Here is a 57,671-nt window from a genome sequence, read left to right on the forward strand (position 1 = left end):
TAGTCCTGGCTCATTCATTCCTGTCGCCGAGCGCGCTGGGTTAATCGAACACCTTGGACGTGTCGTGATGCGTGATGTTTTCAATACGGTAAAACGTTGGAAGCAACAAGGCATACTGCCAGGCCGTGTCGCCATCAACCTCTCTCCCGAGCAATTTGGCAACCCACAGCTGATCGACTTTATGGAAAAGCTGCTTCGCACTACCGAGCTTGATCCAAGCTGCATTACCTTCGAGCTAACCGAAAGTGCCGTGATGAGTGATAGCGAACATACACTGCAAATGTTGAATGCGATTAAAAAGCTTGGCTTCGCTCTCTCTATCGATGACTTTGGTACCGGCTACTCTTCTCTTTCCTACTTAGCGCGTTTCCCTATTGACGAGCTAAAAATCGACCGCGCTTTTATTAATGATATCGACACACTACCGAAACAAGTCACTGTGATTGAAAACATCATTAATCTGGGTAAGTCGCTCGACTTAACTGTCGTTGCCGAGGGGGTGGAAACCCACCAGCAAGCTACTTTGCTCTCTAACCTTCAATGTAATGCGATTCAAGGATTCCATTTTTATCGCCCGCAGCCAAAACATGAAATTGAAGAGCTGTTTGTACAGAATCGTCGTCACAAGAACTAACCCCGACCCGATACCCTTACTCGCAAGGGGTAAATATCGACTTTATTGAGCTAAACCTAACTTAGGTCAATTTCGCTATTCATAATTCTTCATAAAATGCGGACACCTTTTTATTCTCAATGATTGTGAGCATATGGAACTCTTGTGTCCCGCGGGTAACCTGCCTGCGTTAAAAACTGCGATTGATTGCGGTGCCGATGCCGTCTACATTGGTTTCAAAGATGATACCAACGCCCGTCACTTTGCTGGTCTGAACTTCAACGGCAAGAAGCTTGAAAAAGCGGTGCAATACGTTCATGACCGCAACAAAAAGATCCACGTTGCATTAAACACGTTTGCCCACCCAAATGGTTTCGAGCGTTGGACAAATGCGGTCGACAATGCCGCAGCCTTGGGTGTGGACGCACTTATCGTGGCTGACATTGCGGTACTTGAGTACGCTGCTCGCAAATACCCAGAACTTGAACTGCACCTTTCTGTACAAGCATCAGCGACCAACGTTGCAGCGGTAGATTTCTACAAGCAAAACTTCAACGTAAAACGTGTTGTACTGCCTCGCGTATTGTCTATCCATCAGGTAAAACAGCTTTCACGCAACATCACTAGCGATGTCGAGTTAGAAGTCTTTGCTTTTGGTAGCCTTTGTATCATGTCTGAAGGTCGCTGCTACCTATCGTCATACATGACAGGCGAGTCTCCAAACACTGTGGGAGCATGCTCTCCAGCTAAGTACGTTCGCTGGCAAGAAACAGAAAATGGTCTGGAGTCCCGCCTTAACGACATTTTGATCGATCGCTACAGCGCTGGTGAAAATGCGGGCTACCCTACCTTGTGTAAAGGTCGTTTCGAAGCTGAAATCGAAGGCGAGAAAAAACGCTACCACGCACTGGAAGAACCAACCAGTTTGAACACCCTCTCTATGCTGCCAGAACTATTTGCTGCAAATGTGGCTTCTGTAAAAATTGAAGGTCGCCAACGTAGCCCTGCTTACGTAGAACAAGTCACTCGAACATGGCGAGCCGCGATTGACCGTTACCAAGCAAACCCAGAAGCTTACCAAGTCGAAGCGGCTTGGGATGCCGCATTGGCAAACGTGTCTGAAGGTACGCAGACCACACTTGGTGCTTATCACCGCAAATGGCAGTAGAGGTTAAGATGGATAATTCAATGAAATACGCGCTTGGCCCGCTGTTGTACTTCTGGCCAAAACAAGACATCGAAGCGTTTTATGAACAAGCGAAATCAAGATCCGCGGACATCATCTATCTTGGGGAAACCGTATGTTCAAAACGTCGAGAAATGAAGCCTTCGCATTGGCTTGAAATCGCAAAAGAGCTGTCTGCATCTGGCAAGCAAGTGGTGCTATCAACGATGGCACTACTAGAAGCTCCGAGTGAAGTAAACATAATGAAGAAGTACATCGACAACGGTGACTTCGCGATTGAAGCAAATGACGTATCTGCTGTTCAATTGGCATCAGAGCATAAAGTGCCTTTCGTCGTTGGCCCTGCAATCAATACTTATAACGCACACACGCTCAACTTATTTTTGAAGCAAGGTATGATGCGTTGGTGCATGCCTGTCGAGCTCTCTCGCGAATGGTTAAACGATACTTTAGTTCAGTGTGACGAGCTGGGTATTCGTAACAAGTTTGAAGTTGAGGTATTTAGCCACGGTTATTTACCTTTAGCGTATTCCGCTCGCTGTTTCACAGCCCGAGCTGAAAACCGAGCGAAAGACGATTGCGAAACCTGCTGTATCAAATACCCTACGGGAATCCAGGTCAGTAGCCAAGAAGGGCAAGAAGTCTTTAACCTTAACGGCATTCAAACACAATCAGGGTATTGTTATAACCTGATCAATGACTTACCAAGTATGCAAGGCCTGGTTGATGTGGTCCGATTAAGCCCTCTCGGTGTGAGTACACTTTCTGAGTTAGAGCATTTTCGCTCAAACGAGCACGGCGACAACCCTGAAAAACTTGAAAGCCGCCAATGCAATGGCTATTGGCATCAGCTAGCTGGCTTAGAAGTAAAAAACATTTAGCTCCCCAAAAAAGAAAAGCGAGGCCCAACCTCGCTTTTCTCTATCAGCCATTGTTAACAGGCTTGCACTGTTGGCTCAGCCGAAGTTTCATTAAGCAGCTTTTTCACATCTCGCCACAACATACTGATCACGACCAAACTCAATGCAATGTTAGACAATGGGAAAGCTAACCAAATGCCTGTCACGCCGAAAAGTTTCGGCATAATGAATAAGAATGGCAACTGGACCAGCATGTTGCCTAGTGTTACAAACATGGCTTTGCTGCCTTTGTTTACTGATTGATAGTACGCGGCCGCCACAACTAAAAAACCATCTAAGAACAACGCAAACATGTGTAAACGAATCCCGATCACCGTGCTATCAATCAACTGTTGGTCTGCATTATTAAACACCGAAACCAGTTCGTACGGGAAAAGGTTCATCAAAACAACGAACGCCACCCCACCAAGCACAGATGTCCCCATCGCGACCTTTAATAACTTTCTAATGTTATCCTGATTACGTGCACCGTGGTTGAAGCTCACTAAAGGCTGCATACCATTCGCAATTCCTTCGGCTATCAGATAGTAAACCGTCACGATGTACCCCAAAATCGCGTACGCTCCGATCAACATTGCACTTCCGTATTGAGCAAATAACGCGTTGTGCAGTGCCACCATCACAGAGCCGTAGGCGTACATAAAGAAACTTGATGTACCTATCATGATAATCTTTGGTGCAGCATCAACCTGAACTTTGAAGTCGCGGATACGAAGGCGTAATGTTGCTTTTGAAGTAAAGAAGTAACCAATACCGAGCACAGTGACCACTAATTGTGCAAGTGCAGTGGCAATAGCGGCTCCGGTTAACTCCCACTCCAACCAAGCAATAAATACGTAGTCTAATACGATGTTAATAACGGCACCGATGACCATCAAAATCGTTGCTAAGTTCGGGCTGTCGTCATTGCGTAACAGAAACGGAACCGCGATAGAACCCAACGTGAATACGCACGCGACAATCAGAATATGCAAATATTGCAGCGCAAGTTCAAACACTCGCCCTTCCGCTCCTTGCCAGCGAATAAATTCATCCGAAAACAAGAACAATATTGTAGCAACGATTGGCATCAATGCCGCTAACAACGTCAATCCGGTCGTTAGGATTCGCTTAGCACCTTCATGATCATTCTCTCCTTGCTTGATCGAGGTCAGTGCACCAGTCCCCACCCCAATCATCATTCCTATACCGAGGATCGAACCGATAATAGGCCACGCAACATTGATCCCAGCTAATCCGTCAGCGCCAACATAACGGCCAATAAAAATGCCATCAACTATTTGATACAAACCGTTTACGAGCATTGCTGCGACGGTTGGAATCGTATATTTCCAAAACTGTCTATAAATTGAGTTTTGCATGACTGTCACCAGTAGTTAGCAAAGCTAACCATTTAATTAGCAAGGCTAACTAAATGGTTAAATTAAATAAAAGAAAAATGAAACACCAAAGGCTAATGCGTACAGCGGAGGCCTTTGGTTTAGTTTAAAATGACTTATTGCTCAATGCTTTATTCAGTAAAGCTTGTAACTGCTCAGCTTCTTGCTGATTTAATTGTTGCATCATTTGTTCAGAGATATCTTTGTACACTACCTGCTCCAAAGACATTTTTTCTGCGACTTCTTCTGTAAGCAACACACGCTTAGCACGAGCATCCTCATTACATGCGATGCGTTTCACCAAACCCTTTTTTTCCAGACGCACAACCATTGTCGACGCGGAAGGCTTAGTCACTTGCAGCTCTTCTGCAAGATCGGTTATTCGCACACCCTCAGGGTAAACCTGAATCACACGTAAATAATCGAACTCATTAAAGCTTAGATGTGATAATGGATCTTCTTTGGCATAGACACGCCAAGCTTTGGCGCAAAAACGCTCTAAATCAATCAAGCTTTCTTCTAATGCCATAAAAGCCACCACCACTTAGTTAGCAAGACTAACTATTTTAAATGAGTCACTCATCAAGTTCAATCATAAAAAAAGCCGCTCTCATCGAGCGGCTCTAAATCATTCAATTTCCAGCTTCTTGGCAGCCTTTAACTTGGCCAATCTATCTTGCTGTAATTGATCGTAGATTTGCGCCAATTCCAAGAAAGAATAGCGATGCTCAACATAATCGTAAACGTTGAACGAAATCGCGAGCTTATAAAGTGAGATGGCACTTGCGATATCACCTTCAAGCTGATTACGCTTTCCAAGGTAGAAATACGTTTCCGTCAATCGTTCAGCTAGGCGATAATTCTCTCTTGTTCCATCCATAATTGCTTTAAGCGCGTCTTCGTCCGAGACGTCTCGCAGCATGATAGCAACAAGAACCCACCCCCACTCTTCACTACGATCTCGTAAATAACGCTGTTGAAGATTGGCTTTTGCTTGCTCTGGATTTTGCTCAGCTTCGATGATGTACAGCCATAATGAACGAAAAGGATCCGTTGGCATTTCTTGATAATGCTTGGTCATATCTTCTAAAGCGAGATCGATTCGGCCACCATAATACAGTGCAATCGCACGGTTGCGCTCAGCATAGGTATTATCAGGAGCCAACTCTATGGTCGAGTCAAACGCTTCATATGCCGCATCAAACTCTCCTACTTGGGTAAAGTATACTCCCAAAAGATTGAAGATGTCCGGCTGAGCAGGATTCAACTGCAAAGACTGGTTAAAGTCCAAACGGGCAAGATCACGTAAACCAACGCTGTCGTAGTAGCTACCGCGCTCATAATGCATTTTAGCGCGCACTTCATCACTAAGGTCGGGACGTTGTAGCAACTGCGAGAGACGCGCGATTTGTACTTCTTGTTGAACACTAGGCTGAAGTGGCACCGCCATCGGTGGATATAACCACTTTTGTGCTGATTGTTGAGAAGTATTTGCACAACCGGTCAGCGCGATAGCAACACATAAAATTGCGGTTTGAAACCATTTCACTAATTGATACTCCTGTTTGGACCGCTCAAGATTTATTTCTCTTAATGCAATATAGGCGATAACCTCGTTTGAGGTTAATACATCGAAACAAACCAAAAAAGGGGAGCGAAAATGCTCCCCTTTTATAACATGCTTTCAGGCCCTTAATCTAATAAAAGGCTGAAAGTCTCATTTTGTCTTACTCGTCTTTAGCAGCTGGTGCTTCAGCAGCAGCTTCTTCAGCTGGCTTTTCTACCGCTTCTTTCATGCTTAGACGTACACGGCCTTGGCGGTCGATTTCAAGAACTTTAACTTGAACTTCTTGGCCTTCAGCTAGGTAGTCAGACACTTTCTCAACACGTTTTTCGGCGATTTGAGAAATGTGTACAAGACCATCTTTGCCTGGAAGAACCGTTACGAATGCACCGAAGTCCGCTAGACGTGCAACTTTACCTGTGTAGATACGGCCCACTTCAACTTCAGCAGTGATCTCTTCGATACGGCGGATAGCTTCTTTCGCAGCAGTGCCTTCAGTTGCCGCAATCTTGATAGTACCGTCGTCTTCGATTTCGATAGTTGTACCAGTCTCTTCAGTTAGAGCACGGATAACTGCACCACCTTTACCGATAACGTCTTTGATCTTCTCAGCGCTGATCTTCATCGTGTGAATACGCGGAGCAAATTCAGAGATGTCTTCACGAGCACCAGAGATTGCTTCATCCATTACAGATAGGATGTGCTTACGTGCGCCTTGAGCTTGGTTAAGCGCAATTTGCATGATTTCTTTAGTGATGCCTTCGATCTTGATGTCCATTTGAAGTGCAGTGATACCAGTGTTAGTACCTGCTACTTTAAAGTCCATGTCACCTAGGTGGTCTTCATCGCCAAGGATGTCAGAAAGTACAACGAAATCGTCACCTTCTTTAACAAGACCCATTGCAATACCAGCAACAGATGCTTTGATTGGTACACCTGCGTCCATAAGCGCAAGAGAAGTACCACATACTGAAGCCATTGAAGATGAACCGTTAGATTCAGTGATTTCCGATACAACACGTACTGTGTATGGGAACTCATCAACAGAAGGCATTACTGCAGCAATACCACGCTTCGCCAGTTTACCGTGGCCGATTTCACGACGCTTAGGAGAACCTACAAAACCAGTTTCACCTACACAGTATGGAGGGAAGTTGTAGTGCAGTAGGAAGTGATCTTTACGCTCACCAGTTAGCTCATCGATGATTTGAGCATCACGCTGAGTACCTAGCGTTGCCGTAACGATCGCCTGAGTTTCACCACGAGTGAATAGCGCGCTACCGTGAGTACGAGGAAGAACACCAGTACGTACATCTAGTGCACGAACCATGTCTTTTTCACGGCCATCGATACGAGGGTTACCTGCAATAATACGGCTACGTACTACTGTCTTCTCTAGATCATGGAAGATAGTGTGGATTTCTTTTGTGTCTGCTTCAGGATCTTCAGCAAGAAGAACTTCATTTACTTCCGCAGCGATCTCATGGATGCGGTCGTAACGAGCCATTTTCTCAGTAATTTGGTAAGCTTCAACAAGTTTAGCTTCTGCTAGATCAGCAATCTTATTTTTAAGCGCTGTGTTCTCTTCAGGAGCAACCCAATCCCAAGCAGGAGTTGCAACTTCTGCTTTGAATTCGTTGATAGCTTGAATAGCAACTTGTTGTTGGTCATGACCATAAACAACCGCCGCTAGCATTTCTTCTTCAGTTAGGTTGTCCGCTTCTGACTCAACCATCAGTACTGCTGACTCTGTACCTGCAACAACAAGGTCAAGCTTAGAAGTTTCTAGTTCAGTTTGGCTAGGGTTAAGTACAAGCTGACCATCGATATGACCAACACGCGCCGCACCGATAGGGCCGTTGAATGGAATGCCAGAGATAGCAAGAGCAGCAGAAGTACCGATCATTGTAACGATATCTGGCTGAACATCTGGGTTTACAGACATTACTGTCGCGATAACCTGAACTTCGTTTTTAAACGCGTCTGGGAATAGCGGACGGATTGGACGGTCGATTAGACGAGCTGTTAGCGTTTCGCCTTCAGAAGGACGACCTTCACGTTTGAAGAAGCCGCCTGGAATTTTACCCGCAGCGTAAGTACGCTCTTGGTAGTTAACCGTTAGTGGGAAGAAGTCTTGACCTGCAACGGCTTCTTTTTTACCTACAACAGATACGAATACAGACGTATCATCCATTGTGACCATAACTGCTGCTGTAGCTTGACGTGCAATAACGCCAGTTTCTAAAGTAACTGTGTGGTTACCGTACTGGAACGTTTTAACAACTGGTTTTTCGAACATTGTTATTCCTTGTTTCTAATCTTCCTTTAGTGCTTAAAGAAATCTTAGATGTGTTAATTGACACTCAAGGCATTACGAATCGCGACTAGTAAAAAGAAACTCGGAAATTCCTTTTGAATAGTCGCGACCTTTTGGTCGACGTGGTTGACTGTAATGCTATGAGCTTTTGAGAAAACCTCTTACAAGGTTTAGCCGCCAGTATTATAACGGCATAAGTCTAATTTGGCTAAATTTAGGCAACAAAAAAGGGGCATAAAGCCCCTTTTTAGACAAACTGCTATGCAGTCGCTGATTAGCGACGTAGGCCTAGACGTTTGATTAGGTCTTGGTAGCGAGCTAGGTTTTTACCTTTTAGGTAATCTAGAAGCTTACGACGACGAGAAACCATGCGTAGAAGACCACGACGGCTGTGGTGATCGCCTTTGTGCGCTTTGAAGTGACCTTGTAGGTGGTTGATAGAAGCTGTAAGTAGAGCTACTTGAACTTCTGGTGAACCAGTGTCGCCTTCGCCTTGTGCGTATTCTGCAACGATTGCTGCTTTAGTTTCTGCATTCAGAGACATAATTCTCTCCTAATAAGAGTAGGTTTAAAGTTGTAGCAGCCAATCTCTGATTCAGCCGCTACGCGAAGCGCGGATTATAGGGAAATTTCCTATCTCGTGCAATATAAAAATACCGACACTCAGGTCGGTATTTTCAATCATTTACTTGGATGCAACGTCATCTCGGAACACGACCAATCGCTTAGGAGCGATTTTGCCATCTTCGTTCATTTCGCCAACGCCAATAAACAAGCGTTCTTCACCCATAGTAAGGCGAAGTGAGCCCTCAGTCGGAGCACCAAATACTTGAACGGGCTGTCCATGTTGGACCATATTCGCCAGTTCAGGCACCAAGTTGACTTCTGGTAAGTCTTCTACCGCTGTATCCATTGGCAAAAGCAGTGGGTCCAGTAGCTCTCGAGGCGCTCGTTCCTCGCGGTGAGCTTGCTCTAGCAACTCATTTAGTTGCTCAAGTGTTACCATATTCTCGTAAGGGTATTTAGCAACACCAGTACGACGAAGCATAGTTACGTGCGCACCACAACCTAACATTTCGCCCAGATCATCAACGATAGTACGAATATAGGTACCTTTAGAGCAGTGCACTTCCATCTCTACTTCATCGCCTTCAAAACGGTGAAGAACAATCTCATATACCGTGATCTTACGAGATTCACGCGGAACTTCGATGCCTTTACGAGCGTATTCATACAAGGGTTTACCTTGATACTTCAACGCAGAGAACATGGAAGGTACTTGATCAGATTCACCACGGAACTGATCGATGCACGCTTCTAGCTTGTCTAACGTAACATCGACTGGACGCGTCTCTACAACTTCACCATCCGAGTCAGATGTATTGGTACGTTCACCCAGCTTTGCGATCACGCGGTAGCGTTTATCAGAATCAAGAAGAAACTGAGAAAATTTTGTCGCTTCACCCAAGCAAATTGGCAGCATGCCTGTCGCTAATGGGTCCAAGGCTCCAGTGTGGCCTGCTTTCTCGGCAAAGTAGATTCGCTTTACTTTTTGCAGTGCATCATTGGAAGAGATACCTGTTGGTTTGTCCAACAGTATAACGCCATTAATTGGACGACCTTTACGACGACGAGCCATTATTCTTCGTCCTCACGACCAGAATCTTTTTGCTTTTGTTTGTCTGAACTAACGACTTCAGACACTAGGTTAGACATACGCATACCTTCAACAAGCGTATTGTCATAGTGGAAGCGGATTTCTGGCGTTAAACGTAGACGAATACGCTTACCTAACATCATGCGAATGTGCACTTCGTGCTCACGTAGCGCTGCTAGACATGATTCAGGTGTTTGCTCACCCACACATAGGAAGGTCACAAATACTTTTGCGTAAGCTAGGTCACGAGAGACTTCTACGTCTGAGATCGTCACCATGCCAAGGCGAGAGTCACGAACTTCACGTTGAAGGATCATCGCTAGTTCTTTTTGCAGCTGCTGTGCAACGCGCTGCGTGCGGCTAAATTCTTTTGACATATCTTTACTCTTATATAGAAAGAATGGGGGGTTGGTCAAAGCCAGCCCCCCATGGTGTATTCAACAACCAATTACTACTTATCTTTCAAAGACAATATTAGTAATTTTAGTCAATTAGTCTAGAGTACGTTTAATTTCAACGATTTCGAAGACTTCGATTTGGTCACCAACGCGAACATCATTGTAGTTCTTAACGCCGATACCACATTCGTAGCCATTCTTAACTTCTTGAACGTCATCTTTGAAACGACGCAGTGACTCTAGTTCACCTTCGTAAATAACAACGTTATCACGTAGTACACGGATTGGGTTGTTACGCTTGATCACACCTTCTGTAACCATACAACCAGCGATAGCGCCCAGTTTCGGTGACTTAAACACGTCACGAACTTCAGCAAGACCAATGATCTCTTGCTTGAATTCTGGAGCAAGCATACCGCCCATTGCTTGTTTCACTTCATCAATCAATTGGTAAATGATTGAGTAGTAACGTAAGTCAACAGCTGCGGCTTCTACAGCACGGCGAGCAGAAGCATCTGCACGAACGTTAAAGCCAAGGATGATTGCGTTTGAAGCTTCCGCTAGTACTACGTCAGTTTCCGTAATACCACCAACACCAGAACCAACGATGTTCACTTTAACTTCGTCAGTAGATAGCTTAACTAGTGAATCTGCGATTGCTTCGACAGAACCTTGAACGTCTGCTTTAAGTACAACGTTAAGTTCAGCAACTTCACCAGCAGTCATGTTAGAGAACATGTTCTCTAGTTTAGATTTCTGCTGACGAGCAAGTTTCACTTCACGGAACTTACCAGCACGGTAGTTAGCTACTTCACGCGCTTTACGCTCGTCACGAACTACTGTTGCTTCATCACCTGAAGATGGTACACCTGAAAGACCTAGGATCTCTACAGGGATAGATGGGCCAGCCGAAGTAATTTCTTTACCTAGCTCATCACGCATTGCACGAACACGGCCGTATTCTTGACCACAAAGAACGATGTCGCCTTTGTTTAGTGTACCTGATTGAACAAGTACTGTTGCAACTGGACCACGACCTTTATCTAGGCGAGATTCAACAACAACACCAGATGCCATGCCTTCAGCTACAGCTGTAAGTTCAAGAACTTCAGACTGAAGAAGGATTGCTTCTAGGAGACCATCGATGTTTGTACCCTGTTTAGCAGAGATGTGAACGAACATGTTCTCACCGCCCCACTCTTCAGGAATAACGTCGTATTGAGCAAGCTCGTTCTTAACGTTATCTGGGTTCGCGTCTTCTTTATCGATCTTGTTCACAGCAACAATTAGAGGAACGCCTGCCGCTTTCGCGTGCTGAATTGCTTCTACTGTTTGTGGCATTACGCCATCGTCTGCTGCAACTACAAGAACAACGATATCTGTCGCTTGAGCACCACGAGCACGCATTGCAGTAAACGCTGCGTGTCCAGGAGTATCAAGGAACGTGATCATGCCGTTGTCTGTTTCAACGTGGTACGCACCAATGTGCTGAGTAATACCACCCGCTTCGCCAGAAGCAACGTGTGTGCGACGGATGTAGTCAAGTGTTGACGTTTTACCGTGGTCAACGTGACCCATGATAGTAACAACTGGAGCACGTGGAACTGCTTCCGCGTTAGTGTCACGGTCAGATAGTACCGCTTCTTCCAGTTCGTTCTCTTTACGAAGAACTACTTTATGGCCCATTTCTTCAGCAACAAGTTGTGCTGTTTCTTGGTCGATCACTTGGTTGATAGTCGCCATAGCGCCCATCTTCATCATTACTTTGATAACTTCTGTCGCTTTAACCGACATCTTGTTAGCAAGTTCTGATAGAACGATCGTTTCGCCAATTACAACGTCTTGCTTAGCAACCGTTGCTGACTTATCAAACCCGTGCTGCATTGAAGTCGGCTTAGCAAGTTTGCCCTTACGACCTCTACCGCCACGTTGGTTGTTACGGCCACCGCGAGCTTGGTCGTCTTTACCCGAAGCTGCTTTTTTCTTCTTACGACGACCGCCTTCTACTTTGCGATCTGCTTCATCTTCGGCTTCACGTGCGTATTGTGAAGTCGTTACATGGTAATCTGTATCTTCCATATCACCCTTTTTCTCTTCTGCAGCAGACCAACGCTCTTTATTCTTTTCAGCCAATTCGCGAGCTTCTTCAAGCTTGCGCTGACTTTCCTCTTCAGCCTTACGCTTAGCTTCTTCTTCCTGACGACGTTTAAGCTCGTCGGCCTCTTTTCGCGCTGCTTCTTGCTTAATTTTCTCTTCAGCATCACGCTTTGCTTTTTCTTCAGCATTACGTTGTGCATTCGTATCTACGTCTCGCTTCGCTTTTTCTTCAGCTTCACGTTTCGCTTTTTCTTCCGCTTCACGTTTTGCAGCTTCTTCAGCTTCACGTTTCGCAGCTTCTTCAGCTTCACGTTTTGCAGCTTCTTCTGCTGCACGTTTTGCTGCTTCTTCTGCTTCACGTTGTGCTGCTTCTTCAGCTTCACGTTTCGCTTCATCTTCAATTGTGCTGCGCTTCACGTATGTACGTTTTTTGCGCACCTCAACCTGAACATTCTTACTCTTACCACCACCCGCGTTCACACTAAGTGTACTACGAGTTTTACGCTGAAGCGTAAGGCGAGTCGGCTCTGAATCACCTGATTTATCACCGTGTTCTTTCTTTAAATGAGAGAGAAGCTTCTGCTTCTCTTCATCAGTAACATTGTCAGAGCTCGCCTTTTTAATGCCAGCGTCAGCAAGTTGTTCAATCAAGCGGTCGACTGGCGTACCAATCTCATCACTCAGTGCTTTAACTGTTAATTGTGTCATGCCGCTTCCTCCTTGCCGAAAATTATGCTTCTTCGCCGAACCAACAGATGTTACGTGCGGCCATAATTAGCTCACCTGCACGTTCTTCGGTCAGGCCTTCGATACCTTCTAAATCGTCAATACCTTGGTCAGCAAGATCTTCCAGTGTCGCTACACCTTTCGCTGCCAATTTAAATGCCATCTCACGCTCAAGACCTTCAAGTGCAAGTAGGTCCTCAGCTGGTTCTAGACCTTCAAAAGACTCTTCTTGTGCTAGTGCGATCGTCGTTAGTGCATCTTTTGCACGTCCACGAAGCTCTTCGATTAGTTCTTCATTCAAACCATCGATTTCTAGTAGCTCGTTAACTGGCACGTATGCGATTTCTTCTAGCGTTGAGAAACCTTCTTCAACAAGAAGTTGAGCGAAGTCTTCTTCAATATCTAGGTACTTCATGAAGTTTTCAATAGATGCTTGTGATTCTTCAGCGTGTTTCTTCTGAAGATCAGCAACTGTCATAACATTCAGTTCCCAACCGGTTAGTTGAGATGCTAGACGCACGTTTTGACCGTTACGACCAATAGCTTGCGCTAGGTTGTCAGCTTCAACTGCGATGTCCATTGAGTGTGCATCCTCATCAACGATGATAGATGCAACATCAGCTGGCGCCATTGCGTTGATAACGAATTGAGCTGGGTTATCATCCCAAAGAACGATATCGATACGCTCCCCACCAAGTTCGCCAGAAACAGCTTGTACACGTGCACCACGCATACCAACACACGCACCTACAGGGTCGATACGTTTGTCATTTGTTTTGACAGCGATCTTAGCGCGAGAACCAGGATCACGTGCTGCGCCTTTAAGCTCGATAATATCTTCTGCGATTTCAGGCACTTCAACACGGAACAGTTCTGCCAACATTTCTGGCTTAGAACGAGTGATGAACAATTGGAAACCACGTGCTTCAGGCGCGACTTTGTAAAGAAGGCCACGTACGCGGTCGCCTGGACGGAAGTTTTCACGAGGAAGTTGGTCATCACGCAGGATTACCGCTTCAGCGTTATTACCAAGATCAAGCACGATTGTGTCACGGTTTACTTTTTTCACGACACCAGTGATTAGATCACCTTCATTGTCGATGAACTGTTCAACGATTTGTGCGCGCTCAGCTTCACGAACTTTTTGAACGATAACTTGCTTAGCAGTTTGAGTCGTAATTCGGTCAAACGTTACTGATTCGATTTCGTCTTCTACGTAGTCGCCAAGCTCGATTGAGTCATCTTCGTATTGCGCTGCTTCTAGTGAGATCTCTTTTGTAGGGTTCTCAACGTCATCAACAACTAACCAACGGCGGTAAGTTACAAATTCACCGGTTTTACGGTCAATGGCAACACGTACGTCGATTTCGATTTCGTATTTTTTCTTTGTAGAAGTTGCTAGAGCAATCTCAAGAGCCTCAAAGATACGCTCACGAGGTACCGCTTTTTCGTTCGATACCGCTTCTGCTACCGCTAAAATTTCTTTACTCATTATATTTAGCCTCTAAGCTTAAACTTTTTTAGGGAACTAAAATTTAGGGATCAGGTTAGCTTTGGAAATGTTACTTAGAGCAAACTCTTCTTGCTGACCGTCTACAGTAATTGTCACTGTTTCGCCATCAACACCGTGGATAATACCTTTCCACTTACGACGGTTTGCTACAGCCATTTTCAATACGATGCTGACCTCGTGACCAATAAATTGCTCGTAATGTGCTGCTTTAAAAAGTGGTCTTTCTAAACCTGGAGAAGACACTTCTAGGCTGTAAGCAACAGAAATTGGATCTTCAACGTCTAAAACTGCACTAACTTGGTGGCTAACTTCTGCACAGTCGTCTACGTTAATACCATTTTCATGGTCAATGTAGATACGTAACGTTGAGTGCGCGCCTGCACGAATGAATTCTAATCCAACTAACTCATAACCTGATGCCGCTACTGGCGCGTCAAGCATTTCAGTAAGTTGTCTTTCTAAACCAGTCATTTAACCACTCCAGAAACAAAAAAAGGGCTCAGAGCCCAATCAAAAAACCAAGCAGTATCTGAGCTATTTCAAAAAGCTCAGATAACAAAAAACCCCGATAGTCGGGGTTTTATGCTGCTGGACCCTGATACGTTAAGAATAGCCAACAATTGCTTTTCTTAACTCGTAGTGTGGTTAGCACTACGCAAACTTGCCAATCTACGATTTCCTTTTAAAGAAAGAGATTGGTTGCGGGGGCCGGATTTGAACCGACGACCTTCGGGTTATGAGCCCGACGAGCTACCAAGCTGCTCCACCCCGCGTCCGACTTGCTGAGCATTATACTCGCAAACAAGTGATTTACAAGTTTGTAAATACATGGTGCCGAGAGAGGGACTCGAACCCTCACACCTAAGGCACTAGCACCTCATGCTAGCGTGTCTACCAATTTCACCATCTCGGCATCAAAACCTTACAGCTTATTGAGGAATTTCATCACCCGCAGGGGCAGGAACTTCACTCGCTGCATCCTTAACTTGTTCAACAACTGGTTGACCTAACGTTGGGTCTACCCATTGTGATTCAGTCTGGTGCGTAGACATACGACCAAGTAACAAGCTAACGATAAAGAATACGGTTGCTAAAATAGCAGTTGTTCGGGTTAAGAAATTACCTGAGCCGCCAGCACCAAACACTGTGTTTGAAGCACCAGCACCGAACGAGGCTCCCATATCTGCGCCTTTACCTTGTTGAATCAACACAAGGCCAATCACACCAAGCGCTGCCAACAGGTAAATCACAAGTAGAACTGAAAACATTTTTTCCACCTATGTTCCAAATTGTTGAGCCAGCGCCGTTCAAAAGAATAAATCATTATGAACAAGGCTAGCGACCTCCTAACGGGAGGCGGAGCAATACTAGCGAAAGCCAGTAACGCTGACAAGGGAAAATTAGTAAAAAATCAATGCCAATGCGTTAAGCGCTCAAAAAAAGGGCAAAAGATGCCCTTTTCATTCAAGACATGCTTTAACGCAATGATTAACAACTTGCTTTAACAGCCTCAGCGATTTTCAATGCTGAGTGTTGAACTAGTTCACCATCTTCGCCTTCCACCATAACGCGGATCAAAGGCTCAGTGCCAGACTTACGCAGCAGTACACGCCCTTTATCACCAAGTGTCGCCTCTACTTCAGCGACAGCGTTTAATACAGCTGTAGCTTCAAGAGGGTTACTTTCTCCTGAGAAACGGACATTTTCTAAAACCTGAGGATATAATGTCATTCCTTGCGATAGTTCATATAAAGACATATCGCTGCCAATTACAGAAGCAAGTACTTGAAGTGCAGCAACAATCGCATCGCCGGTTGTGACTTTATCTAATAAGATCACATGGCCTGAGTTTTCAGCACCAATTTTCCAACCTTTTTCTAGCAGTTGCTCCATGACATAACGGTCACCAACAGCAGCACGTACAAACGGAATGCCTAGCTGCTTTAAACCATTTTCCATACCCAAGTTAGTCATTAGTGTACCAACAACACCACCCTTTAGCTCACCACGACGAAGTGCATCACGAGCGATGATATAAGCAATTTGGTCACCATCAACTTTGTTACCTAGGTGGTCGACCATAATGATGCGGTCACCATCACCATCAAATGCGAGACCAAGATGCGCTTGCTCTTCAACAACACGCTGTTGAAGAGCTCGTACGTCTGTTGCGCCCACTTTTTCATTAATGTTGATGCCGTTAGGCTCTACGCCCATAGCGATAACTTCTGCCCCAAGTTCTTTGAAAACATTTGGAGCGATGTGGTACGTTGCACCGTGCGCACAGTCTACTACGATCTTAAAGTTCGCAAGGCTCAACTCAGATGGGAAAGTACTCTTACAGAATTCGATGTAACGACCAGCTGCATCATTTAGGCGGGTTGCTTTACCAAGCTCAGCAGACTCCACACATTCAATTTCTTTATCTAACTCAGCTTCGATCGCCAATTCGATATCGTCAGGTAGCTTAGTACCCTCAGAAGAAAAGAATTTAATGCCGTTGTCGTAATATGGGTTATGTGATGCAGAAATCACAATACCAGCCTCGGCACGGAAAGTCTGAGTTAAATATGCCACGGCTGGAGTTGGCATGGGACCAGTAAATGTTGCTTTAAGTCCCGCAGCTGCAAGGCCAGCCTCTAGTGCAGATTCAAGCATATAACCTGAAATACGTGTATCTTTACCTATGATAACTTTCTTTGTGCCTTGTTTCGCTAGTACACGACCAGCAGCCCAGCCAAGCTTAAGTACGAAGTCTGGAGTGATTGGGTATTGTCCTACTTTACCGCGCACACCGTCAGTACCAAAGTAACGTCTTTCATTCGACATAAACTTTCCTTTATTATTTTTAAATATTGTTTTTAGTCATCTCAACAACTTTCATCGCTTCGATTGTCTCTTCAAAGTCATGCACGCGAATGATCTGCGCACCTTTCATCGCGGCAATCGTAGCACAAACAACACTTGCGTTCGTACACTCTGCCGCTGGCTTGTCTAACAGTTTGAAGATCATGGATTTACGAGACATGCCAGCCAAAATAGGCAGGCCGAATTCATGAAACTTTTCAAGATGAGCAAGCATATGATAATTGTGTTCGATTGTTTTGCCAAAGCCAAACCCAGGATCGAGAATCAGTTGAGATTTATCAATCCCTGCAGCTTCACACGCCGCGATACGTTCTTCTAGAAAAGCCGACACGTCCCCCATTAAATCATCATAATGAGGGTCAACTTGCATGGTCCTAGGTTGACCTTTCATATGCATCAGACAAATTGGAAGGTTTGCTTCTGCTGCGACTTCCAGAGCACCTGGCTCTTGCAGCGAACGGATGTCATTGATCAAATCAGCCCCAGCATCAATTGCTTGACGCATCACTTCCGCTTTACTGGTGTCAACGGAAATCCACACATCATACTTTTCACGAATGGCTTTGATTACTGGGACAACACGCCTAAGCTCTTCTTCCAAAGACACATCCGGTGCACCAGGTCTTGTCGATTCACCACCAACATCAACAATACTTACACCAGCCTTTATCATTTTATCAACTTGAGCAAGAGCAAGTTCAATTGAGTTGTATTTACCGCCATCCGAAAAGGAATCCGGTGTCACATTTAGAATAGCCATGACATGTGGACGCGAAAGGTCCAAAGATTTGTTATTTGCTGTAATCATCATCATAAACACAAAAACCCCGAGATAACTCGGGGTTTAATATTATCGATACTCTTTATTCAGAGTCTTTCTTTTCAGGCGCTTCGTTAGAAGTTGTTTCAGAAGAGCTAGGCTGTTCTGCATCTTTCGCAGTCTCCGTTGCTTCTTCTTTAACTTCTTGCTTTGCTTGAGGCTTGTCGCTGTCTTCTGGTTTGCTTGCTGAGTTATCACTCCAGCCCGCAGGCTCACGAATTTCAGCTTTGCGCTCCATTAAGTCATCAATCTGGCGAGCATCAATGGTTTCATACTTCATCAGCGCATCTTTCATCGCATGCATGATATCCATGTTCTCTTGAAGAATCTTCTTCGCACGATCGTAGTTGCGGTCAATGATCTGACGAACTTCGTCATCAATCAACTTCGCTGTATCGTCAGACACATGTTTAGTCTGAGTTACACTACGCCCTAAGAACACTTCGCCTTCATCTTCTGCATACAGCAGAGGGCCAAGCTTTTCAGAGAAACCCCATTGAGTAACCATCTTACGAGCAATATCTGTTGCGCGCTCGATATCATTAGAAGCACCGGTTGATACTTTGTCAGCACCGTAGATAAGTTCTTCTGCTAAACGACCACCGTACAAGCTAGAAATCATTGATTCTAGGTGTTGGCGAGACATACTCACGCGGTCCTGCTCTGGAAGGTACATTGTTACACCCAACGCACGACCACGTGGAATGATAGACACTTTGTACACTGGATCGTGTTCAGGAACCAAGCGACCAACAATCGCGTGACCCGCTTCGTGGTATGCGGTTGACTCTTTCACTTCCTCAGACATCACCATTGAACGGCGCTCAGCACCCATCATGATTTTGTCTTTCGCCAGTTCAAACTCAACCATAGAAACGTTGCGCTTGTTACCGCGCGCAGCAAACAGGGCTGCTTCGTTAACTAAGTTTGCTAGGTCAGCACCAGAGAAGCCTGGGGTACCACGTGCGATGAGAGAAGGCTCTACATCACCCGCTAGAGGGACCTTACGCATGTGAACTTTTAGGATCTGTTCACGGCCACGTACATCTGGAAGACCAACTACCACTTGGCGGTCAAAACGACCAGGACGCAGTAGCGCAGGGTCTAGCACGTCCGGACGGTTAGTCGCAGCGATAACGATAATACCTTCGTTACCTTCGAAACCATCCATCTCAACGAGCATTTGGTTTAGTGTTTGTTCACGTTCATCATGACCACCACCAACACCTGCGCCACGTTGACGACCTACCGCATCGATCTCATCGATAAAGATGATACAAGGTGCGGCTTTCTTTGCTTGTTCAAACATGTCACGCACACGAGATGCACCAACACCAACGAACATTTCTACGAAATCAGAACCAGAGATAGTAAAGAATGGTACTTTCGCCTCACCGGCAATGGCTTTCGCTAGAAGCGTTTTACCCGTACCAGGAGGACCAACCATTAGAACACCCGTTGGAATCTTACCGCCCAGCTTTTGGAAGCGGCTTGGATCGCGTAGGTAGTCCACCAGCTCTTTCACGTCTTCTTTTGCTTCGTCACAACCTGCAACGTCAGCAAAAGTTGTCTTGATTTGTTCTTCGCTCATCATTCGAGCTTTACTCTTACCAAAAGACATGGCGCCTTTACCACCGCCGCCTTGCATTTGACGCATGAAGAAAATCCATACACCAATTAGTAAGATCATTGGGAACCAAGAGATGAAGATAGTACCCAGCAAGCTTTGCTCTTCTGGAGGCGTGCCTTGTACTTTCACGTTTTGGTTAATTAGGTCATCTAGAAGCTTTTGGTCATACACTGGCATGTAAGTGACCATTTTGGCACCGCCGCCACGACGAACAAAGCTAATTTCACCGTCTTTAAAAGTTGCTTCTTGAATCTGGCCTTGGCCAACTTCCTGTACAAACGTGGTGTAATCCACGGTTCTGCCATTGCTTTCTCCAGGGCCAAAGCTCTGGAATACCGACATCAATACGACGGCGATAACAAGCCACAGAATTAAATTTTTTGCCATGTCACTCAAGGTGTAAGCCTCTCGATAACTAATTGTAATTAAAGGTAGGGTACTACAGTTCATTAACTGTAGCTATAGTGTTAACACGCTCTCAAGAGAGCAAAATGGTTAACCTTTGTAACCAGTGGCTACGACGAAGACCTCTCGAGAGCGAGCTCGCGATGAGTCTGGTTTTCTAATTTTTACGGCTTTAAACATGTCTCGGACTTCTTTCACATACTGATCGAAGCCTTCCCCTTGGAAAACCTTTACGACAAAGCTACCATTAGGCGCTAGAACTTGTCGACACATATCTAAAGCTAATTCAACTAAATACATAGCGCGAGGTTGATCAACAGAATTGTTTCCCGCGATGTTAGGCGCCATATCAGACATTACTACGTCTACCATGGAAGGTTGGATCCTTTCTAGCAAAGCTTCCAATACCGCATCATCACGAAAGTCGCCTTGTAAAAAGCTAACGCCAGCAATCGGGTCCATAGGAAGCAAGTCACACGCGATGATCTGACCACTGTCCCCTACTATCTTAGCAGCATATTGAGACCATCCGCCCGGCGCAGCCCCCAAGTCGACGACTGTCATTCCAGGCTTTAACAATTTATCTTTCGTTTGAATCTCATCGATCTTGAAATAAGCACGTGAGCGGTAGCCTTTTTTTCGGGCTTCATTCGCGTATTTATCATCAAAGTGTTCTTTCAACCAACGACCAGAACTAGCCGAATGTTTTTGTTTACTCATTTTAATCCCAACAAGGCACAAATTGGAGCTATTGTTTTAATAGGCGCTACCTATTACTCAATAAATTATAGTCTTCAGCAATAGATGGCGTTAAAATAGCTTTTTTCAACCCTTATTTTAAAGAAAATTGGCCGCGTAATGAACCTAAGCACCAAACAAAAGCAGCACCTTAAAGGCCTAGCTCACAGTTTAAAACCTGTTGTGCTAATGGGCGCAAATGGACTTACAGAAGCCGTGCTAGCAGAAATTGAAATCGCTCTTAACCATCACGAACTTATCAAAGTAAAAGTTGCTTCGGAAGATCGTGAAACAAAACAGCTAATCATCGACGCTATCGTACGTGAGACGGGCGCTGAAAAAGTTCAGACTATTGGTAAAGTGCTTGTGCTATATCGCCAGTCTGAAGAGCGTAAAATCGAAATCCCTCGTAAGTAACTCTACTTACGTTGCTGAAGAAAAAAGGTCGCCTGAGGCGACCTTTTTGCGTTTTATCAGAGTAGTAATGCTACTCCAAACGACTTAGATATATTCTACTCGGTCAATTTCGAAGTCTTTCGCGCCACCCGGAGTTTGAATAGCAACTTCATCGCCTTCCATCTTACCAATCAGGCCACGAGCAATAGGTGAGCTCACTGAAATGCGACCTGCTTTGATATCGGCTTCGTCATCACCAACGATTTGGTACGTTTTTTCTTCTTCGGTGTCGATATCAATCAAGGTTACGGTTGAACCAAAAATAACTTTACCCGTGTTCTCCATCTTCGTTACATCAATAACTTGAGCAACTGACAGTTTGTATTCAATGTCACGGATTTGTGCTTCACAAATGCCCTGCTCTTCACGAGCGGCGTGATATTCAGCATTCTCTTTTAAATCACCTAGCTCACGAGCTTCAGCAATTGCCTCTGAGATCTGAGGACGTAGTTTAAGTAGACGATCGAGTTCTGCACGTAGCTTTTGCTCGCCACGTAGTGTCATTGGAACTTTTTCCATTTTATAACCTCAAGCCCAAATGGGTCTTTGGACAAAAAAAGCCCACCCTGTCATAGGACTGGGTAGTGCGCTTAAAGATGTATTTCGTTTAGTGTAAACAAACTCCCGGACGAAATCATCTTAATTCGAAAGACAGCAAGACTATGCCTTTTCGGCATAATGATATAACTCACTTTTAGAGCGGTTCTAGGGCGAATCACCTTCTCAATTTATTGAAAAACAACACTGTTCATTACACCAAAAACCTCAAAAAAGATAAAAACTAATCAATGTCAGGCCAATGTCATTGCCAATAATTTCAATCAAAAACAGTAATTTAAATAAAAACAACGCACAATTGAACAGTGTTCATCAGTGGGATTTATATCATTTTACTAACTCATACGGAAACTTTAGCAGTAAAACATGTCCAGCGAGTTGTTAGATCAATGGCTTACAAGTGCGAACTATATCGCTCAATTAGCCAATTTTGGACCAACAACTTGTGAGAGATCACCTCTCCCCCATACAACAATGATTATGGACAGCTAACTAGGACAAATAAGATGAAAAAGACTCTAATTGCTCTTTCTGTATCTGCAGCAGCTATGGCAACTGGCGTAAACGCAGCTGAACTTTACAACCAAGACGGTACTTCTCTAGAAATGGGCGGCCGTGCTGAAGCACGTCTATCTATGAAAGATGGCGACGCTCAAGACAAATCTCGCATCCGTCTAAACTTCCTTGGTAAACAAGAAATCAATGACAACCTATACGGTGTTGGTTTCTGGGAAGGTGAATTTGAGACTGCTCAAAACGGTACTGTAGACGGCGACGACAAGAGCGATCTAGAAACTCGTCTTGCTTACGCTGGTCTTGGCGGTGCTTACGGTGAGTTCGCATACGGTAAAACTGAAGGTGCACTAGGCGTTATCACTGACTTCACAGATATCATGGCTTACCACGGTAACTCTGCAGCAGACAAACTAGCTGTATCAGACCGTACAGACAACATGATGGCTTACAAAGGCCAGTTTGAAAACCTAAGCGTAAAAGCAAGCTACCGCTTCGCTGATCGTATGGAAAACAAAAACACTGGTGAGTACTACGACAACAAACAAGACGGTTACTCTCTATCTGCAATCTACGCTCTAGCTGACACTGGTCTTGAGCTAGGTGCTGGTTACGCAGATCAAGACAAAGCTAACGAGTACATGCTAGCTGCATCTTACACAATGTCTGATCTTTACTTCGCTGGTGTATTCACTGACGGCGAGAAAATGGAAGATTCAAACAACAGTAACACAGTTGATTACACTGGTTACGAGCTAGCGGGTGCTTACACTCTAGGCCAAACAGTATTTACAACATCATACAACAATGCAGAAACTAACAACGAAACTTCTGCAAACAACTTCGCTGTTGATGCTTCTTACTACTTCAAGCCTAACTTCCGTGGTTACATTTCTTACAACTTCAACCTGATTGATGCAGGTGACAAGTTTGGTTCAACTGACACTAGCAAAACAGTTGCAACTAAGATCGATGCTGAAGACGAGCTAGCTCTAGGTCTACGTTACGACTTCTAATTCCGGTCTTTGACTAGAATATCGAATGCCCGCTTTAAGCGGGCATTTTTTATACTTAATTTTAAGCAGCGCGCCTTTCTCTCGTGTCTCATTCATGAAGACATTTGAAGCATTTCTTTAGTTACCTAGCATATTGAAAGGACTTGCGTATACTCAATCACATAACTCACCTTAGAAAGTATCATTATGCGTTTACGTTGGCCCTTGCTCATATTCTCTTCATTACTTTCTGCTTTTTCACAAGCGTACCCTCATCAAGAAGTGCTGCCTGAAGGCGCCCGCATCAGTTTAGTTGCGGAAAAACTCAGTGAAAATGCTGAGCTTGACGGTGTTCATCCTACCGAACAACTGTTCCCACCAGCGAGTACATTAAAAATCGTCACCGCATTAGCCGCAAAGCTAGAACTGGGTGATAATTTCCGGTTTCGAACCAAGCTGGAAACGTCGAACTCAGATGCAGTGATTTACTTTGTCGGCGACCCAACACTCCAAACCAACGACTTAAAATCACTCCTCACTCTAGCTAAGAAAAATGGCTTAAAACGGATTAACGGTGACCTATGGCTCGATAACAGCGCATTCACTGGTTATAACCGTGCGGTGGGCTGGCCATGGGATATCTTGGGAGTTTGCTACAGCGCTCCGGCATCGACCATCACACTCAATAACAACTGTGTACAAGCCTCTATCTATACACAAAAAGATGGTGGAACGCGGGTCTACGTACCAGAGCATCAACCTATTCGTGTCACAAGTACCGTAGAAACAGTTTCTAAAACCATTAAGAAAAGTCGTCATTGTGACTTAGGTTTAGTTGCAAATCCCGATAACAACTACAAGCTAACAGGGTGCTTGGTTGAAAGAGACAAACCATTGCCACTGAAATTTGCGGTTCAAGACCCTGAGCGTTACACCAGTCAAAGGTTGGCGACTTTGCTCAAGGAGCTCAACATTGGGGTATCAGGAAAGATTAGGGTCGGTACGGCGCCAGAAAAGCAGCGAAAGCTCATCGCAATGCATCAATCAAAGGCCTTACCAGACATTCTTGAAGATATGCTCAAAAACTCTGACAACTTGATTGCCGACACATTAACCAAAACACTTGGTGCTAAATTTTTCGTTCAGCCAGGCAGTTTTACTAACGGGACAGAAGCGATCAAGCAGATCATTTTCGCCAACACTGGTATTGATATTCGTAATGCGCGCCTAGAAGACGGCTCAGGGCTTTCGCGAAATAACCGGATCTCCGCGACCAAGATGGCTGAAATGCTGCGCTATATTTGGAAGCATGAAAACGAACTCAAATTGATTGCCATCATGCCGAAATCAGGTGAATCCGGCACATTAAAGTACCGACAAAGTATGCGAAAACTTCCAATTAAAGGACAGCTGATCGCGAAAAGTGGCTCTATCTACGGGACTTACAATATGGCTGGATATGGCTTGGATAAAAATGGTCAACCTAACACCATTTTTGTTCAGTTTGTTTCAGACTACTTCCCAGACAAACGGGACGACAACACACCTGTCATCGCCCCGATTACACATTTTGAGCAGCTTTTTTACAATGACATTGTGAACTTTAGTCAGGCAATACCTAAGAAATAGTTCACCACGTTAAAGTAAATCCACATTCCTGAAATATCGACGATAGACGCAAGAACTGGACTCACCAATACGGCTGGGTCCAACTTGCAAGCTCGTGCAATAATTGGCAACAGCCCGCCCAATGTTGTAGAAATGGTGACTTGAATGAACAGCGCAACTGCTATTGCCAGTGCGATATCGGTCAGTTCAAAGCCTCCTGTTGATTGTCCTGCACTAAATAACATAATGCGTCCAATCATCACGATAGCGATTGCTAGCGCAATAAATAGAGCGACTCGGCTCTCTTTCCACAAAACTTCTAACCATTGGCGTTTTTTTAACTCTCCAGTAGCAAGAGCACGAATCACCAAAGTTGCTGCTTGTGTTCCTGTGTTACCACCAGCAGCTGCAATCACTGGCATGTACACTGCAAGTAAAACAAGCTGACTAAGGGTGTCCTCATACTGAGCGATGATCAAGCCTGACACTATCCCTAAAAGAGCCAACGCAATGATCCATCCAATACGCTGTTTTACATGCCCTAAAACACTAGTTGATAAATAACCATCGGGTGTATCAACTTCAGACATATGCAGACCCAGTTGGTGAGCATAATGACGTGCGCGTTTGTCATGACCTGCTTGCTCAAGTTGAGCAATAAGACTATTCACATAGCCGACAGAGCAATGCTGTAAAATACCTACAGCCTCATCAATCGGCATAACCGTAAGCAAATGGACTTGTTGCTCTTGCTCGTACTGCAAGAATGCATTGCGAGCTGCACCAATTTCTACTTCAGAAAAGTTTGGTGTTGTTTCAATAAAAGTGTTGTTCATTACCGTCATGGCGAATCTCCCGATTGGCATTGGTAACGACCATCGACAAAGCATGAAAAAGCCACTCTCGCACGCTAAAAGTCAGACAACAATTAAGATGCACAGAGAAAACCAATGCCAATGCACTGTCTATTCAGAATGTATGAAGGAAATAACGAGAAGAAAATTAGAAAAGATGCCTCACCACTTAGGTAAGGCGGAGATCGCCAATACCGAAGCGGGTTATTTCGCTCCCTTAATCTTACTCACCCAACGACTGGGAGGATGGTCGGTATTGTTCATGTAAATCTCCGATAGCGCTGCCATTATTGGCAGCGCAAGTATAGTAGCAAAGTTCATCAGGTATGGAAGTTTTACTTTGCCGTTTTTGCTAAATTTTCATACAAAAAAAGCGCCCTTCGGACGCTTTCATTTGCAGTCATTATGAATTACTGAATAGTAATACGAGCAAATTTACGTTTGCCTACTTGGAACACGTAAGTACCCGCTTCTGGAGCAAATTTGCTGTCCGCAATTTTTTCACCATCAATCTTCACAGCGCCCTGCTTAACCATGCGCATCGCATCTGACGATGATGGACATAAGCCTGCTTCTTTCAACAGATTACTCACTGGGCGACCTGCGTCAAAGTCAAACTCTGGCATTTCATCAGGAATTTGGTTCTTCGCAAAACGGTTTACGAATTCTTGCTCTGCTGCATCGGCATCGGCTTCACTGTGGAAACGAGCAATAATTTCTTTTGCTAGCAATACTTTGATGTCACGAGGGTTTTTGCCCGCTTCTACATCAGCTTTGAATTGAGCAATCTCTTCCAGAGGACGGAAAGAGAGCAGCTCGTAGTAGCTCCACATTAGGTCATCAGAAATAGACATGATTTTACCAAACATTTCGCTTGGCGCTTCGCTGATACCGATGTAGTTGTTTGCTGACTTAGACATCTTCTTCTCGCCATCAAGGCCCACTAGAAGCGGCATCATCAGTACAACCTGAGGTTTTTGACCGTGAGACTTTTGCAGTTCACGACCCATTAGAAGGTTGAACTTCTGGTCTGTACCACCTAATTCAACATCCGTTTCCATTGCTACTGAGTCCCAGCCTTGTAGAAGTGGGTACATGAACTCATGAATAGCAATTGGCTGACCACCCGCGTAACGCTTTTTAAAGTCGTCACGCTCTAGCATACGAGCAACGGTTTGGTTTGCCGCAAGGCGAATCATACCTTCTGCGCCCAGTTCAGACAGCCACTCAGAGTTAAACTGAATTTTAGTCTTTGCAGGATCGAGAATTTTGAACACTTGCTCTTTGTACGTTTCAGCGTTACGCAATACGTCTTCGCGACTTAGCGGTGGACGAGTTGTGTTTTTACCTGTTGGGTCACCAACCATTGCAGTGAAGTCACCGATTAGGAACGTCACTTCATGACCTAGTTCTTGGAACAAGCGAAGCTTATTGAAAATAACCGTATGGCCTAGGTGAATGTCAGGTGCTGTTGGATCGGCGCCCAATTTAATACGTAGAGGACGGTCTTCTTTTAGTTTTGCGATTAGCTCTTCTTCTGGAATCAGCTCTTCAACACCGCGCTTAATCTCGGCTAGTGCAGCTTCAATGCTCGCCATTCTTGTTCACTCCCACAGATTTGGCAAAAATATAATAGCTGAACATATTACTTGAATAGCGATGCATTTTGAAACACGTTAGACTAGGTAGTTGTCACTTTTTCCGTTTAATTTAGCAATCAAGTACCTCATGCATTCGATTTTTGTCCGACTTCCACTCTTGCACAAAGTATTGATCGGGTTTTTTAGTGCTCTGATCATCATTGCACTGTTCTTTCTGCCCGATCCGCAAGACCTCAACCCGCAACAAAGCCGATTAAAAGTTGGTCAACATTATCCTGTGCCAGTTTCCCTCGAACTCAGTGCACTAAATAGTTCATCGCCTGCGGTTCCTGCCGTGCTGCGCTGGGAAACATACAAAGTAAAAAATGGCGAGAGTGCTGCCATCTTATTTAGTCGCGTAGGACTTTCTGCTCGTCTATTACATGAACTGGTCTCATCAGACAAAGAAGTGGAAAAACAGTTAACTCGGCTTCGACCTGGTGACCGATTGCAATTTGGTTTTGACGAAAATAACAACTTGGTGCAGCTAAGAAGAACACTAAGCGCGTTCGAGACTTTTCGTATCACATTAAAAGACGGCAAGTACGTTTCTGAAGTTGATAAAAAAGAAGTCGACTTCCAGTACAACTACGCTGAAGCCACCATCAAATCAAACTTTTGGAATGCAGGAATATCTTCTGGATTAAATGGTAACCAAATCATGGAACTGGCTGGCATATTTGGTTGGGACATCGACTTTGCTTTAGATATTCGTAAAAACGACAGCTTCCGAGTACTTTACCAAGAGGAAGTGGTAGAAGGTGAAGTAATCGGCCGTGGAAAAATCATTGCTGCGATCTTTAAAAACCAAGGCGATACCTTTACCGCAATATTGGATCAGAAAAGTGGCAAGTATTACGACGAAAATGGGCGTGCAATGAAAAAAGCATTCTTACGCGCGCCGTTGGACTTCCGTCGAGTTTCGTCTAATTTCAACCCACGCCGCTTACATCCAGTGACGGGACGCGTTCGTCCTCATAGAGGCACGGACTATGCAGCACCAGTGGGCACCCCGATTTGGGCGGCTGGTGATGGCGTTGTTCAAAAATCGTCTTACAACAAATTTAATGGTAACTACGTTTTCATTAAACATAGCAATACTTACATTACCAAGTACCTGCACTTAACCAAACGTACTGTACGAGCTGGTCAACGCGTTAAGCAAGGCCAAACCATCGGTACGCTTGGCGGAACTGGCCGTGTAACTGGCCCTCACCTGCACTATGAGTTCCTTGTGAATGGTGTCCATAAAAACCCGCGCACGGTGAATTTGCCACAATCTAAATCCCTGACAGGCAAAGCGAGACAAACTTTCATGGCAAACGCGAAAATTAGCATGGACAAGCTTGAACGCTACAGCAAACTGCTAGCAATGAAGTAAGCCAGGTATTGAAAAGGGCAGCGAAGCTGCCCTTTTTGTTTTGTCGATATCATCACGATAAAGCTTACTGTTCGGAGTGATGCTCTCTCCCGAGCATAAGCAAACACGGTGTCAGAACTAACGTTAGCAAAGTCGCAAACGCCAAACCACCCGCGACAGCGGTCGCAAGCTGAGACCACCATTGAGTGCTTGGTGCGCCAAACTCCACTTTCTGATTAACTAAGTCGATGTTCATTTCTAACACCATTGGCAATAAGCCTAATATGGTGGTCACCGTCGTAAGTAAAACGGGTCTTAAACGCTGCACACCCGTACGCAAAATAGCCTCAGATTTTTCTAAACCACGTTTACGCATCTGATTATAAGTATCGATTAAAACAATATTATTGTTTACCACGATACCAGCCAACGCAATCACTCCAATTCCCGACATAATGATGCCAAATGGCTTTTGGAAAATAAGTAACCCAGCGAAGACACCAACGGTAGAAAACAGCACTGCACTAAGGATTAAGAAAGCTTGATAAAAGCTATTAAACTGCGTAATTAAAATCAAAGCCATCACACCAAGCGCGACAATAAAAGCATTTTGCAAGAATGCTGATGAGTTTTCCTGCTCTTCATTTTGACCCCGAATCTTATATTCAATGCCTTCCGGTAAGTCGAGCTGTTCCATTCCAGCGGCAATCTTAGGTAACTCAAGCGCCAAATTGTAACCTTCCACCATATCCGCTTTAATATTGATAACTCGATGACCGTCGACCCGACGAATAGTGTCTTGCTTATGATCTGGTTTGATTTGAGCAAAATTCGTAATCGGTACCAGACCAGCTGCCGTTTTCACTCTCAGTTGATCAAATCGACCTATGTCGCGCTTATCTTGCGGATAGCGCACCAAAATATCGACTTCTTCATCCGCATCATCGGGCAAATAATCGCCTATTTTCAAGCCGTTCGTAACAAACTGGACGGTATTCCCGACTAAAGTAGCATCCGCTGCAAAGCGAGAGGCGTCATCTCGCTGGATATCAATTTGCCAATCAATCCCTTCCTTATTAGTGGTATCACTCAAGTTGGTCAGTGCAGGATTACCATCAGCCCAATGTCGTACTTTTTTGGCTGCTTCATCTAACGCACTAACACTCAAATTTCGTGATGACACTTCAATCACGAGATCATGCTCGACAGGCGGTCCTGCGTCCGGGAATTTATACTCAAGTTCAACACCATAAAAGCGGTCTGTCGTCTCTTTTAGTTCCTCAATAATGGTTTTCACTTTGCGTCGATACTGCCAATCCACAGGGGTTATTTGAATCTGGCCAATCTCGTCCCCATTATCGCTCGATCCTGTGCGCGTGTAGACACTTTCAAACTCGTCATGACCGAGCATCACCTTCTCGATTTCGCGCATAACAACATCTTTTTCGTGAATAGACAGGTCACCATAAGAACGAACTTTAACGGTAAAAAAGGCAGGGTCCACCTCAGGGAAAAACTCTGCACCCAAGCCAGCTTTGTTGTAAGTGAAGCCGACACCTGCCGCTAGCAGTATCGCGCTGAGTAAGACTTTCCATGGATGACGAATCGCTACCGACAGAGTCTGGTAATAAAGCTTGGTAATGCCTGTCGCTTTTTCAAAGTTGCCGTTATGCAGCTCAACCATTTCTCGCTGAGCTTTCTGATTGACGACTTGAGGCTTGCCAATGATCCCACCGATGACAGGAACGAACAATAAAGCCATCATCAGCGAAGCGGCCAAAGTAGCAATTAAAGTAAGTGGTAAGTACTTCATGAACTCACCAGTAATGTCTGGCCAGAAAAGTAACGGAGCAAACGCAGCCAATGTGGTTGCTGTGGATGCAGTAATAGGCCAGGCCATTCGCTTTGCTGCATCTCGATAGGCTTCTTTACGTGGCGTTCCTTCTTGCATGCGCCGATCTGCAAACTCTGTCACCACAATGGCACCATCCACCAACATGCCTACTGCCATAATTAAAGCAAACAGTACGACGATATTGACCGTCAGCCCAAATACCGATAACACCAACAACCCAGTCAAGAACGATCCTGGAATAGAAATCCCCACGAGAAGCGCGGTCCTAACCCCCAATATGGCAATAATGACGATAACTACGAGGATAATTGCGGATAAGATATTGTTTTGTAGATCACTGAGCATCAATTTGACATCGTCGGATTGATCCCAAGTGTATTTAACTTGCAAATTGTCGGGCCACTCGGCACGCTTCTGTCCCTGAGCCAGTACTTCTTTTACCAGCTCAACCGTTTCAATAATGTTTTCCCCTGCCCGTTTTTTTACATCCAAAACGATGGCAGATTCGCCATCTAAACGAGCAAAACTTTCAGGATCGCGAAATGCACGTCGTACTGTCGCCACATCGCCAAAAGTGATCACCTCTTTGCCATTCACCTTGATCGGTAGTTCAAGCACATCTTTCAGTGAATCAAAAACCGATGGGACTTTTACCGAAAAGCGTCCATACCCAGTATCGACAAACCCCGCTGCCACAACTCGGTTATTCAAGGCAATTAAATTATAGATATCCGCTTGATCGAGACCGTAGCTTTCCATCAATAGCGGATCGACAACTATCTCCACGATGTCTTCGCGATCTCCTGCGATTTCAACCTCAAGAACCTGACGGAAACTTTCCAAACGATCACGTAACGTTCTGGCAATCTGAACAATGGTTCGCTCTGGTACGGTGCCATAGAGCACAACGGTCAAAACAGGCTCTTCAGATGCAAACGTGACTTCGTTTACCGTCGGCTCATCACTGTCCTCTGGTAACTTTGGCTTCGCAAGATCAACCGCATCACGCACATCTGCCATCGCTTTATCAAGATCCACTCCGACACTAAATTCCAGCGTCACCGAAGCATGACCTTCTGATGCCACAGAGGTCATCTCTTTTACGCCTTCAATAGAACGCAGCTCTTGCTCTATTGGACGAACCAATAAACGCTCGGCATCGACAGGAGAAATACCTTGATGTCCAACAGAAACATAAATGATCGGAATGGTAATATCAGGGCTCGATTCCTTGGGGATAGTGACGTAAGTAATGACACCGGCAATTAAGATCATCACCAGTAATGTCAGCATGGTGCGAGCGCGGGATAACGCAGCATCAATCAGAGTGTACATAAGTGCTCCTTACTGCTCACTAGCCGCTTCAACAACTACGTCATCAACTTTATTGGCCAGTACTTGATCACCATCTCGCACAAAACCTTGTCCCAGCACGATAATATCTGCACGCTCTCCTAACCCAGAGAGCCACACACCATCATCCTCGGCCTTAACGAGTTGAATTGGAACAAACTCAACATACTCATTACGCAGTGTCTTGACACCTAAGTTACCTTCTTCATCTAGTGCTAACATGGCAGCCGTAATCTTTACTGCCAACACTTCACTCAAAGGCAGCTGTACTTCTGCGCTCATACCGGCAGGAATTCTTGCGTCTTGATTATCAATTTCGATTTCAATTGGAAATGTATTAGTAGAAGCAGAAGAAACACGTCCAATGTAGCGCACACGACCTTGATGATGCTGTTGGTTAATGGTTCTTACGTCGGCTTCTAGGCCTTCCTTAAGGTATTGTATATGCCGTTCACTGACATCGGCTTCAATCACTAAAGTATCCAAATCAATGACCGTCGCAATAGGATCGCCAATCCCGACAAAATCACCTAACTCAACAAAGTGGTGATCTACGATGCCATCAAATGGCGCTTTAACCTCAGTATTTCTTAAAGCCGTTTGCACGTTACTCAAATTCGCACGTGCATCTACCAACGCTGCTTGCGCTGTCGCAAATGCAACCTCACCTTGCAGTCCACGACTTTTTAGCGATTTAGCTGCATTAAACTCTTTCTCTTTAACCAACAGCATCGCCTGGGCCCGTTTAAGTTGAATGCCAAGGTCGCGCTTATCGATGTTTGCGATCACTTGTCCCTGTTTGACCGCTTGGCCTTTCTTTATGTTAAGACTGACTATTTTACCGGCAACTTCGGCGCCAAGACGCGCTTGACGATTGGGCGCTGTTCGTCCATACAATTCAATGGTTTTACTGGTAGGTTCGGCAAGAAAAGTATCAAACATCACCTTTGCAAGTGGTGTCGTGTTCGTGGATGTTGAAGAGTTAGGATGATCATCTTGTGCTTTGAGTTGGCCGATGGTTAGCCATGCAACAAGAAGTAAGACGAGGATAAGAGATACTAGCCAAGGGCGCTCGACAATTCGGCGTCCAAAAGAAAGTCCAGACATATAAAGTCCTTTTTATTATTTCTCTGCATATCTGCGAGCGTGCGCTTTACGTGACATCCTTCTACATAAAGCACAGGCAGCCATTAGCTGCCTGTTAGGTGTTAATTACACACTGAACGATGCACCACAACCACATGTTGTCGTTGCATTTGGATTATTTACGAAGAAGCGCGCTCCTTCCAACCCTTCTGTGTAGTCAACAATACCGCCAACGAGATATTGCAGACTCATAGGGTCTACAACCAGTGTTACACCACTGTTTACGATTGTCGTATCGCCTTCGTTTACATTTTCATCAAAAGTAAAGCCGTATTGGAAGCCGCTGCAGCCGCCGCCAGTAATGTATACGCGCAGTTTCAATGCTGGGTTTTCTTCTTCAGCAATCAATGCTTTAACGCGAGATGCTGCTGCGTCAGAAAAAGATAATGGTACGTTTACTTCGCTCACGAAGACCTCTCTCACTCGTGTAATGCGTCAAGCCTGAAGCAAGACGTCAAATTTGTGCTAATTGAGACGATTATCCAATACCTGACAAACTCGTTCAAGTATTCGCCGCCGATTCTTTATAACAGATGCGGATATATAAGATTACACTGCGAAACAACACATAAATTAAGCAAAACGTTTCTAACTTGATTATAGCTAGGTACAATGCGCTCCACTTGGTCCGAGCAATCAAAAGAGGATAACCCCATGACCAAATCATCAGAGCTGTATCAAAAAGCTCAGCAAACCATCCCTGGCGGTGTCAATTCACCAGTTCGTGCATTCAACGGCGTTGGCGGCTCTCCGCTATTTATCGAACGAGCAGACGGTCCACTGATTTTTGATGCCGATGGTAAAGCGTATATTGATTACGTTGGCTCTTGGGGTCCAATGATTCTTGGCCACAACCACGCGGTTATCCGCGAAGCAGTAATTGATGCAGCGCAACGCGGTCTTAGCTTCGGTGCGCCAACAGAGCTTGAAATCGCGATGGCAGAATTAGTTTCTGAGCTTGTTCCATCAATGGAGCAAATCCGCATGGTAAGTTCTGGTACTGAAGCTACTATGAGCGCGATTCGCCTTGCACGTGGCTTCACCGGTCGCGACAAGATCATGAAATTTGAAGGTTGTTACCACGGCCACGCTGACAGCTTGCTAGTAAAAGCAGGTTCTGGAGCACTAACTCTAGGCCAACCAAGCTCTCCTGGCGTTCCTGCAGATTTTGCTAAGCACACGCTAACAGCAACATTCAACGACCTAGATTCTGTACGCGAGCTATTTGCTGCTAACAAAGGCGAAATTGCTTGTATCATCGTTGAGCCAGTAGCAGGCAACATGAACTGTATTCCACCAGTGGAAGGCTTCCACGAAGGGCTACGTGAAATCTGTGACCAAGAAGGCGCGCTACTAATTTTTGATGAAGTAATGACAGGCTTCCGTGTTGCTCTAGGCGGCGCGCAAGCACACTACAACATCAAACCCGACCTAACGACACTGGGTAAAGTGATTGGTGGCGGTATGCCAGTAGGTGCTTTCGGTGGCCGTAAAGAAGTGATGCAATACGTTGCACCTACAGGCCCAGTTTACCAAGCTGGTACCCTTTCCGGTAACCCTGTCGCAATGGCAGCAGGCTACGCATGTTTGAACCTTCTAAAAGAAGAAGGCAACGAAAAGCGCCTAGCTTCTAAAACGAAACAACTTGCTGAAGGCTTTAAGTCTCTAGCAGAAAAACACGGTATTCCGCTAGTTGTTAACCAAGTGGGCGGTATGTTCGGCTTCTTCTTCACTGACCAAGAAAAAGTAACTTGCTACGAAGACGTAACGAAGTGCGATGTAGAACGCTTCAAGCGTTTCTTCCACTTAATGCTAAAACACGGTGTCTACCTTGCGCCATCTGCGTTTGAAGCGAGCTTTACTTCACTCGCTCATGGTTCAAAAGAGATTGATGCCACACTAGAAGCTGCTGACCGCTGTTTTGCTGTTCTTGCAGAAGAAGCGAAATAATCGCTAAAAACGGCGATAACGCATTTAGAAAAGGACCGTAACGGTCCTTTTTTATTGCCAATTCAAAATAACCAATATCGCTAATACCCCAACGACAATGCCAAACCACGGTATTCGCTTAGCTTTTTTCTCAGTTTGACACTTTTTATCACCGTTGCAACAACCCATAGCTCATCTCTTGATTGATAACCGACTGATTTGTAGTCATTATAGCAAGGTACATCGCCCTGCTCTAATTCGGCATTGTCATAAGCTTGAAAGAGTTAAGAGTGCAAAGTAATAAAGGTTACACGCCATCATTGAAGGCATAAACCGTAAACGTCACCTGTAAGTTGGACTAATACCATGCCAAATAATGTAAAAATAACGTCGAGTCACCGAGTACTAATGGTTGCTTTACTCGCCGCTGCTTTTGCTTGCTACTTATTGGTTGAGCCATATATCAATTCCATTGTGATGGCTTTTATCATTTCTTTGCTCATGTTTCCGATACACGAATGGTTTGAGCAGAAAATTCCCAAGCACCCAAATATGGCAGCACTGCTGTCATGTGTCGTCTTGACGTTTATTATTGTTATCCCGCTTTTATTTGTGTTTGCCGCCATTGTTCAGCAAGGCTCTGTTTTCTCACAAAATACATATAATTGGGTTACCAATGGTGGTATCCAAGATATATTCCAACATCCTTTCGTTATCAAAGGCTTAGCGATTGTTAATGAGTACTTACCTTTTGATAAAATCGAGCCCAAAGCCATTGCTGAGAAAATTGGTCAATTTGCCACATCGTTTGGCTCTAACTTAGTCGCTATCAGCGCAAAGATTTTAGGAGACGCAACCAACTTCCTAATGAACTTCTTCCTGATGCTGTTTGTGCTGTTTTTTCTGCTTCGTGACCACGACAAAATTATCTCTGCGATTCGTCATATCCTGCCACTCTCACGTAGCCAAGAAGACCGCATATTGACAGAGATAGAGCAAGTTTCTAAATCAGCCGTGATGGGCTCATTCATGACAGCGATTGCTCAAGGTTTGGCTGGCGGCATCGGTATGTGGCTAGCTGGCTTCCCTGGGCTATTTTGGGGAACGATGATGGGCTTTGCATCATTCATTCCAGTGGTAGGAACCGCACTAATCTGGATTCCTGCAGCAGCGTACTTGTTCTTAACAGGCGATATGACTTGGGCTATCTTCTTGACGGTGTGGAGTGTAGTTGTCGTTGGCTCTATAGATAACCTATTGCGTCCGTTGCTAATGCAAGGCAGCGCCGGCATGAATACCCTTATGATTTTCTTCTCATTACTGGGTGGTCTGCATCTGTTTGGTTTGATTGGTCTTATCTACGGCCCACTTATTTTTGCCGTGACCATGGTACTGTTTAATATCTACGAGGAAGAATTCAAAGACTTCCTTAACCAACAAGACAACAGCTAGTCACCGCTTAATCACTTCAAGCTTGGGGCAGATTGTGCGAAAATCTGCCCCAAATTATTTCTGATGAACCAAATTTATGTCTGCTTATATCGCTCCTAGCCAAATAGCTCAGCGCCAACTTGAATACTTCAACGGAAAACACGTTTTAGTCGCTGGTGAAGTTGAAGACCTATTTCCTCTTGAGTTAGTGGCTCATTGTGAGTCTGTTGAAGTGTTTACTTCCAACTATAGCTACTACCGCCAAATTCAAACCTCTGACAAAGTGAAAAGTCATTTTGGCTCTGTGTTTGATGCCGAAACAAAAGCAGACATGGTCCTTTTATACTGGCCAAAAGCAAAAGCCGAAGCAGAATACTTGCTGGCGATGTTGATGGCGAAACTGGGCATTAACACCGAAATCGTCATCGTTGGTGAAAACCGCTCCGGCATCAAGAGCATCGAGAAGATGTTCCAAGAATACGGCCCTGTGAACAAGTACGACTCTGCTCGTCGCTGCTCATTTTACTGGGGTAATTGCCTCAATGAACCAAAACCTTTCAACCAAGCAGATTGGTTTAAGTCTTACACTGTTACACTCGGTGAGCAGTCGCTAGCGGTTAAGAGCCTACCTGGCGTATTCAGCCATGGCGAGTTCGACTTAGGTAGCCGATTGCTGCTTGAAACCTTACCTAAGCTGTCGGGCAAAGTGCTCGACTTTGGTTGTGGTGCAGGTGTGCTCGGTGCGTTTATGGCGAAAGCGAATCCAGAGATCGCGATTGAGATGTGTGACATTAATGCTTATGCGATCACTTCTAGCCAAGCCACATTAGAAGCGAATGGTTTATCCGGACGCGTATTTGCATCAGATATATACTCGGATACCGCAAAAGACTACCGCTTTATCGTCAGCAACCCGCCATTCCACAGTGGTTTAGACACAAATTACAACGCAGCGGAAACCTTGTTGGGCCAGGCACCACAATATCTAACCAAAGACGGTGAAATGGTGATTGTCGCGAATAGCTTCTTAAAATACCCACCAATTATCGAGCGGGCGTTTAATAATTGCGAGACGCTAAATAAGACCAATAAATTTTCTATCTACTACGCGAAAAAATCATAACTTCCCCCCGCGCAGGCACAAACCTGCGCGATTTTTTCTCATAAATTCAACACTCATAAGAAAAACTGCGTCACCCTGCACGCTTTACAACTAACTTTCTTGTCAAAGAAAAAAAACTCGTTAATTTTGTTAATTCTATCTAGTTGAACATCTTATCCGTTTTTAACGAGAACCTCGGCAGCGAAGTATGTTTTAGAACTGCCCATTATGAGTTGTAATCTTATCCATGTTTAAATTCTACAAAAAACAGAAATTTAAGCGCCTTCAGAGTACACTGATGACCGCATTTCTGGTGCTCAGTATCACACCTCTTACCATTACTGCGATCTTTTTCTTGCAGTCCCACAGTAAAGATCTGCAAGAACAAAGCACCTCGCACTTACTGTCTGTTCGAGATACAAAACAGCAGCAAATCATCGACTACTTTGAGGCACGAGAAACCGAAGTCATGGGCTTTGTGCGCTCAGAGTTGGCTTACGCCAGTGGTGGCCGATTCTACGGTCTCGTCAATGCTTTTAGTCGTTTAGGCAATGATATTGAAGAGTCTCGTAAAAACGCCCAACAGCGCTACATCGAGGGCAGCGGAGACCAAATCAAAACCTCAACGTTACCCGAGTCATCCAACTATGTAGGAAGTGAACGTTACCGACTTTTACATAAACGCTATCATTGGGCCTACTTGGAGCTCCTCAAGCGCTCTGATTTTAATGACATTTTGCTGGTCGACATCAATGGTAACGTCACCTACTCGATCAACAAAGACGATAACTACGGAACGAACTTGTTATCAGGCCCCTACAAAGACTCGGCACTTGGCAAAACTTTCAAGCGTCTCGCCGATGATGTGACTGAACGTCGAAAAGTAAACGAAGACTACACTCCTGTGATTGTGTCTGACTTCGAGCTGGAAGGGGGTAAATCAGTCGCTTGGCTAGGTGCACCAATTGTTCAGCAAGGTTATCTACACAGCTATGCCATGTTCCGCTTGCCAAATAATGGCATCACTAAGTTAGCCGCAGACGCTAATCGAGAGTCATCCATTAACACCCTGCTGGTTGGAAATGATCACCAACCTCGCACAATTAACACGAAACAAGACGACATTAAGAACAGTTTAGAAGTGATCGATAAAGCACTCTCTGGTGCGTTTGGTGTCGGCACTTACACAAACGGTTTAGGTGAAGAGATCATCGCGGCTTATGCACCGATTGAAACTCGTGGTGTGATTTGGGCGCTCGTCGTACAGTTACCAGAAAACGAAGCTTTCGCTCGTATCCATCAACTCGAAAAACTATTCGTTATCGCTATGTTGATCGCCATTATCCTTGTGGTGATCGCTTCTCACTATTTATCAAACTTTATCACTTCTCCGTTGCTGAAATTGACTTGGGTTGCCGAAAAGGTCTCTGCAGGTGATCTTGATGACACGTCTTTTAATACGGTTCGTAAAGATGAAATTGGTCGGCTTGCGTTAAGCTTTGAACGAATGCAACGCTCTATTCGAGAGAAGATTCAAACCATTAAGAAGCAAAATGAAGAACTAGAAAGCAACATACAGATCATTCAAAAACAGAATGAAGAACTGCAATTGGCCGATAAATTAAAAGATGAATTCTTAGCCACGACTTCTCATGAACTTCGTACACCGTTACACGGCATGGTCGGGATTGCTGAAACCTTAGCGTCCGGCGCCAATGGCGCGATCCCCGCTAGCCAGAAATATCAGCTTGATATCATCATTAAAAGTGGTCAGCGTCTCGCTAATCTAGTCGATGACTTGTTGGATTATCATAAAATGCGTTATGGAAGCATGGATATCCAGAAATCAGCAGTGAGTTTGGGCAGTGCAACACGATTGGTTTTAGAGCTTTCTAGCCATTTACTTGGAAGTAAAACCATCCGCATCATCAACCAAGTCCCAGCGGATTTAAAAGCAGTGTCAGCTGACCCGCAACGCCTTGAACAAGTGCTATATAACCTGATTGGCAATGCGATTAAATACACCTCAGAAGGTAAAATTGTTATCTCCGCTAATGTGGTAGATGATCATGTACGCGTACAAGTCGTGGATACTGGACAAGGAATTCCCGCAGAACAACTTGAACATATTTTTGAACCACTCATCCAAGCAGGGCAAGACGCGAGCCGTTATCGTCAAGGTGCAGGACTTGGGCTCTCCATTAGCCGTCAATTGATCGAATTAATGGGAGGCTCGTTATACGTCAGTAGCCAACCAATGGTCGGAACTACCTTCAGTTTCACTTTACCGCTCGCCAGTGAAGAAGAAATCCAAGCAACTCAGACTCTAGCTGCGCACGGGCACTTCCAAATTCCTGAAGTTAATGTAGAGAACAGTGAAGACTTATCACTTCCAGAGAACCCAGACGGCCCGTTACTGTATGTTGCTGACGATGAACCAGTAAACTTACGCGTGCTTGAAAGCTTTTTACGTTTAGAGGGCTATCGTGTGCGTACCGTCTCCGATGGGCCAGAAACGTTAGCGCTTGTCGAGCAAGAGAAGCCGGAACTTCTGTTATTGGATATCATGATGCCAGGCATGAGCGGCTACCAAGTTTGTAGTGAACTACGTGAAACCTATGATCATGCCGAGTTGCCAATCATTATGCTCACCGCACTCAGTCAAACAGAAGATCGTGTAAGAGGTTTTGAGGCAGGAGCCAACGACTATTTATCGAAACCATTTAATAAACAAGAGTTGGCGGCACGTATCCAAGCGCATTTAACGGCAAGTAAAGCAGAAATGCGCCATATGGAAAACAAAGTGCTAGAGTCTGAACTTAGACAGCGTGCAGTCGTTGAAGCAAGCTTACTTGAGACTCAAGGTCGTTTGTTGGAACAGCTAGAATCGGCTCCTGAAGCTATCATCTGTCTACGTGAAGACAAGCGTATTCGCTTTGCTAACGAAGCTGCTTGTAAGCTATTCAAGCGCAGCTTAGAACAGCTAAAGCGCTCATCTGCTGATGAGCTGATTGCCCCTAAATATCTGACCGTCAAACAACCTCATTACTGTGGCAAGATTGATATCTATATTGAAGATATTCGTCAGAACATCGAAGCAGACATTCTTAAGCTCCCTGAAGGTTCAGGGTTAGATATCATGTACATCTTTAATGTCGGCGGTGGAGCCAGTGCCGCTCGCATACATAATCTAGAAACCGCCGTAGAAGTGCTTTCAAGTTATGCATTTGATGGTGACAAAGACCAATTGCAAAAGCTAAAAGAGCTTGGCGGAGAATTTACGCGCCTTGCAGACAAAGCGCTCGGTAATAAAAAAGACAAGCAAGAACTTATGCGAGAAGTTCTAGTAGACGCAATGACACATGCTTTAGAGTATTGGGAATCTGTAACGGGTGAAAGTAAGTTCGCATTTGCAGAGCAAAGTGGCTTGTGGCGCGTTTATCTAGACCGTAGTACTTTGCAAACACGCACTTTAGATAAGTACATGCGTATAGAAACATTACCCAAAACACCACGTTGGAGAACGGTGCTAAGCTCGATAGAGTTCATTCTCGAACACTGCAAAGAACAGAGCCCCGAGAGAGCATACATAGAAGCACAACGAGATAAACTACAGCGACTATTGACCAGCTAATATTTATCAAAAAAACTAGCCCAGCGTGCATGCTGGGCTTTTTTGTTATTCGAGTATTCCCTTCCTAGAGATAAAAGAGACCGCCTCTTCCTACCCCATTAACATATTTCCAATAACGAACATTCGGTTAGACATCGCTATCTATTGTTGGTCTTCAAAACGTACGACCTTATCCATTTTACTTGTCTTAACTAGGTAAGTTCGAGCAACCGAAAAAACTTCATTCATACAATAAAAAAAGGATGACAAACGGAAGAAAACTGTCGATAAAAAAGGCCATTTTTCAGATAACAAGCGGATTTTGACGAACTATTGATAGAGATTGCGAACTTAATCACAACAGAACGGCAGATTAATTTTTAGCTGATTAATTAACACCATTTCTGCATGTGAGCGAGATCTCCGAACCTAGAAACCAAGCAAGAAACGTATATTTTAAATGGATCACCAGGTTAGTAATCACCAACACTCATTATTAACAAGGATATAAACTGCGACGCATATCAACGTTTATTTTTTGGTCCAATGCTGGTTAAAATTAGCCAAAATAACGTTTATAACGGAGAGCTCAGAGATTTTAACGTTTTTAACGGGAATCAAGTTTGATTATTTTATGGATAAGGTGTTTTCTTACTCCTGCCTAAGGCCTACAGGCCACTCTTGGCGAAACTCCTCAATGTTGTAATGAGTAAGGTATGTACAAGAGGTAGGTCTTAGAGAGTGTTTATCAATTGATGACATTCAATTCCATTTAGTGAAATGAAAGCAAATAGTAAGGAACAGCTATGCTTGCCAATATTAAAAAAACAGCACTAGCAACAGCAATTATTGCAACGGCTACTACAGGTTTTGCATCGGTAGCTACTGCGGCTGAACGCAGTGAACTGACTATCCACCCTAAAGAGTTTACAACTTTCGTTCGTAACTTTAACCCTTTCTTGGGTGCAACTAACCTGCACACAACAACCGACTTTATTTACGAGCCGCTCGTTGTTTTTAACGAAATGCACGGTAACACGCCTGTATTTCGTCTAGCAGAAAACTTTACCATGGCTGATGACCTGATGAGCGTAACCTTCGATATCCGTAAGGGCGTAAAATGGTCTGATGGCAAAGCGTTTACCGCTGATGACGTTGTTTATTCTTTCAACCTAGTGAAAGAGAAGCCAGAGCTAGACCAATCTGGTATCAACTCTTGGGTGACTGGCGTAGAAAAAGTTAACGACTACCAAGTTAAATTCCGTCTAAGCGAAGCAAACTCAAACGTTCCTTACGAAATTGCGAAAGTACCAGTCGTACCTAAGCACGTATGGAGCAAAGTAAAAGATCCAGCTACATTCACAAACGAAAATCCAGTAGGCAGTGGTCCATTTACTGAAATCGACACTTTCACACCGCAGCTATATATCCAGTGTGAGAACCCGAATTATTGGGATGCTGACAACCTAGATGTAGATTGTCTGCGTGTGCCACAAATCGCGAACAACGACCAATTCTTGGGCAAAATCGTTAACGGCGAAATGGACTGGACATCTTCATTCGTACCAGACATCGACCGTACGTACGCTGCAGCAAGCCCGAATCACCACTACTGGTACCCACCAGCGGGTACTCAAGCATTTGTAGTGAACTTCAAAAACCCAGACGCTGCGAAAAACGAAGCACTAACTAACGTTGACTTCCGTCGTGCGTTCTCTATGGCGCTAGACCGTCAAACTATCATTGATATCGCTTTCTACGGCGGCGGTACAGTGAACGACTTCGCATCTGGCCTTGGCTACGCATTCGAAGCTTGGTCTGATGAAGAGACGCACAACAAGTACAAAGGCTACAACACATACAACGCGGAAGGTGCGAAAAAGCTTCTAGCTAAAGCTGGCTTCAAAGATGTAAACAAAGATGGCTTTGTGGATACACCATCTGGCAAGTCTTTCGAGCTTCTAATTCAATCACCAAACGGTTGGACTGACTTCAACAACACAGTACAACTAGCCGTTGAGCAACTAGCAGAAGTGGGCATTAAAGCTCGTGCTCGTACACCGGACTTCTCGGTATACAACCAAGCAATGCTAGAAGGTACTTACGACGTTGCTTACACCAACTACTTCCACGGTGCAGATCCACACTTGTACTGGGATAGTGGCTACAACTCGAAGCTACAAGCTGGTGACGGCATGCCTCGCTTTGCAATGCACTTCTACAAGAACGATAAGCTAGACGGTCTTCTTAACAGCTTCTACAAGACAGCAGATAAGCAAGAACAGCTAGAGATCGCTCATGGCATTCAGAAGATCATTGCTCAGGACCAAGTAACTATTCCTGTGCTATCTGGCGCGTACATGTATCAATACAACACAACTCGCTTCACTGGTTGGTGGAACGAAGAAAACCCTAAGGGCCGTCCAAACATTTGGGCAGGTATCCCAGAGCGTCTACTTCACGTACTGGACCTAAAACCAGTTAAATAAGTAGAAGTTCATTTCAAGCGGCATACATCCCGTGTGCCGCCTATAAAAATCCCTTGTTAACGAAACCAATATGTGGCGCTCGTCGTCAGGGGATTTTTCGCTCTAAATTTCGCTAGGAGCGACCTGAAACCAGAAACAGGGAAAAAATCTGGGTGAGTAAGGTGTGAGTTATGGGTTATTTTTTAAGACGTTTGTCGTTCTATCTTGTCGCGCTCTTAGTTGCAGCGACGTTAAACTTTATTATTCCGCGAGCAATGCCTGGTGACCCAGTTACCATGATGTTTGCTAATGCTTCAGTACAGGTGACTCCAGAACGAATCGCAGCAATGAAAGAACTGCTCGGTTTCGTTGATGGGCCAATTTACATTCAGTACTTCTCGTACATTAAAAACATTCTAAGTTGGGAATTGGGCACCTCAATCCAGTTCTACCCACTTTCAGTTAATTCTTTACTAGGTAGTGCATTTGGCTGGTCACTATTTCTAGCTGGTACTGCGGTTGTACTTTCTTTCTCCATCGCTTCTGTCCTTGGTATTTTTGCCGCCTGGAAGCGCGGTAGTAAGTACGATGCATTCGTAACGCCTGGTACATTGATCATTCAAGCTATTCCACAAATGGTTATCGCAATGTTAGCGCTGTTTACCTTTGCGATTGGCCTGAAATGGTTCCCATCTGGCTATGCTTACACGCCAGGTACTATTCCTGATTGGACAAGCTGGGAGTTCATCAAGAACGTGGGTTACCACGCTGTATTACCTCTATTCTGTGCAACCATCGTTCAAATTGGTGGCTTCCTAGTTAACATGCGTAACAACATGATCAACCTTCTCGCCGAAGACTATATCACGATGGCTAAAGGTAAAGGGCTGAGTGAAAACCGCGTCGTCTTTAATTACGCCGCACGTAACGCACTACTTCCAAGTGTTACCGCACTGTCTATGTCTTTAGGTATGGCCATTGGAGGTCAATTAATCATCGAGATGATTTTCAACTACCCAGGCCTAGGTACTGTTCTATTGAACGCAATTCACGCTCGTGACTACCAAGTACTTCAAGGTCAGTTAATTATCATGACGATGTTCATGCTGTGCTTCAACTTAATGGCTGACATGCTGTACATGATTCTAGACCCTCGCCTACGTACGGGAGGCAAATAATCATGAAAGAACTATTCAAACTTATTTTAGGTAACGCATTTGCTCGCATTGGTCTTGGCATTGTTACGCTGTTCGTGTTCGTTGCGATTGCCGCTCCTTTACTTACAAAGCATGCGCCAGACAAGCGAACCGGTAACCCACACGAATACCCAAGCTTTGTTGTAAAACAGGCACAAAACAACCCTGATGGTTGGGTCGCTAAAAACCTAGCAGACGATCGTCGTACACTGCTTATGTCTAAAAAGGCCGACCACGTATTAGGTACTAGCCGAATGGGTCGCGATATCTGGTCGCAGGTGGCTTACGGTGCACGAGTATCACTGGGTGTAGGCTTTGGTGCTGGCATCATCGTGTGTTTCTTAGCAACAGTCATTGGTATATCGGCAGGTTACTTCGGCGGTAAAGTGGATGACGTATTGAGTGCCGCGATGAACATCATGTTAGTAATCCCGCAGTATCCATTGCTATTCGTGTTGGCGGCCTTTATCGGTGAAGCAGGCCCACTCACCATTGCCTTGATTATCGCTGGTACTTCTTGGGCATGGGGTGCACGTGTTGTCCGCTCTCAAACTATGGCACTACGCGAGAAAGAGTTCGTTAAAGCTGCCGAAGTATTGGGAGAGTCTTCATTCCGCATCATCTTCGTTGAGATTTTACCAAACCTTATCCCAATTGTCGGTGCGAGCTTCATTGGCTCAGTAATGTTGGCGATCAACACTGAAGCGGTCATTTCGTTCCTAGGTTTGGGTGATGCCAACACGATCAGTTGGGGCATCATGCTTTACAACGTGCAAACCTCATCAGCCATGCTGATTGGCGCATGGTGGGAAGTACTAGCACCTTGTATTGCCCTAACACTACTGGTTACTGGTCTTGCTCTGTTGAACTTTGCCGTTGACGAAATTGCGAACCCTCAACTTCGTTCTCACAAAGGCATGAAACGCTGGAAAAAACTAGCAGCAAAAGACAAGAAAGAGCGTGAGCCTGAACTGGCACCACAAAATGCACTATGGAGCGGAGATAAATAATCATGACTGCACCACTAATTTCCATCCGTAACCTATGCGTAGACTACATCACAGACGCGGGCGATGTCCGCGCCTGTAACAACGTGAGCTTCGACATTGCACCAGGTGAAGTATTCGGTCTGGCTGGTGAATCTGGCTGTGGCAAATCCACTGTTGCCTTCTCACTAATGCGCCTTCATAAGCCACCAGCGTTTATCACAGGTGGTGAGGTTATCTTCAACGGTGAAGATATCCTTCAGTACAGCGATGATCGCATGCAAGCGTTCCGCTGGAGTGAAATGTCGATGGTATTCCAGAGTGCGATGAACGCTTTGAACCCTGTTCTAACCATGGAAGAGCAGTTCTGTGACGTCATCATGCGTCATACCAATATGACTCGCGCTCAAGCAAAAACACGCGCTGAAGGTCTGCTGGAAATCGTTGATATCCACCCTAGCCGATTGAGTGATTACCCGCACCAGTTCTCTGGTGGTATGCGTCAACGTCTAGTAATCGCAATCGCTTTGGCTCTGAACCCAAAAATGATCATCATGGACGAACCGACTACCGCATTGGATGTAGTGGTTCAACGTGAAATTCTACAAAAAATTTACGCGCTTAAAGAAGAGTTTGGTTTCTCAATTCTGTTCATCACACATGACTTGTCATTGATGGTCGAGTTCTCGGATCGTATCGGCATCATGTACTCAGGTGAGTTGATTGAAGTCGCGCCTTCTAAGCAAATTCTGGAAAGTCCTTACCACCCTTACACCAAAGGTTTGGGTAGCTCTTTCCCTCCACTAACTGGACCAAAGACCAAATTGACTGGTATTCCAGGTAACCCGTTGAACTTGCTAGAAGTACCACGGGGCTGCCGCTTCCAAGCTCGTTGCGATCGCGTACATGAAGCATGTACACGTGTACCAACCCAATTACGTCAAATTGAACCAGGTCGCCTCTCAAATTGCCATTTGTACGGCGACACCATTGCTCAAGCTAAGGTTTAACAACAAAAAAACGCTAGCTAAGAACAAAAATTACACTGGAGAGAATTATGAGCAAACAATTCGGCGAACTGCTGATTGAGGGTAAAAATGTCGTTAAGGACTTCCCTTTAAACAGTAACTCAATCAAACAATCTAAGATGCGCGCAATCAACGACGTCTCTTTCAAAATGTACAAGAGCCGCGGCTTGTCAGTGGTAGGTGAATCTGGTTCAGGTAAGTCTACTACTGCAAAAATGATTGCAAAAATGTACGCACCAACCGATGGCATCATTGAATACAAAGGTCGTGATATCCAAGACATCACCTCTCGTCACGATTTAATGACCTACCGTGAAGGTGTACAAATGGTGTGGCAAGACCCGTTTGGCTCGCTAAACCCAACGCACAATATCTTCCACCATATTGCGCGCCCGCTGCTGATTCATAAGAAAGTAGCACCGGGCAACAAGAAAGAACTGGAAGAGCGTGTGTACGACCTACTTGAACAAGTTGGTCTTATTCCACCAAAAGAAACGGCGCAAAAGTTCCCGCACCAGCTATCTGGCGGTCAGCGTCAACGTGTAAACCTAGCTCGTAACATCGCAGTTGGTGCTGAAGTGGTATTGGCGGATGAGCCAACATCGATGCTCGATGTATCAATCCGTGCCGGTGTTCTGAACTTGATGGAAGAGATGAAGTTCGAGAAACAAATGTCTCTGCTTTACATCACTCACGACATCGCAACAGCGCGTTACATTGCTGAAGATCTCGCGGTCATGTACGTAGGTCACATGGTTGAATGGGGCGATACTGAAGAAATCATTCACGATCCTCAACACCCATATACGCAACTGTTGGTATCTGCGGTTCCAGATCCATCGAAGTCTATTCACGAGAAACTGAAAGGCAACAAAGGGGAAATCCCACTTTGGACACCAGAATCTGTCGGCTGTCCATTTGCTGGACGTTGTGTACACGCTACCGACAAATGTCGCGAACGACTACCGGGCGTCACTCAACTGTCCGACAACCACTTTGTCCGCTGTTACTTATTTGAAGATTAATCATAACGAGGGTCAGGTTCAGCCTGACCCATTCCTGTTTTTATCGTTTCCCGGAGACATTGAATGCTGCTACTGACTAACCACATTGGTTATGAACGTCTGGGCCCAAAGAAAGCCATTATCCAGACCGAACAACCACACTTGTCTTCTTACACTGCTCAATTGATTTGTGCCACTAGCGAGCAAACCGTGGCAACTTTTGCGGTTGAAGAACAAGGTAAAGTGGCGAACTGGCATCAGGGCTATTTCTACCTCATCGACTTTTCCTCTTTCACAACGTCAGGTGACTATTTCTTGCAAGTAGAAGATACGCGCTCTTCCTCTTTCATCGTTGGCGAACACATTCTGTTGGATCAAACTTTGTCAGATGTGATCCACTACTTCAAATCGCAACGTTGCGGCGGGATCTTCGATAAACAAGATCGACAACTTCCAGTACTAAACTCCAATAAAAAGGTTGATGTACACGGCGGCTGGTACGACGCATCAGGAGACGTTAGCAAGTATTTAAGTCACCTTTCATACGCGAATTATTTGAATCCTCAACAAACCCCAATGGTGGTTTGGAACATCCTAAAAGGGGTTTCATTGCTTGAAGGAAGCGAAGACATTGCAGCTTTCACACGTACACGTCTGATTGAAGAAGCCCTGTTCGGTGCAGACTTTCTTGTGCGTATGCAAAACGAAAAAGGCTTTTTCTACATGACGGTCTTTGACAAGTGGAGCAAAGATACTGCGCAACGCGAGATTTGCGCGTACGAAACTCAACTTGGTCACAAATTTGACGACTATCAAGCAGGCTTTCGACAAGGTGGCGGTGTCGCCATTGCAGCGCTAGCGGCAGCGTCGCGTTTAAGTGTTCACGGTGAATACGATCAACAAAAATACCGCAACGCTGCCGAAAATGGTTACTGGCACTTAAAAGAGCACAATACGCAGTACCTCAATGATGGGGAAGAAAACATTATCGACGAATACTGTGCGCTACTGGCTTGTGTAGAACTGTTTAAAGCAACCAAAGAAACTCGCTACTTGGAAGAGAGCCGTTTGTGGGCGCAACGTTTAGTTGCACGCCAAATGAGCGACGAGCAGATTCAACACTTTTGGTCAGCAAACCAAGACGGCAGCCGTCCATATTTTCACGCAGCCGAAGCTGGTCTACCAGTTATTGCCCTATGCGAATATCTATCAATTGAAGACGACTCAGCACGAGCGGAATCGGTAAAACGTATCGTCAACCTAGCGTGTGAGTTTGAGATCACAATATCGAATAAAGTGATCAACCCATTCGGTTACCCTCGCCAATATGTTAAAGGCGTAAATGAGTCAAAACGCGAGGCATTTTTTGTCGCACACAACAATGAATCCGGCTATTGGTGGCAAGGCGAGAATGCTCGACTGGGCTCACTCGCGACCATGGCGTACCTTGCTCAACCGCATATAGCGTCGCAAGAAGTACAGCAACAACTTTCTGTGTTTGCTCAAGATGCATTGAACTGGGTTGTAGGCTTAAACCCATACGACATGTGCATGCTAGATGGCCATGGTCGTAACAACCCTGATTACCTCCCTCAATATGGTTTCTTCAACGCAAAAGGTGGCGTGTGTAACGGAATCACTGGCGGCTTTGAAGACGAGGAAGACATTGCATTTAACCCACCAGCACAAAAAGAAGACGTGTTACAAAACTGGCGCTGGGGCGAACAATGGATCCCGCATGGCGCTTGGTACTTACTCGCGATAATGAGTCAAGCTCAGCATGTTTCTCAGTTGGCGACCTCTAAAAATATGAAGGAAGAATAATCATGGGAATGTATTTTGTCGGTATCGATGGTGGCGGCACGTCATGTCGAGCCAGGATTAAAGATTCACAAGGTAATTTTCTTGGCGAGGCCAAAAGCGGCAGTGCCAACATCATGCTAGGTGCTGAAATAGCAATGGCTTCGATTCTTGAATCCATCACTTCGGCTACCGAGCAAGGCGGTCTAACACAACAAGATTTCGCGTCGATGCACGTCGGCTTAGCCCTTGCTGGCGCAGAGCACAAAGCATCTTGGCAAGCCTTCATGTCTCTTCCTCATCCATTTGCCAGTATAACTCTGAATACCGATGCTTACGGTGCGTGCGTTGGTGCGCACAATGGCGAAGATGGCGCAATCATGATTGCGGGAACCGGTTCTTGTGGCATCTACCTTAAAGGATTGGAGCAACACGTTGTCGGTGGTCGTGAGTTCCCTATTTCGGATCAAGGTGGCGGCGCAGTGATGGGGCTACGCCTAGTTCAGCAAGTTTTGTTAGCTGAAGATGGCATCAGAGAAAAAACGCCCCTAGCACAACACTTTATGACGCATTTCGAAAATGAGGTCGACAACGTGGTGGCGTGGTCAAAACAGGCGCTTCCTCGTGATTATGGGCAGTTTTCTCCGGCTATTTTCCAACATGCGGAACAAGGCGATGCACTGGCCATTGAAATACTGAAGCAAACCGCAGCGGATATAGAAATGTTTCTCGTGGCATTAAACAAGCGCGGCGCAACACGTATTTGTTTAATGGGTAGCATTGCTGAACGCATTTTACGTTGGCTCTCACCACCAGTTCAGCAATGGATTGTTGAGCCACAGTTTGACGCGATTGAAGGCGCAATTATGTTTGCTGGCAAACCAGAACATAACCTTTACTCGCTCAGTGCGGCGTAGGAGTAGATATGGAATATCGTGTTGATCTCGTGGTCCTTTCTGAGCAGAAACAAAACTGCCGCTTTGGCCTCACCTTTCATAACTTGAGCGACCAAGACCTAAACAGCTGGAGCTTAACTTTCGCTTTCGATCGTTACATTCTTCCAGACAGCGTTTCAAATGGTCAACTGACTCAAATTGGTAGTTTTTGCACACTTAAGCCAGAAGGGGTGGTACTGGCTGCCAACCATCACTATTACTGTGAATTCAGTATTGGTTCGAACCCATTCCGTTATTACTCGGATGGCTTTAACGAAGCGATGATCAACTTTGTCGTTGATGGAAACCCACAGCGCGCACAAGTGGATGTCACGCCTATCGTATTAGCTTCACCATACCGTGAACGCAGTGAGATTCCTGCAAGTTTAACCCATGCACAGCCCTTGCTGCCAAAACCAAACCATATTGAGGTCAGCGATCACTATTTTAGCTTTGATCATCATGCTGGCGTCGCGGTTTATTCAAGCCTGGCCAATTCAGCTAAAGAATGGCTACTTGATGAGCTTAAGCGCATTCACCAATTTGAGTTCGCATCAGACAATGGCAGTCAGATCATCTTCAAAGGCAACCCAACCTTGGATGAAGGCGCTTACAAACTGAAAGTAGCCGAAGAGTCAATCAAAATTGAAGCAGGATCTTCGTCTGGTTTTACCCATGCTTGTGCAACGTTATTACAACTAATCAAAGTTGGCGATCAACCTAACTCAATGGAAGTAGTTTGCTGTTCAATCAAGGACAGGCCACGTTTTCGTTACCGCGGTATGATGCTGGATTGTGCTCGTCATTTTCACTCCGTTAAGCAAGTCAAACGCTTGATCAACCAACTGGCTCATTACAAGTTCAATACGTTCCATTGGCATCTTACCGACGATGAGGGGTGGCGAATTGAAATCAAATCACTGCCTCAACTGACCGATATTGGTGCTTGGCGCGGATTGGATGAGATCAATGAACCACAGTACACGCACTTTGATGAACGTTACGGCGGCTTCTACACACAAGAAGACATCAAAGACGTTATCGAATTTGCATCGCAACGCGGCATCACCATCATTCCTGAAATTGATGTACCTGGTCATTGCCGAGCCGCCATCAAGTCGTTACCACACCTATTGGTAGAAGCGGAAGATACCACCGAATACCGCAGTATTCAGCATTACAACGACAACGTCATTAACCCTGCTCTGCCGGGGAGTTATGAATTTATCGACAAAGTGCTAGAAGAGGTCTCTGCGCTTTTTCCTGCGCCTTACGTCCATATTGGTGCCGACGAAGTACCTAACGGCGTATGGTCAAAAAGCCCAGCATGCCAAGCACTAATGGAACAACTGGGTTACAGCGACTACAAAGATTTGCAAGGACACTTCTTGCGTTATGCCGAAGACAAACTTCGTAAATTGGGCAAACGCATGCTGGGCTGGGAAGAAGCTCAACACGGCGACAAAGTCAGTAAAGATACGGTGATCTACTCATGGCTAAGCGAAGAAGCGGCATTGAACTGTGCTCGCCAAGGCTTTGATGTGGTGCTGCAACCAGCACAAACCACTTACCTAGATATGACCCAAGACTACGCACCTGAAGAACCGGGCGTGGACTGGGCAAACCCACTGCCACTAGAAAAAGCTTACAACTACGAGCCGATCGCTGAAGTGCCTGCTGACGACCCAATACGTAAGCGCATTTGGGGCATTCAAACAGCATTATGGTGCGAAATTATCAATAACCAACCTCGCATGGACTACATGATCTTCCCTCGTTTAACTGCAATGGCAGAAGCATGTTGGACAGACAAACAACACCGAGATTGGACCGACTATTTATCACGCTTGAAAGGCCATCTACCTCTGCTTGATTTGCAGGGAGTGAATTACCGTAAACCGTGGAAGTAATACAAAACTGATGTCGAAACATCACGCTTGAAGAGTTTTTAAATTTTGGCTGCTGATGCAGCTTCGTAAAAAGGAAAGACACAAATGAAATACGGCTATTTCGATAACGAGAATCGCGAATACGTCATCACTCGCCCTGACGTACCAGCACCATGGACCAACTACCTAGGTACTGAGAAGTTCTGTACGGTTATCTCGCACAACGCGGGTGGCTACTCGTTCTACAACTCTCCAGAATACAACCGTGTTACTAAATTCCGTCCAAATGCGACATTCGATCGCCCAGGACACTACGTTTACTTGCGTGATGATGAGACAGGTGATTACTGGTCAATCTCTTGGCAACCAGTTGCGAAGAGCCTAGACGAAGCAAACTACGAAGTTCGTCACGGCTTGTCTTACTCTAAGTTCAAATGTGAATACAGCGGTATTACCGCAACAAAAACTCTGTTCGTGCCAAAAGGCGAAGACGCTGAAATCTGGGATGTAGTGATTAAAAACACCTCTGACAAACCACGTACGATCAGTGCATTCTCATTTGTTGAGTTCTCATTCAGCCACATTCAGTCTGATAACCAAAACCACCAGATGTCTCTCTACTCTGCTGGTACGTCATACAACGAAGGTGTGATTGAATACGACCTGTACTACAACACTAACGATTTCGAAGGCTTCTACTACCTAGCGTCAACGTTTGATCCAGATTCATACGACGGTCAACGTGATAGCTTCCTAGGTCTATACCGCGACGAAGCAAACCCACTAGCAGTAGAACAAGGTAAGTGTTTTAACACCACACAAACGTGTTACAACCACTGTGGCTCTCTGCACAAGCAATTTACTATCCAACCAGGTGAAGAAGTTCGCTTTGCTTACATTCTAGGTATCGGTAAAGGCAACGGTGAGCGTCTACGTGCTAAGTACCAAGACCTTGCAGAAGTCGACAATGCATTTGCTGGCATCAAAGCACACTGGGATGAGCGTTGTGGCAAGTTCCAAGTGAAATCGCCAAACGAAGGCCTAGACACCATGATCAACGCTTGGACGTTATACCAAGCGGAAACTTGTGTTGTGTGGTCTCGCTTTGCTTCATTCATCGAGGTGGGAGGCCGTACAGGTCTTGGTTACCGCGATACAGCGCAAGATGCAATCTCAGTTCCTCACGCTAACCCAGCAATGACGCGCAAACGTATCGTTGACCTACTGCGTGGCCAAGTAAAAGCGGGCTACGGTCTACACCTATTCGATCCAGATTGGTTTGATCCAGAAAAAGCTGATGTTAAACCATCGAAGTCTCCAACCGTAGTTCCAACACCTTCTGATGAAGACAAAATTCACGGCATCGAAGACACTTGTTCCGATGACCATCTATGGCTAGTTCCAACCATCTGTAAGTACGTGATGGAAACCGGTGAGCACAGCTTCTTCGACGAAGTGATCCCTTACGCCGACGGTGGCGATGCAACGGTTTATGACCACATGAAAGCCGCGCTAGACTTCTCGGCTGAATACGTAGGTCAAACCGGTATCTGTAAAGGTCTGCGTGCAGACTGGAACGACTGTCTGAACCTAGGTGGCGGCGAATCGTCAATGGTGTCGTTCCTACATTTCTGGGCACTGCAGGAGTTCATCGACCTAGCGAAATACCTAGGTAAACAAGCCGACGTTGAAAAATACACGGTGATGGCAGCAAACGTTCGTGAAGCGTGTGAAACCCACCTTTGGGATGACGAAGGCGGTTGGTACATCCGTGGTCTGACGAAGAATGGCGACAAGATCGGTACTGCGCAACAAGCGGAAGGCCGAGTACACCTAGAGTCAAACACACTTGCGGTACTTTCTGGTGCGGTATCTCAAGAGCGCGGCGAAAAAGCGATGGACGCTGTCGATGAGAACCTGTTCTCTGAATACGGCCTTCACCTAAACTCACCATCTTTTTCAACACCGAATGATGATATCGGCTTCGTAACTCGTGTTTACCAAGGCGTAAAAGAGAACGGTGCGATATTCTCGCATCCAAACCCATGGGCTTGGGTAGCTGAAGCGAAACTGGGTCGTGGTGATCGTGCAATGAAGTTCTACGATGCGCTAAACCCATACAACCAGAACGACATCATCGAAAAACGTATTGCAGAACCATACTCATACGTTCAGTTCATCATGGGTCGTGACCACCAAGACCACGGTCGTGCAAACCACCCATGGTTAACAGGTACGTCAGGCTGGGCTTACTTCGCTGTTACCAACTTTATTCTTGGTGTGCGTACAGGCTTCGATGGCCTAACTATCGATCCATGTATCCCAACGAACTGGCCAGGTTTCGAAGTGACTCGCCAATGGCTAGGAGCAACGTACAACATCAAAGTCGTTAACCCAGACTCAGTAAGCAAAGGCGTTAAGTCGATTACCGTGAACGGTGAAGCTGTAAATGGTGCATCTGTACCAGTTCAAGCGGAAGGTTCAGTAAACGAAGTTATCGTTACTCTAGGTTAATCATCTTTTGGGGGAGTCCTTCTCCCCTTTTGATTTATCCGGTGCATTTATGTTTTACAAGTGCATCGGTTCGCTAGCAAAGATTTAAGACGCGGTGGGATGCCGCTCTTATCGAGGATCGAATCATGATCAAATTTGGTACAGGCGGTTGGCGTGCATTTATTGGTGAGGAGTTCACCAAAGATAACGTACGCTTGGTTGCCCAAGCAGTTGCAAACATCACGAATAACGAATCGGTTGCTGATCGCGGTTTTGTGATTGGCTATGACCGTCGTTTTCTTTCCGATAAAGCAGGTCGTTGGTTCGCTGAAGTTCTAGCAGCAAACGGCATTATGGTTAGCTTTATCGACAAATTTGTCCCAACACCTATCGTAATGTTTAAAGCGAAAGAAATGGGCTGCGCATACTCGGCATGTATTACCGCATCACACAACCCTGCCGATTACAACGGCATTAAAGTCTTCATTGAAGGTGGTCGTGACGCAGATGAAATCATCACCCAAAAAATCGAATCACAAATAGACGCGCTCACTGCGCAAGATGTAAAAAGCGTCGACTTTGAACAAGCGGTTGAAGATAAGCTGATTGAAATCATCAATCCGATGAACGAATTCGTTGACTCAATCATCGACTTTATCGACATCGGAGCGATCAAGAAGGCGAATTTACGTGTTTTGATCGACCCAATGTTTGGTGTCGCGAAAAACGCACTGCAAACCGTATTAATCAACGGCCGCTGTGACGTTGATGTGATTAACGATGGCAAAAACCCAGACTTCGGTGGGTTAATGCCTTCGCCAAGCGCTGCAACACTCTACCGTTTGATGCACCTAGTGAAAGAGCAAGGTTACGATATTGGCATCGGTACTGATGGCGATGCGGACCGTCTTGGTATTATCGACGAAAAAGGTAACTTCATTCATCCAAATGAAGTGCTACTGCTGCTTTACTACTACCTACTTGAATACAAAGGCTGGAAAGGCTCCGTGGTACGTAACATCGCAACCACCCACCTTCTCGATAAAGTCGCCGAAGATCATGGCGAGAAATGCTTTGAGGTTCCTGTAGGCTTTAAGCACATCAGCTCCCAAATGGAAGCGGATGACTCACTGATTGGCGGGGAAAGCTCTGGTGGCCTAACCATTCGCGGCCACATCAAAGGTAAAGACGGCGTATTCGCATCAAGCCTATTGGTAGAAATGATTTCAGTAACCGGCAAGAAGCTGTCTGAGTTGCTGGATGAAATCTACGGCAAGTACGGCTATGCCTACATGGCAGAAGGCGATTGCAAGTTCAAACCAGCGCAAAAAGACGTACTGTTCAACAAGATTTATGTTGAAAAGCAGTTGCCTGAGTTTGAGTTTGAAATCGAAAAAGTCAGCTATGAAGATGGTGCGAAAGTCTACTTCAAGAACGGCGGTTGGATCATCGCTCGCTTCTCTGGCACTGAGCCACTGCTACGAATTTTTGCAGAGATGCAAGATAAGGACACTGCGGAACGTGTTCTTCAACAGTTTAAAGACTTCTTGTCTTTATAACTGAACCTTGTGCCCGCTTCGAGCACTATGATGAGAGTCAACGCTGTCTGAAAAGGCGCTCATCAACAGGAGAAGAGCACTTGCCCGGCTCCACAGCCGGGCTTTTTTATTGTATGTTGGGAAGTCGTAAACGAGATAGAAAAGATACTCAGGAGCGTTAAGCAAATGCCAGGACGCCTTGCGTTTCAATTTTCACCGCGACGGACTCACCTATATTTAATGCTTGCGAAGCTGTAGCTAACAAACGGTCACCATTCGCGTTAATCACATAACGGCAGTGATCACCCATAAAATGCTGTTCCAATACGGTTACCGAACTATCTTCATCGGATTGAATTTGCACATGCTGCGGTCTTAGCAGTAAAGAGCACTCCGCCTGTACTGGAATATCTTGTTGAGCCGTGGCTTCAACCACGCCCAAGTGGGTTTCATATTCTGAATTCGAAACCCGTTTAGCAGCAAGGTAACTGCCACCACCTAAGAAATCAGCGACAAATTTACTTGAAGGCTGGTAGTAAAGCTCAGATGCTGTGCCATATTGCTCGATGACTCCATTGTTCATCACTGCCATTTTATCGGCGAAAGCAAAAGCCTCTTCACGGCTATGCGTAACAAAAATGGCAGTCACACCTTGGGCCTTAAAAATCTTACGGATCTCACTTATCAACTCATGGCGAACTTGCGTATCAATATTAGAAAACGGTTCATCAAGTAACAATAAGTCTGGGCTGTAAGCTAATGAGCGAGCAATCGCAACACGCTGCTGCTGTCCACCAGACAATTGATGAGGATAACGATCGCCATAACCTTGAAGATGCACGAGTTCTAACATCTCTTGAACTTTGGCATTTTTCTCTTTTGTCGAGCACTGCTTTAAGCCAAAGGCAATGTTTTGCTCCACCGTCAAGTGAGGAAAAAGTGCGTAATCTTGGAAAATCATCCCGATATTACGCTGTTCTGGCGGCAACCAGTTTTCCCCATCATCAATTGTGACGCAATTTAGACTCATTTCGCCTGACGTTAACGGCAATAATCCCGCAACGGCCTTTAATAGTGTTGTTTTCCCACA

General features: G+C 45.2%; 43 protein-coding genes and 2 tRNA genes (2 of these 45 only partly in view). 21 read left to right on the top strand and 24 right to left on the bottom strand.

Annotated elements, in window-relative coordinates; translation table 11 throughout:
• From R7Q46_RS07665 to R7Q46_RS07675, 3 genes are all read left to right on the top strand, one after another.
• Positions 1 to 634, top strand: the final stretch of a protein-coding gene (locus R7Q46_RS07665) for a bifunctional diguanylate cyclase/phosphodiesterase (RefSeq protein ID WP_005380112.1). The gene continues 1,406 nt to the left of window position 1, outside the view; 634 of the gene's 2,040 nt are visible here — the last part of the coding sequence; its start codon lies off the left edge, out of view; the stop codon is at positions 632 to 634.
• A gap of 133 nt (positions 635 to 767) precedes the next feature.
• Positions 768 to 1,781, top strand: a complete 1,014-nt coding sequence (locus R7Q46_RS07670) for a ubiquinone anaerobic biosynthesis protein UbiU (protein WP_005431919.1) — start codon at positions 768 to 770, stop codon at positions 1,779 to 1,781.
• A gap of 20 nt (positions 1,782 to 1,801) precedes the next feature.
• Positions 1,802 to 2,680: a U32 family peptidase gene (locus tag R7Q46_RS07675; protein WP_165401628.1), complete on the top strand. Its 879-nt coding sequence runs from the start codon at positions 1,802 to 1,804 to the stop codon at positions 2,678 to 2,680.
• 53 nt (positions 2,681 to 2,733) lie between these two features.
• On the opposite strand, the gene R7Q46_RS07680 is transcribed toward R7Q46_RS07675, so the two are convergent.
• The 17 genes from R7Q46_RS07680 to rlmE form a co-directional block, all read right to left on the bottom strand.
• Positions 2,734 to 4,080: an MATE family efflux transporter gene (locus tag R7Q46_RS07680; protein WP_130545030.1), complete on the bottom strand. Its 1,347-nt coding sequence runs from the start codon at positions 4,078 to 4,080 to the stop codon at positions 2,734 to 2,736.
• A 124-nt stretch (positions 4,081 to 4,204) separates the two neighbouring features.
• Positions 4,205 to 4,627: a MarR family winged helix-turn-helix transcriptional regulator gene (locus tag R7Q46_RS07685; protein ID WP_005394653.1), complete on the bottom strand. Its 423-nt coding sequence runs from the start codon at positions 4,625 to 4,627 to the stop codon at positions 4,205 to 4,207.
• Positions 4,628 to 4,726: 99 nt separating this feature from the next.
• On the bottom strand, positions 4,727 to 5,647 hold the full coding sequence (gene nlpI, locus R7Q46_RS07690) for a lipoprotein NlpI (RefSeq protein WP_005380101.1): 921 nt from the start codon (positions 5,645 to 5,647) through the stop codon (positions 4,727 to 4,729).
• A gap of 178 nt (positions 5,648 to 5,825) precedes the next feature.
• A complete protein-coding gene (gene pnp, locus R7Q46_RS07695) occupies positions 5,826 to 7,961 on the bottom strand; it encodes a polyribonucleotide nucleotidyltransferase (RefSeq protein ID WP_005380098.1) in 2,136 nt (711 codons plus the stop codon).
• 292 nt (positions 7,962 to 8,253) lie between these two features.
• Positions 8,254 to 8,523 (bottom strand): 30S ribosomal protein S15, encoded by a 270-nt coding sequence (gene rpsO, locus R7Q46_RS07700; RefSeq protein ID WP_005380094.1) that lies wholly within the window; start codon positions 8,521 to 8,523, stop codon positions 8,254 to 8,256.
• A gap of 141 nt (positions 8,524 to 8,664) precedes the next feature.
• Positions 8,665 to 9,618, bottom strand: coding sequence for a tRNA pseudouridine(55) synthase TruB (truB, locus tag R7Q46_RS07705; protein ID WP_005380088.1), 954 nt, complete (start codon positions 9,616 to 9,618; stop codon positions 8,665 to 8,667).
• Positions 9,618 to 10,013 carry a 30S ribosome-binding factor RbfA gene (rbfA, locus tag R7Q46_RS07710; RefSeq protein WP_005380087.1) on the bottom strand — a complete coding sequence of 132 codons (396 nt, stop codon included), beginning with the start codon at positions 10,011 to 10,013 and terminating at the stop codon, positions 9,618 to 9,620. The genes truB and rbfA overlap by 1 nt, the downstream gene beginning before the upstream one ends.
• A gap of 114 nt (positions 10,014 to 10,127) precedes the next feature.
• Entirely contained in the window at positions 10,128 to 12,839 is a 2,712-nt protein-coding gene (gene infB / locus R7Q46_RS07715; RefSeq protein ID WP_005380086.1) for a translation initiation factor IF-2, read from the bottom strand.
• Between the two features lie 22 nt (positions 12,840 to 12,861).
• Positions 12,862 to 14,349, bottom strand: a complete 1,488-nt coding sequence (gene nusA / locus R7Q46_RS07720) for a transcription termination factor NusA (protein WP_005380084.1) — start codon at positions 14,347 to 14,349, stop codon at positions 12,862 to 12,864.
• 36 nt (positions 14,350 to 14,385) lie between these two features.
• A complete protein-coding gene (gene rimP, locus R7Q46_RS07725; protein ID WP_005386424.1) occupies positions 14,386 to 14,841 on the bottom strand; it encodes a ribosome maturation factor RimP in 456 nt (151 codons plus the stop codon).
• Between the two features lie 225 nt (positions 14,842 to 15,066).
• Positions 15,067 to 15,143 (bottom strand) — tRNA-Met (locus R7Q46_RS07730).
• 56 nt (positions 15,144 to 15,199) lie between these two features.
• Positions 15,200 to 15,283 (bottom strand) — tRNA-Leu (locus R7Q46_RS07735).
• Between the two features lie 16 nt (positions 15,284 to 15,299).
• The gene (gene secG, locus R7Q46_RS07740) at positions 15,300 to 15,638 is read right to left on the bottom strand and encodes a preprotein translocase subunit SecG (protein ID WP_005380080.1); all 339 of its coding nucleotides are present in this window, start codon (positions 15,636 to 15,638) and stop codon (positions 15,300 to 15,302) included.
• A 220-nt stretch (positions 15,639 to 15,858) separates the two neighbouring features.
• On the bottom strand, positions 15,859 to 17,199 hold the full coding sequence (gene glmM / locus R7Q46_RS07745) for a phosphoglucosamine mutase (protein ID WP_005388992.1): 1,341 nt from the start codon (positions 17,197 to 17,199) through the stop codon (positions 15,859 to 15,861).
• Positions 17,200 to 17,218: 19 nt separating this feature from the next.
• Positions 17,219 to 18,049, bottom strand: coding sequence for a dihydropteroate synthase (gene folP / locus R7Q46_RS07750; RefSeq protein ID WP_017820419.1), 831 nt, complete (start codon positions 18,047 to 18,049; stop codon positions 17,219 to 17,221).
• A gap of 52 nt (positions 18,050 to 18,101) precedes the next feature.
• Positions 18,102 to 20,075, bottom strand: coding sequence for an ATP-dependent zinc metalloprotease FtsH (ftsH, locus tag R7Q46_RS07755; RefSeq protein ID WP_017635895.1), 1,974 nt, complete (start codon positions 20,073 to 20,075; stop codon positions 18,102 to 18,104).
• Between the two features lie 108 nt (positions 20,076 to 20,183).
• Entirely contained in the window at positions 20,184 to 20,813 is a 630-nt protein-coding gene (gene rlmE / locus R7Q46_RS07760; RefSeq protein WP_005388985.1) for a 23S rRNA (uridine(2552)-2'-O)-methyltransferase RlmE, read from the bottom strand.
• A 138-nt stretch (positions 20,814 to 20,951) separates the two neighbouring features.
• On the opposite strand from rlmE, the gene yhbY reads away from it, so the two are divergent.
• Entirely contained in the window at positions 20,952 to 21,248 is a 297-nt protein-coding gene (gene yhbY / locus R7Q46_RS07765) for a ribosome assembly RNA-binding protein YhbY (RefSeq protein WP_005380066.1), read from the top strand.
• Between the two features lie 84 nt (positions 21,249 to 21,332).
• Here the strand turns inward: yhbY and greA are convergent, their stop codons facing one another.
• Positions 21,333 to 21,806, bottom strand: a complete 474-nt coding sequence (gene greA / locus R7Q46_RS07770; protein ID WP_005380065.1) for a transcription elongation factor GreA — start codon at positions 21,804 to 21,806, stop codon at positions 21,333 to 21,335.
• Positions 21,807 to 22,351: 545 nt separating this feature from the next.
• Here greA and R7Q46_RS07775 point away from each other — a divergent pair.
• Together R7Q46_RS07775 and dacB are read left to right on the top strand one after the other, a co-directional pair.
• Positions 22,352 to 23,374 carry a porin gene (locus R7Q46_RS07775; RefSeq protein WP_005380064.1) on the top strand — a complete coding sequence of 341 codons (1,023 nt, stop codon included), beginning with the start codon at positions 22,352 to 22,354 and terminating at the stop codon, positions 23,372 to 23,374.
• 186 nt (positions 23,375 to 23,560) lie between these two features.
• The gene (gene dacB / locus R7Q46_RS07780) at positions 23,561 to 24,982 is read left to right on the top strand and encodes a serine-type D-Ala-D-Ala carboxypeptidase (protein ID WP_213871657.1); all 1,422 of its coding nucleotides are present in this window, start codon (positions 23,561 to 23,563) and stop codon (positions 24,980 to 24,982) included.
• Here the strand turns inward: dacB and R7Q46_RS07785 are convergent.
• Entirely contained in the window at positions 24,961 to 25,806 is an 846-nt protein-coding gene (locus R7Q46_RS07785; RefSeq protein WP_005380062.1) for a magnesium transporter, read from the bottom strand. The genes dacB and R7Q46_RS07785 overlap by 22 nt on opposite strands.
• A 419-nt stretch (positions 25,807 to 26,225) precedes the next feature.
• Positions 26,226 to 27,413, bottom strand: a complete 1,188-nt coding sequence (gene tyrS / locus R7Q46_RS07790) for a tyrosine--tRNA ligase (RefSeq protein ID WP_017820416.1) — start codon at positions 27,411 to 27,413, stop codon at positions 26,226 to 26,228.
• Positions 27,414 to 27,543: 130 nt separating this feature from the next.
• Between tyrS and R7Q46_RS07795 the strand changes: the two genes are divergently transcribed.
• Positions 27,544 to 28,836 (top strand): peptidoglycan DD-metalloendopeptidase family protein, encoded by a 1,293-nt coding sequence (locus tag R7Q46_RS07795; protein WP_318077430.1) that lies wholly within the window; start codon positions 27,544 to 27,546, stop codon positions 28,834 to 28,836.
• Between the two features lie 64 nt (positions 28,837 to 28,900).
• Here the strand turns inward: R7Q46_RS07795 and vmeK are convergent, their stop codons facing one another.
• The 3 genes from vmeK to erpA all read right to left on the bottom strand — a co-directional run bounded on the left by vmeK (position 28,901) and on the right by erpA (position 33,577).
• Positions 28,901 to 32,005: a multidrug efflux RND transporter permease subunit VmeK gene (gene vmeK / locus R7Q46_RS07800; RefSeq protein WP_005380029.1), complete on the bottom strand. Its 3,105-nt coding sequence runs from the start codon at positions 32,003 to 32,005 to the stop codon at positions 28,901 to 28,903.
• Positions 32,006 to 32,014: 9 nt separating this feature from the next.
• Positions 32,015 to 33,130 carry an efflux RND transporter periplasmic adaptor subunit gene (locus tag R7Q46_RS07805; RefSeq protein WP_005386537.1) on the bottom strand — a complete coding sequence of 372 codons (1,116 nt, stop codon included), beginning with the start codon at positions 33,128 to 33,130 and terminating at the stop codon, positions 32,015 to 32,017.
• A gap of 105 nt (positions 33,131 to 33,235) precedes the next feature.
• Positions 33,236 to 33,577, bottom strand: a complete 342-nt coding sequence (gene erpA, locus R7Q46_RS07810; protein WP_005380031.1) for an iron-sulfur cluster insertion protein ErpA — start codon at positions 33,575 to 33,577, stop codon at positions 33,236 to 33,238.
• A 246-nt stretch (positions 33,578 to 33,823) separates the two neighbouring features.
• On the opposite strand from erpA, the gene hemL reads away from it, so the two are divergent.
• From hemL to R7Q46_RS07880, 14 genes are all read left to right on the top strand, one after another.
• Entirely contained in the window at positions 33,824 to 35,119 is a 1,296-nt protein-coding gene (hemL, locus tag R7Q46_RS07815; protein WP_005380032.1) for a glutamate-1-semialdehyde 2,1-aminomutase, read from the top strand.
• A 345-nt stretch (positions 35,120 to 35,464) separates the two neighbouring features.
• Positions 35,465 to 36,550 carry an AI-2E family transporter gene (locus tag R7Q46_RS07820; protein WP_005386541.1) on the top strand — a complete coding sequence of 362 codons (1,086 nt, stop codon included), beginning with the start codon at positions 35,465 to 35,467 and terminating at the stop codon, positions 36,548 to 36,550.
• A gap of 76 nt (positions 36,551 to 36,626) precedes the next feature.
• The gene (gene rsmC / locus R7Q46_RS07825; RefSeq protein ID WP_132936916.1) at positions 36,627 to 37,652 is read left to right on the top strand and encodes a 16S rRNA (guanine(1207)-N(2))-methyltransferase RsmC; all 1,026 of its coding nucleotides are present in this window, start codon (positions 36,627 to 36,629) and stop codon (positions 37,650 to 37,652) included.
• A gap of 226 nt (positions 37,653 to 37,878) precedes the next feature.
• Positions 37,879 to 41,265, top strand: coding sequence for a response regulator (locus R7Q46_RS07830; RefSeq protein WP_005380036.1), 3,387 nt, complete (start codon positions 37,879 to 37,881; stop codon positions 41,263 to 41,265).
• A gap of 785 nt (positions 41,266 to 42,050) precedes the next feature.
• Positions 42,051 to 43,733 carry an ABC transporter substrate-binding protein gene (locus R7Q46_RS07835; RefSeq protein WP_005380037.1) on the top strand — a complete coding sequence of 561 codons (1,683 nt, stop codon included), beginning with the start codon at positions 42,051 to 42,053 and terminating at the stop codon, positions 43,731 to 43,733.
• 170 nt (positions 43,734 to 43,903) lie between these two features.
• On the top strand, positions 43,904 to 44,890 hold the full coding sequence (locus R7Q46_RS07840) for an ABC transporter permease (RefSeq protein ID WP_005380038.1): 987 nt from the start codon (positions 43,904 to 43,906) through the stop codon (positions 44,888 to 44,890).
• A 2-nt stretch (positions 44,891 to 44,892) separates the two neighbouring features.
• Complete coding sequence (locus R7Q46_RS07845; RefSeq protein ID WP_047102642.1) at positions 44,893 to 45,918, top strand: ABC transporter permease; 1,026 nt, start codon at positions 44,893 to 44,895, stop codon at positions 45,916 to 45,918.
• 2 nt (positions 45,919 to 45,920) lie between these two features.
• The gene (locus R7Q46_RS07850) at positions 45,921 to 46,904 is read left to right on the top strand and encodes an ABC transporter ATP-binding protein (RefSeq protein WP_005380040.1); all 984 of its coding nucleotides are present in this window, start codon (positions 45,921 to 45,923) and stop codon (positions 46,902 to 46,904) included.
• A 47-nt stretch (positions 46,905 to 46,951) separates the two neighbouring features.
• Complete coding sequence (locus tag R7Q46_RS07855) at positions 46,952 to 47,947, top strand: ABC transporter ATP-binding protein (RefSeq protein ID WP_005380041.1); 996 nt, start codon at positions 46,952 to 46,954, stop codon at positions 47,945 to 47,947.
• A gap of 63 nt (positions 47,948 to 48,010) precedes the next feature.
• Complete coding sequence (locus tag R7Q46_RS07860; RefSeq protein ID WP_017635902.1) at positions 48,011 to 49,750, top strand: glycoside hydrolase family 9 protein; 1,740 nt, start codon at positions 48,011 to 48,013, stop codon at positions 49,748 to 49,750.
• A 2-nt stretch (positions 49,751 to 49,752) separates the two neighbouring features.
• Positions 49,753 to 50,643, top strand: a complete 891-nt coding sequence (locus R7Q46_RS07865; RefSeq protein WP_017635903.1) for an N-acetylglucosamine kinase — start codon at positions 49,753 to 49,755, stop codon at positions 50,641 to 50,643.
• An 8-nt stretch (positions 50,644 to 50,651) separates the two neighbouring features.
• Positions 50,652 to 52,571, top strand: coding sequence for a beta-N-acetylhexosaminidase (locus R7Q46_RS07870; RefSeq protein ID WP_262631493.1), 1,920 nt, complete (start codon positions 50,652 to 50,654; stop codon positions 52,569 to 52,571).
• Positions 52,572 to 52,655: 84 nt separating this feature from the next.
• Positions 52,656 to 55,064, top strand: a complete 2,409-nt coding sequence (locus R7Q46_RS07875; RefSeq protein WP_318077431.1) for a GH36-type glycosyl hydrolase domain-containing protein — start codon at positions 52,656 to 52,658, stop codon at positions 55,062 to 55,064.
• A 125-nt stretch (positions 55,065 to 55,189) separates the two neighbouring features.
• Positions 55,190 to 56,602, top strand: a complete 1,413-nt coding sequence (locus R7Q46_RS07880) for a phosphoglucomutase/phosphomannomutase family protein (protein ID WP_005380053.1) — start codon at positions 55,190 to 55,192, stop codon at positions 56,600 to 56,602.
• Positions 56,603 to 56,759: 157 nt separating this feature from the next.
• Here the strand turns inward: R7Q46_RS07880 and R7Q46_RS07885 are convergent, their stop codons facing one another.
• Positions 56,760 to 57,671, bottom strand: the 3' portion of a protein-coding gene (locus tag R7Q46_RS07885) for an ABC transporter ATP-binding protein (RefSeq protein WP_005380055.1). The gene runs 120 nt beyond the window's last position; only the last 912 of its 1,032 coding nucleotides appear in the window; the start codon falls outside the window, past its right edge; the stop codon is at positions 56,760 to 56,762.

This window comes from Vibrio sp. 811, from assembly GCF_033339195.1.

Excerpts from the sequence above, each read along its gene's own strand:
- R7Q46_RS07805 (WP_005386537.1), bottom strand. The coding sequence starts at position 33,130 with ATGTCTGGACTTTCTTTTGGACGCCGAATTGTCGAGCGCCCTTGGCTA.
- R7Q46_RS07820 (WP_005386541.1), top strand. The coding sequence starts at position 35,465 with ATGCCAAATAATGTAAAAATAACGTCGAGTCACCGAGTACTAATGGTT.
- R7Q46_RS07860 (WP_017635902.1), top strand. The coding sequence starts at position 48,011 with ATGCTGCTACTGACTAACCACATTGGTTATGAACGTCTGGGCCCAAAG.
- nusA (WP_005380084.1), bottom strand. The coding sequence starts at position 14,349 with ATGAGTAAAGAAATTTTAGCGGTAGCAGAAGCGGTATCGAACGAAAAA.
- R7Q46_RS07775 (WP_005380064.1), top strand. The coding sequence starts at position 22,352 with ATGAAAAAGACTCTAATTGCTCTTTCTGTATCTGCAGCAGCTATGGCA.
- R7Q46_RS07875 (WP_318077431.1), top strand. The coding sequence starts at position 52,656 with ATGAAATACGGCTATTTCGATAACGAGAATCGCGAATACGTCATCACT.
- secG (WP_005380080.1), bottom strand. The coding sequence starts at position 15,638 with ATGTTTTCAGTTCTACTTGTGATTTACCTGTTGGCAGCGCTTGGTGTG.
- hemL (WP_005380032.1), top strand. The coding sequence starts at position 33,824 with ATGACCAAATCATCAGAGCTGTATCAAAAAGCTCAGCAAACCATCCCT.
- glmM (WP_005388992.1), bottom strand. The coding sequence starts at position 17,199 with ATGTCGAATGAAAGACGTTACTTTGGTACTGACGGTGTGCGCGGTAAA.
- R7Q46_RS07680 (WP_130545030.1), bottom strand. The coding sequence starts at position 4,080 with ATGCAAAACTCAATTTATAGACAGTTTTGGAAATATACGATTCCAACC.
- R7Q46_RS07830 (WP_005380036.1), top strand. The coding sequence starts at position 37,879 with ATGTTTAAATTCTACAAAAAACAGAAATTTAAGCGCCTTCAGAGTACA.
- rsmC (WP_132936916.1), top strand. The coding sequence starts at position 36,627 with ATGTCTGCTTATATCGCTCCTAGCCAAATAGCTCAGCGCCAACTTGAA.
- R7Q46_RS07880 (WP_005380053.1), top strand. The coding sequence starts at position 55,190 with ATGATCAAATTTGGTACAGGCGGTTGGCGTGCATTTATTGGTGAGGAG.
- R7Q46_RS07835 (WP_005380037.1), top strand. The coding sequence starts at position 42,051 with ATGCTTGCCAATATTAAAAAAACAGCACTAGCAACAGCAATTATTGCA.
- R7Q46_RS07675 (WP_165401628.1), top strand. The coding sequence starts at position 1,802 with ATGAAATACGCGCTTGGCCCGCTGTTGTACTTCTGGCCAAAACAAGAC.
- R7Q46_RS07670 (WP_005431919.1), top strand. The coding sequence starts at position 768 with ATGGAACTCTTGTGTCCCGCGGGTAACCTGCCTGCGTTAAAAACTGCG.
- R7Q46_RS07840 (WP_005380038.1), top strand. The coding sequence starts at position 43,904 with ATGGGTTATTTTTTAAGACGTTTGTCGTTCTATCTTGTCGCGCTCTTA.
- rpsO (WP_005380094.1), bottom strand. The coding sequence starts at position 8,523 with ATGTCTCTGAATGCAGAAACTAAAGCAGCAATCGTTGCAGAATACGCA.
- folP (WP_017820419.1), bottom strand. The coding sequence starts at position 18,049 with ATGATGATTACAGCAAATAACAAATCTTTGGACCTTTCGCGTCCACAT.
- R7Q46_RS07855 (WP_005380041.1), top strand. The coding sequence starts at position 46,952 with ATGAGCAAACAATTCGGCGAACTGCTGATTGAGGGTAAAAATGTCGTT.
- rlmE (WP_005388985.1), bottom strand. The coding sequence starts at position 20,813 with ATGAGTAAACAAAAACATTCGGCTAGTTCTGGTCGTTGGTTGAAAGAA.
- truB (WP_005380088.1), bottom strand. The coding sequence starts at position 9,618 with ATGGCTCGTCGTCGTAAAGGTCGTCCAATTAATGGCGTTATACTGTTG.
- R7Q46_RS07865 (WP_017635903.1), top strand. The coding sequence starts at position 49,753 with ATGGGAATGTATTTTGTCGGTATCGATGGTGGCGGCACGTCATGTCGA.
- pnp (WP_005380098.1), bottom strand. The coding sequence starts at position 7,961 with ATGTTCGAAAAACCAGTTGTTAAAACGTTCCAGTACGGTAACCACACA.
- R7Q46_RS07795 (WP_318077430.1), top strand. The coding sequence starts at position 27,544 with ATGCATTCGATTTTTGTCCGACTTCCACTCTTGCACAAAGTATTGATC.
- R7Q46_RS07850 (WP_005380040.1), top strand. The coding sequence starts at position 45,921 with ATGACTGCACCACTAATTTCCATCCGTAACCTATGCGTAGACTACATC.
- R7Q46_RS07685 (WP_005394653.1), bottom strand. The coding sequence starts at position 4,627 with ATGGCATTAGAAGAAAGCTTGATTGATTTAGAGCGTTTTTGCGCCAAA.
- vmeK (WP_005380029.1), bottom strand. The coding sequence starts at position 32,005 with ATGTACACTCTGATTGATGCTGCGTTATCCCGCGCTCGCACCATGCTG.
- yhbY (WP_005380066.1), top strand. The coding sequence starts at position 20,952 with ATGAACCTAAGCACCAAACAAAAGCAGCACCTTAAAGGCCTAGCTCAC.
- R7Q46_RS07870 (WP_262631493.1), top strand. The coding sequence starts at position 50,652 with ATGGAATATCGTGTTGATCTCGTGGTCCTTTCTGAGCAGAAACAAAAC.
- R7Q46_RS07785 (WP_005380062.1), bottom strand. The coding sequence starts at position 25,806 with ATGACGGTAATGAACAACACTTTTATTGAAACAACACCAAACTTTTCT.
- rbfA (WP_005380087.1), bottom strand. The coding sequence starts at position 10,013 with ATGTCAAAAGAATTTAGCCGCACGCAGCGCGTTGCACAGCAGCTGCAA.
- rimP (WP_005386424.1), bottom strand. The coding sequence starts at position 14,841 with ATGACTGGTTTAGAAAGACAACTTACTGAAATGCTTGACGCGCCAGTA.
- R7Q46_RS07845 (WP_047102642.1), top strand. The coding sequence starts at position 44,893 with ATGAAAGAACTATTCAAACTTATTTTAGGTAACGCATTTGCTCGCATT.
- dacB (WP_213871657.1), top strand. The coding sequence starts at position 23,561 with ATGCGTTTACGTTGGCCCTTGCTCATATTCTCTTCATTACTTTCTGCT.
- greA (WP_005380065.1), bottom strand. The coding sequence starts at position 21,806 with ATGGAAAAAGTTCCAATGACACTACGTGGCGAGCAAAAGCTACGTGCA.
- tyrS (WP_017820416.1), bottom strand. The coding sequence starts at position 27,413 with ATGGCGAGCATTGAAGCTGCACTAGCCGAGATTAAGCGCGGTGTTGAA.
- ftsH (WP_017635895.1), bottom strand. The coding sequence starts at position 20,075 with ATGGCAAAAAATTTAATTCTGTGGCTTGTTATCGCCGTCGTATTGATG.
- infB (WP_005380086.1), bottom strand. The coding sequence starts at position 12,839 with ATGACACAATTAACAGTTAAAGCACTGAGTGATGAGATTGGTACGCCA.